The 57141-nt window shown below is 73.5% G+C and carries 51 protein-coding genes and 1 pseudogene (2 of these 52 cut by a window edge); 27 read left to right on the forward strand and 25 right to left on the reverse strand.

The features are described from left to right. The 5 genes from C8046_RS18760 to C8046_RS10935 form a co-directional block, all read right to left on the reverse strand. Nucleotides 1-345, reverse strand: the 5' portion of a protein-coding gene (locus C8046_RS18760) for an EboA domain-containing protein (protein WP_199224446.1). It extends 297 nt beyond the left edge of the window; only the first 345 of its 642 coding nucleotides appear in the window; its start codon is at nt 343-345; the stop codon falls past the left edge of the window. Further along, nucleotides 342-1235 (reverse strand): sugar phosphate isomerase/epimerase family protein, encoded by an 894-nt coding sequence (locus C8046_RS18765; RefSeq protein WP_199224447.1) that lies wholly within the window; start codon nt 1233-1235, stop codon nt 342-344. The genes C8046_RS18760 and C8046_RS18765 overlap by 4 nt, the downstream gene beginning before the upstream one ends. Further along, entirely contained in the window at nt 1232-2113 is an 882-nt protein-coding gene (locus tag C8046_RS10925; RefSeq protein ID WP_109229461.1) for an SCO3242 family prenyltransferase, read from the reverse strand. Before C8046_RS10925 ends, C8046_RS18765 begins: the two co-directional genes overlap by 4 nt. Next, on the reverse strand, nt 2110-3294 hold the full coding sequence (locus tag C8046_RS10930; RefSeq protein ID WP_235866287.1) for an inositol-3-phosphate synthase: 1185 nt from the start codon (nt 3292-3294) through the stop codon (nt 2110-2112). Before C8046_RS10930 ends, C8046_RS10925 begins: the two co-directional genes overlap by 4 nt. A 117-nt stretch (nt 3295-3411) precedes the next feature. Further along, nucleotides 3412-4035 carry a TetR/AcrR family transcriptional regulator gene (locus C8046_RS10935; RefSeq protein ID WP_109229463.1) on the reverse strand — a complete coding sequence of 208 codons (624 nt, stop codon included), beginning with the start codon at nt 4033-4035 and terminating at the stop codon, nt 3412-3414. A gap of 135 nt (nt 4036-4170) precedes the next feature. On the opposite strand from C8046_RS10935, the gene C8046_RS10940 reads away from it, so the two are divergent. After that, nucleotides 4171-6501, forward strand: a complete 2331-nt coding sequence (locus tag C8046_RS10940) for an MMPL family transporter (RefSeq protein ID WP_109229464.1) — start codon at nt 4171-4173, stop codon at nt 6499-6501. A 69-nt stretch (nt 6502-6570) separates the two neighbouring features. Here the strand turns inward: C8046_RS10940 and C8046_RS10945 are convergent, their stop codons facing one another. Next, nucleotides 6571-7392, reverse strand: a complete 822-nt coding sequence (locus C8046_RS10945; RefSeq protein WP_109229465.1) for an aldo/keto reductase — start codon at nt 7390-7392, stop codon at nt 6571-6573. Nucleotides 7393-7540: 148 nt separating this feature from the next. On the opposite strand from C8046_RS10945, the gene C8046_RS10950 reads away from it, so the two are divergent. Continuing rightward, on the forward strand, nt 7541-8650 hold the full coding sequence (locus tag C8046_RS10950) for a fatty acid desaturase family protein (protein ID WP_235866288.1): 1110 nt from the start codon (nt 7541-7543) through the stop codon (nt 8648-8650). Between the two features lie 74 nt (nt 8651-8724). Further along, nucleotides 8725-9867 (forward strand): annotated as a pseudogene (locus C8046_RS20000) (DinB family protein); the annotation flags it as partial. Between the two features lie 71 nt (nt 9868-9938). On the opposite strand, the gene C8046_RS10960 reads toward C8046_RS20000, so the two are convergent. Then, a complete protein-coding gene (locus C8046_RS10960; RefSeq protein ID WP_328587592.1) occupies nt 9939-10733 on the reverse strand; it encodes a histidine phosphatase family protein in 795 nt (264 codons plus the stop codon). Between the two features lie 104 nt (nt 10734-10837). Between C8046_RS10960 and C8046_RS10965 the strand changes: the two genes are divergently transcribed. The 3 genes from C8046_RS10965 to ppk2 all read left to right on the forward strand — a co-directional run bounded on the left by C8046_RS10965 (nt 10838) and on the right by ppk2 (nt 13206). Then, nucleotides 10838-11068 (forward strand): hypothetical protein, encoded by a 231-nt coding sequence (locus C8046_RS10965; RefSeq protein ID WP_109229468.1) that lies wholly within the window; start codon nt 10838-10840, stop codon nt 11066-11068. 119 nt (nt 11069-11187) lie between these two features. After that, entirely contained in the window at nt 11188-12114 is a 927-nt protein-coding gene (locus C8046_RS10970; RefSeq protein WP_109229469.1) for a hypothetical protein, read from the forward strand. 183 nt (nt 12115-12297) lie between these two features. Continuing rightward, nucleotides 12298-13206, forward strand: a complete 909-nt coding sequence (gene ppk2, locus C8046_RS10975; RefSeq protein ID WP_109229470.1) for a polyphosphate kinase 2 — start codon at nt 12298-12300, stop codon at nt 13204-13206. Between the two features lie 7 nt (nt 13207-13213). Here ppk2 and C8046_RS10980 read toward each other — a convergent pair whose 3' ends face one another. Together C8046_RS10980 and C8046_RS10985 are read right to left on the reverse strand one after the other, a co-directional pair. Next, nucleotides 13214-14218, reverse strand: coding sequence for a hypothetical protein (locus C8046_RS10980; RefSeq protein ID WP_109229471.1), 1005 nt, complete (start codon nt 14216-14218; stop codon nt 13214-13216). After that, the gene (locus C8046_RS10985) at nt 14215-15060 is read right to left on the reverse strand and encodes a helix-turn-helix transcriptional regulator (protein ID WP_109229472.1); all 846 of its coding nucleotides are present in this window, start codon (nt 15058-15060) and stop codon (nt 14215-14217) included. The genes C8046_RS10980 and C8046_RS10985 overlap by 4 nt, the downstream gene beginning before the upstream one ends. A 129-nt stretch (nt 15061-15189) precedes the next feature. On the opposite strand from C8046_RS10985, the gene C8046_RS10990 reads away from it, so the two are divergent. Next, entirely contained in the window at nt 15190-16122 is a 933-nt protein-coding gene (locus C8046_RS10990; RefSeq protein WP_109229473.1) for an SDR family oxidoreductase, read from the forward strand. Nucleotides 16123-16319: 197 nt separating this feature from the next. Here C8046_RS10990 and C8046_RS10995 read toward each other — a convergent pair whose 3' ends face one another. Continuing rightward, complete coding sequence (locus C8046_RS10995) at nt 16320-16769, reverse strand: hypothetical protein (protein ID WP_109229474.1); 450 nt, start codon at nt 16767-16769, stop codon at nt 16320-16322. A 45-nt stretch (nt 16770-16814) separates the two neighbouring features. Then, nucleotides 16815-18140 carry a M18 family aminopeptidase gene (locus C8046_RS11000; RefSeq protein WP_109229475.1) on the reverse strand — a complete coding sequence of 442 codons (1326 nt, stop codon included), beginning with the start codon at nt 18138-18140 and terminating at the stop codon, nt 16815-16817. 51 nt (nt 18141-18191) lie between these two features. Here C8046_RS11000 and C8046_RS11005 point away from each other — a divergent pair, with 51 nt between their 5' ends. From C8046_RS11005 to C8046_RS11020, 4 genes are all read left to right on the forward strand, one after another. After that, nucleotides 18192-19247: a lactonase family protein gene (locus C8046_RS11005; protein ID WP_109229476.1), complete on the forward strand. Its 1056-nt coding sequence runs from the start codon at nt 18192-18194 to the stop codon at nt 19245-19247. After that, complete coding sequence (locus C8046_RS11010; protein WP_109229477.1) at nt 19247-19645, forward strand: MauE/DoxX family redox-associated membrane protein; 399 nt, start codon at nt 19247-19249, stop codon at nt 19643-19645. The genes C8046_RS11005 and C8046_RS11010 overlap by 1 nt, the downstream gene beginning before the upstream one ends. Before the next feature lie 70 nt (nt 19646-19715). After that, a complete protein-coding gene (locus C8046_RS11015; RefSeq protein WP_146197133.1) occupies nt 19716-20525 on the forward strand; it encodes a hypothetical protein in 810 nt (269 codons plus the stop codon). A 170-nt stretch (nt 20526-20695) separates the two neighbouring features. Continuing rightward, nucleotides 20696-21034, forward strand: a complete 339-nt coding sequence (locus C8046_RS11020) for a TraR/DksA family transcriptional regulator (RefSeq protein WP_109229479.1) — start codon at nt 20696-20698, stop codon at nt 21032-21034. Nucleotides 21035-21039: 5 nt separating this feature from the next. Here C8046_RS11020 and C8046_RS11025 read toward each other — a convergent pair whose 3' ends face one another. Continuing rightward, nucleotides 21040-21714: a peptidylprolyl isomerase gene (locus C8046_RS11025; protein WP_109229480.1), complete on the reverse strand. Its 675-nt coding sequence runs from the start codon at nt 21712-21714 to the stop codon at nt 21040-21042. A 136-nt stretch (nt 21715-21850) separates the two neighbouring features. On the opposite strand from C8046_RS11025, the gene C8046_RS19445 reads away from it, so the two are divergent. From C8046_RS19445 to C8046_RS18780, 3 genes are all read left to right on the forward strand, one after another. Then, the gene (locus tag C8046_RS19445; RefSeq protein WP_235866289.1) at nt 21851-22432 is read left to right on the forward strand and encodes a hypothetical protein; all 582 of its coding nucleotides are present in this window, start codon (nt 21851-21853) and stop codon (nt 22430-22432) included. Then, complete coding sequence (locus tag C8046_RS11030; RefSeq protein ID WP_235866290.1) at nt 22384-23871, forward strand: penicillin-binding transpeptidase domain-containing protein; 1488 nt, start codon at nt 22384-22386, stop codon at nt 23869-23871. The genes C8046_RS19445 and C8046_RS11030 overlap by 49 nt, the downstream gene beginning before the upstream one ends. Nucleotides 23872-23977: 106 nt before the next feature. Beyond that, nucleotides 23978-24151, forward strand: a complete 174-nt coding sequence (locus tag C8046_RS18780; protein WP_199224448.1) for a hypothetical protein — start codon at nt 23978-23980, stop codon at nt 24149-24151. Nucleotides 24152-24201: 50 nt separating this feature from the next. Here the strand turns inward: C8046_RS18780 and C8046_RS11035 are convergent, their stop codons facing one another. Then, nucleotides 24202-24660 carry a GNAT family N-acetyltransferase gene (locus C8046_RS11035; RefSeq protein ID WP_109229481.1) on the reverse strand — a complete coding sequence of 153 codons (459 nt, stop codon included), beginning with the start codon at nt 24658-24660 and terminating at the stop codon, nt 24202-24204. A gap of 137 nt (nt 24661-24797) precedes the next feature. On the opposite strand from C8046_RS11035, the gene C8046_RS11040 reads away from it, so the two are divergent. The 3 genes from C8046_RS11040 to C8046_RS11050 all read left to right on the forward strand — a co-directional run bounded on the left by C8046_RS11040 (nt 24798) and on the right by C8046_RS11050 (nt 27496). Next, the gene (locus C8046_RS11040) at nt 24798-25526 is read left to right on the forward strand and encodes an alpha/beta fold hydrolase (RefSeq protein WP_235866291.1); all 729 of its coding nucleotides are present in this window, start codon (nt 24798-24800) and stop codon (nt 25524-25526) included. 7 nt (nt 25527-25533) lie between these two features. Continuing rightward, entirely contained in the window at nt 25534-26499 is a 966-nt protein-coding gene (locus C8046_RS11045; RefSeq protein ID WP_109229482.1) for an EamA family transporter, read from the forward strand. Between the two features lie 124 nt (nt 26500-26623). Next, nucleotides 26624-27496, forward strand: a complete 873-nt coding sequence (locus tag C8046_RS11050; protein WP_109229483.1) for a metal-dependent hydrolase — start codon at nt 26624-26626, stop codon at nt 27494-27496. Between the two features lie 18 nt (nt 27497-27514). Here C8046_RS11050 and C8046_RS11055 read toward each other — a convergent pair whose 3' ends face one another. The 4 genes from C8046_RS11055 to dnaB all read right to left on the reverse strand — a co-directional run bounded on the left by C8046_RS11055 (nt 27515) and on the right by dnaB (nt 32221). After that, the gene (locus C8046_RS11055) at nt 27515-28174 is read right to left on the reverse strand and encodes a vitamin K epoxide reductase family protein (protein WP_109229484.1); all 660 of its coding nucleotides are present in this window, start codon (nt 28172-28174) and stop codon (nt 27515-27517) included. Between the two features lie 97 nt (nt 28175-28271). After that, entirely contained in the window at nt 28272-29123 is an 852-nt protein-coding gene (locus C8046_RS11060; RefSeq protein ID WP_199224449.1) for an alpha/beta hydrolase family protein, read from the reverse strand. Nucleotides 29124-29224: 101 nt separating this feature from the next. After that, entirely contained in the window at nt 29225-30625 is a 1401-nt protein-coding gene (locus C8046_RS11065) for a protein adenylyltransferase SelO (RefSeq protein WP_235866458.1), read from the reverse strand. A gap of 234 nt (nt 30626-30859) precedes the next feature. Beyond that, nucleotides 30860-32221, reverse strand: coding sequence for a replicative DNA helicase (gene dnaB, locus C8046_RS11070; protein WP_419183577.1), 1362 nt, complete (start codon nt 32219-32221; stop codon nt 30860-30862). A gap of 472 nt (nt 32222-32693) precedes the next feature. On the opposite strand from dnaB, the gene C8046_RS11075 reads away from it, so the two are divergent. From C8046_RS11075 to C8046_RS11085, 3 genes are all read left to right on the forward strand, one after another. Continuing rightward, nucleotides 32694-34025, forward strand: a complete 1332-nt coding sequence (locus C8046_RS11075) for an MATE family efflux transporter (RefSeq protein ID WP_109230900.1) — start codon at nt 32694-32696, stop codon at nt 34023-34025. 77 nt (nt 34026-34102) lie between these two features. Beyond that, nucleotides 34103-34963: an ABC transporter ATP-binding protein gene (locus C8046_RS11080; protein ID WP_109229486.1), complete on the forward strand. Its 861-nt coding sequence runs from the start codon at nt 34103-34105 to the stop codon at nt 34961-34963. Next, nucleotides 34963-37482, forward strand: a complete 2520-nt coding sequence (locus tag C8046_RS11085; RefSeq protein WP_109229487.1) for an ABC transporter permease — start codon at nt 34963-34965, stop codon at nt 37480-37482. Before C8046_RS11080 ends, C8046_RS11085 begins: the two co-directional genes overlap by 1 nt. A 164-nt stretch (nt 37483-37646) precedes the next feature. Here the strand turns inward: C8046_RS11085 and C8046_RS11090 are convergent, their stop codons facing one another. The 6 genes from C8046_RS11090 to C8046_RS11115 all read right to left on the reverse strand — a co-directional run bounded on the left by C8046_RS11090 (nt 37647) and on the right by C8046_RS11115 (nt 43145). Further along, nucleotides 37647-38489, reverse strand: a complete 843-nt coding sequence (locus tag C8046_RS11090) for a hypothetical protein (RefSeq protein WP_109229488.1) — start codon at nt 38487-38489, stop codon at nt 37647-37649. Nucleotides 38490-38909: 420 nt separating this feature from the next. Continuing rightward, nucleotides 38910-39365 carry a 50S ribosomal protein L9 gene (rplI, locus tag C8046_RS11095; RefSeq protein WP_109229489.1) on the reverse strand — a complete coding sequence of 152 codons (456 nt, stop codon included), beginning with the start codon at nt 39363-39365 and terminating at the stop codon, nt 38910-38912. Nucleotides 39366-39381: 16 nt separating this feature from the next. After that, a complete protein-coding gene (gene rpsR / locus C8046_RS11100) occupies nt 39382-39621 on the reverse strand; it encodes a 30S ribosomal protein S18 (protein ID WP_109229490.1) in 240 nt (79 codons plus the stop codon). A 55-nt stretch (nt 39622-39676) separates the two neighbouring features. Beyond that, nucleotides 39677-40234, reverse strand: coding sequence for a single-stranded DNA-binding protein (locus C8046_RS11105; RefSeq protein WP_109229491.1), 558 nt, complete (start codon nt 40232-40234; stop codon nt 39677-39679). A 56-nt stretch (nt 40235-40290) separates the two neighbouring features. Beyond that, nucleotides 40291-40581: a 30S ribosomal protein S6 gene (gene rpsF / locus C8046_RS11110; RefSeq protein WP_109229492.1), complete on the reverse strand. Its 291-nt coding sequence runs from the start codon at nt 40579-40581 to the stop codon at nt 40291-40293. A gap of 128 nt (nt 40582-40709) precedes the next feature. Further along, entirely contained in the window at nt 40710-43145 is a 2436-nt protein-coding gene (locus C8046_RS11115; protein ID WP_109229493.1) for a transglycosylase domain-containing protein, read from the reverse strand. 333 nt (nt 43146-43478) lie between these two features. On the opposite strand from C8046_RS11115, the gene C8046_RS11120 reads away from it, so the two are divergent. Then, nucleotides 43479-44249 (forward strand): PadR family transcriptional regulator, encoded by a 771-nt coding sequence (locus tag C8046_RS11120; protein WP_235866292.1) that lies wholly within the window; start codon nt 43479-43481, stop codon nt 44247-44249. Then, nucleotides 44173-45213 carry an inositol-3-phosphate synthase gene (locus C8046_RS11125; RefSeq protein ID WP_235866459.1) on the forward strand — a complete coding sequence of 347 codons (1041 nt, stop codon included), beginning with the start codon at nt 44173-44175 and terminating at the stop codon, nt 45211-45213. The genes C8046_RS11120 and C8046_RS11125 overlap by 77 nt, the downstream gene beginning before the upstream one ends. A 123-nt stretch (nt 45214-45336) precedes the next feature. Here C8046_RS11125 and C8046_RS11130 read toward each other — a convergent pair whose 3' ends face one another. Beyond that, a complete protein-coding gene (locus C8046_RS11130; RefSeq protein WP_109229495.1) occupies nt 45337-46629 on the reverse strand; it encodes a CynX/NimT family MFS transporter in 1293 nt (430 codons plus the stop codon). A gap of 61 nt (nt 46630-46690) precedes the next feature. Between C8046_RS11130 and C8046_RS11135 the strand changes: the two genes are divergently transcribed. Continuing rightward, nucleotides 46691-47839, forward strand: a complete 1149-nt coding sequence (locus C8046_RS11135) for a winged helix DNA-binding domain-containing protein (RefSeq protein ID WP_235866293.1) — start codon at nt 46691-46693, stop codon at nt 47837-47839. 18 nt (nt 47840-47857) lie between these two features. On the opposite strand, the gene C8046_RS11140 is transcribed toward C8046_RS11135, so the two are convergent. Beyond that, nucleotides 47858-49321: a CCA tRNA nucleotidyltransferase gene (locus C8046_RS11140; RefSeq protein ID WP_109229496.1), complete on the reverse strand. Its 1464-nt coding sequence runs from the start codon at nt 49319-49321 to the stop codon at nt 47858-47860. Nucleotides 49322-49362: 41 nt separating this feature from the next. On the opposite strand from C8046_RS11140, the gene C8046_RS11145 reads away from it, so the two are divergent. The 4 genes in view from C8046_RS11145 to trxB are tightly spaced (at most 45 nt apart) and all read left to right on the forward strand, a layout consistent with a single transcriptional unit that may run on beyond the window. After that, nucleotides 49363-49887 (forward strand): NUDIX hydrolase, encoded by a 525-nt coding sequence (locus tag C8046_RS11145; protein WP_109229497.1) that lies wholly within the window; start codon nt 49363-49365, stop codon nt 49885-49887. After that, entirely contained in the window at nt 49884-52256 is a 2373-nt protein-coding gene (locus C8046_RS11150) for a DUF6049 family protein (RefSeq protein WP_109229498.1), read from the forward strand. The genes C8046_RS11145 and C8046_RS11150 overlap by 4 nt, the downstream gene beginning before the upstream one ends. Continuing rightward, entirely contained in the window at nt 52256-56158 is a 3903-nt protein-coding gene (locus C8046_RS19775) for a lipid II flippase MurJ (RefSeq protein WP_268921368.1), read from the forward strand. Before C8046_RS11150 ends, C8046_RS19775 begins: the two co-directional genes overlap by 1 nt. A gap of 45 nt (nt 56159-56203) precedes the next feature. Further along, nucleotides 56204-57141, forward strand: the 5' portion of a protein-coding gene (gene trxB / locus C8046_RS11160) for a thioredoxin-disulfide reductase (protein WP_109229499.1). It continues 70 nt past the right edge of the window; 938 of the gene's 1008 nt are visible here — the first part of the coding sequence; its start codon is at nt 56204-56206; its stop codon lies beyond the right edge, outside the window.

The following is a 57141-nucleotide window of genomic DNA, read 5'->3' on the forward strand; positions in this document are numbered from 1 at the left end:
CAGGTCGAGGGCGGCCGCTCCGAGATCGAGGTCGGGCAGCGCGCGCAGCACGGCGCGGCGCTCGTCGCTGTCGCCGTGGTGGTACAGGTCCGCCAGGACCTCGACGGCCTGCTCCGGCGAGCCGGCGACGGGTCGCCAGGCGAGCAGCAGCTCGCGGCGCCCGAGGTCCTCCAGCCGGGCGTGCAGCAGTCCGTCGGGATCCTCCTCGCCGGTCGTCGGGCCCGGACCGCGGCCCAGCGTGCGCGCCGCGGCCGCGAACAGCACCGGGAGCACGCCCGGATCCGTCCGCACCCGCGCGCGCTGCTCGGTCAGTCGCTCGGTGTTCAGGGTGGTCGTGGTGGTCATGCGTCCGTCCTCCTCGACGTCGTCGTCGTTCCAGCCTCGCGCGGGCCTCCGAGCGCCACCCCGGCCCGGCCGGCGGCCAGGCGGAGGGCGGCGAGGGAGCTGGTGGCGACCCGGGGCGCGGCGTGGTTGTGCCTGGCGAGCTCGACGCTCAGCAGCCCGTCGTAGCCCGCGTCGGCGAGCGCGCGCAGCAGCGGGGGCAGGTCGACGTCGCCGTCGCCCAGCTCGAGGTGCTCGTGCACCCCGGGCCGCATGTCGTCCACCTGCACGTGGACCACCCGGGCCCCGTGGGTGCGCACGACGGCGACCGGGTCCTCCTCGTTGCACGTCAGGTGACCGAGATCGAGCGTCATCCGGAGCCGCTCCGGGCGGCCGGCGCGCCGGAGGAGCTCGTCGACGTCGGCCGCCCGCTCCAGGAACATGCCCGGCTCGGGCTCGACGGCGAGCGTGACGCCCGCGCGTTCCGCGGCGTCGATCACCGGGTCCAGGGTGGTGAGCACGCGGTCCCACGCCACGGCGTCGGACACCCCGTCGGGAAGGATCCCCGACCACAGGTGCACCACGGGGGACCCGAGGTCCACCGCGATGTCGACGGCGCGCAGCAGCAGGTCCGTGCGCCGCTCGCGGCCCGTGTCGGAGACCAGGGTGGGGTGGTGCTTGTGGCGGGGGTCGAGCAGGTAGCGGGCCCCCGTCTCGATGACGACGGCGAGGCCGGCCGCCTCCAGCGCCCCCGCGACGTGGCGCACCCGGGCGGCGACGTCGGGCGCGAACGGGTCGAGGTGGGCGTGGTCGAGCGTGAGCGCCACCCCGCCGTAGCCGAGGTCCGCGAGCAGGCGCAGCGCGTCGTCGAGCCGGTGGTCCGTCAGACCGTTGGTGCCGTAGGCGGGGATCACGTCGTCGCCACCCGGCGGGCGAGGCTGCGCAGGAGCGGGGCCGCCGCCACGAGCACGAGGCCGACCGCGGGGGCCGCGGCCGCCGCGAGCTGCGCGGCCTGCAGCGGCAGGAGGCCGCCGATCCCGGTGCGGGTGGCGCTGCGGACCGTGACCGCGTCGGGCGAGGCCGCCGCGGCCACCTGGGCACGCCCCACGGTGACGCCGTACAGGGCGGCGAACCCGGCTGTCACCGCACGGTCCGGCCAGGAGGGTCGGTGGTCCCCGACGAGCGAACCGGCGACGGTCGCACCGGCCACCCCCGCCGTCGTCGCCACCGCCGACCACGCGACGACCGGGCTCGAGCCGTGCACCTCGCCGCGGGCGAGCGCGGTCACGGCGACCGTGTGGGCCCCGGTCGCGAGCGCCGTCGGGACGGCCGCGCGGTCGCCGCACGCCCCGAGCATCACGTCGAGGCCGCGGGCGAGGCCCATCACGGCCGGGCCGAGCGGGGTCGGCTTCGCCACGAGGTCGTACGTCCACACGGTCGCCGCCAGCGCGGCCGCGACGCCGAACCCCCGGCGGCCGAGACCGGTGGCGAGCAGCAGCCCCGCCCCCGTCAGGCCGCCCGCGAGCGCGAGCGCGGTGCCGGGGGTGACGCGTCCGGACGGGATCGGGCGCTCCGGGCGCTCGTGCGCGTCGAGCTCGCGGTCGGAGTAGTCGTTCAGCGCCATCCCGGCGAGGTAGAGGCAGGACGCGGCGGCCGGCGCGACGGCCGTCCGGCGACCGGCCGGCCAGCCCGACGCCGCGGCACCGGCGAGGGCGTCACCGGGGACCGAGAGGACGGCGGGCAGCCGGACGAGCTCGACGAGGTCCGCCGCCGTGGGTCGGCGCGGAGTCACGCCGTGGTCCGCGGCGCCTGTGCCGGGGCCTGGGCCTGGCCCGCAGCTGCGACCGGGGCCGGCAGCGCCGCCACCCAGGCGGTGAGCGCGTGCCACTGCTCGTCGAGGGCGTGGGTGTCGGCCGCGATCGGCTCCTTGAAGAAGAAGCCGAGCGCCGGGAGCGGGCCGCGCTCGCCCGCGTCGTGCGCCCGGGCCAGCAGGCGCGCGAGGTCGAGCACGAGCGGGGCCGCGAGGACGGAGTCGGCGCCCTGCCACGTGAACTGCATCGTCATCCGGGTCCCGAGGAAGCCCTCGAAGGACACGTGGTCCCAGGCAGTCTTCCAGTCGCCCTGGTCCGCGACGTAGTCGATGCGCACGGGCCCCTCCACCGGGTAGCCCAGGATCTTGGAGACGGTCAGCCCCTTGGTCGTGGTCTTGCTGAGGGCCGTCTCCGGATCGGCGAGCGTCCGGCCGTCCCCGCCGCCGAGGATGTTCATCGCGGTCCACGAGTTCACCTTGAGGGCGCGGCGACCGAACATCGGGGCGAGCGCCGACTTCACGAGGGTCTCGCCCGTCTTGCCGTCCCTGCCGGCCCACGGTGTGCCGACCTCGCGCGCCAACGCCTCGAGGGCGCCGCACGCCGGACCGCTGCTCGGGGTGAAGGCGGCGAGCGGGCAGCCGGCGCGGAACGCGGCGTAGGCGTAGAGCGAGCTGACCGGCAGCGGGGAGAGGCCGGCGTCGAGCTGACGCTCGAGCTCCTCGAGGTCCTCGAGCGCGGCGGACGGCGGCGTGGGCGGCTCCGTGCTGGAGACGTCGACCACGACGACGCGCTCGAGGTCGTGCTCCTGGCGGAACGCGGCCAGGTCGGCCACGAGCTGGTCGGCGGCCCGCCGCTGCGGGAGGTCGCGGCCCGCGCCGGGCCGGATGCGGGCGTCGACCTCGGCGAGGTCGTCGGCGAGCAGCTCGACGAGGCCGTGCGGCAGGACTCCGGTCCGCGCGAGCGCGCTCGCCTGCTCGGCCACGGTGTGCTCGGCGACGTCGTGGCCCCCGACGAGCAGCGAGCCCAGGGGGGCGAGGCCTGCGCCCTCGAGCTCAGGGAGCTCGGTGACCATCCCGGTCGGCGGGACGATGCCTCGCTGGAGGGCGAGCAGACCGACGGTCGCGGTGGCGGCGACGGAGCCGCGGGCTCCGACGAACCACACCCCCGTGCGTCGGGACGGCGGGCGCGGACCGGTCGGGGCTGGAGGGGTCGCTGATGTGATGGACTCGACATTGAGCATCCCACCACGGTACTCGCCTTTTGTCGGCGGTCAAGAAAACTATGGGGAGCCCGACGCGGACTTCCGTTCCTTCTCGCCACATGTGCCCTCCGATTCGGCCCCCCCGAGCCCGAGCTCCCCCGGTCCGACCAGCACCTGCCAGATCCAGGCAGCCGCCGTCCCGACCGTCGGCCGCGGCTCCAGCGCGATCCACGCCCCGAGCACGCCGGTCACCGATCCGGCCACCCCGGCGGCCGCGACGTCCACCGGCATCCCGCCGAACGCCGTCGTGCCCGAGTGCTCGATCGCGTCGCGCGCGATCTCCCGCACGCGACCCTGCAGCCGCGCGACGGCGACCGGCGAGCCTCGCTCGCCGAACACCCGCGCGTAGACGGCGGCGTAGGCCTCGAAGTGCTGGAGGTAGACCACCAGCGCCGAGGGCGGGCTGTCGTCGACCAGGTCGAGCAGCGGCGGGAGGTCGGCGCCGTCCTCCTGCATCGCGTGGTCGATCGCGTCGGCCAGCAGCGTGTCCTTGTCGGAGTAGTGCTGGTAGAAGCTGCTGCGGTTGACCTCGGCCCGCTCGACGATGTCGGCGACCGTGAAGTCCTCCAGGTCGCGCTCGCTCGCCAGGGCGAGCATCGCCCGCTGGAGGCTGCGCCGCGTACGGGCGATTCGGGGGTCCACCCCCGCATCCTTGCAGGCCCGGAGCCGTGACGCAGGACTTATGCCACAACTGTCGCTATTCCGACACTTGTCGATTAAGGTGGTCGCCGGGCCCAGTGACGCGCCTGTCGACCGCATCCCGATGAAAGGCGCCTCGTGGCACGTCTCCTGTACCGACTCGGAATCTTCGCCTCGCGGCGGGCCTGGCAGGTCCTGCTCGGCTGGGTCGCCGTGCTCGCCGTCGCCGGCGGCTCCTTCCTCGCCTTCGGCGGCACGCTCGCCACCACCTTCAGCATCCCCGGCACCGAGACCTCCCGGGTCACCGACGAGATCGCGGACGAGCTGGGCGGCGCCGGCGGCGCCACCGGCACGGTCGTCTTCTCCGCCGACGACGGCGCCCTCACCGCCGAGCAGCAGGCGGAGATCACCGCCGCCCTCGACGGCGTGCGAGAGCTGGACGGCGTCGGCGACGTCGTCGACCCGTTCGCCACCGAGGTCATGCGTGCCGCGCAGGCCGAGGAGCTCGCCGCCGGGCGCGCCATGATCGACCAGCTCCCCGCCGACCAGCAGGCTGCCGCCGGCGGCGCCCAGATCGACGCCGGCGAGCGCCTCCTGGCCGCGGCCGCGAACCTGCGCACCCTCTCCGAGGACGGCACGACCGCTCTCGGGACCGTCGTCTTCGAGGCGAGCACGTTCGACCTGTCGACCGAGGTGAAGGAGTCGGTCACCACCGAGCTCGACGCCAACGCGATCGACGGCGTCACCGTGGACTACTCCGCCGAGCTCACGCAGTCGGTCGACGGCCTGGTGGGACCGGGCGAGATCATCGGCGTCCTGGTGGCGCTGATCGTCCTCGTCGTCATGTTCCGCTCGCTCGTGCCCGCCCTCACGCCGCTGATCTCCTCGATCGTCGGGGTCGGCGTCGGCGTCGCCGGCGCGATGGCCTTCTCCGGCGCCGTCGAGATGTCGTCCGTGACCCCGGTGCTGGGCGTGATGCTCGGGCTCGCCGTCGGCATCGACTACTCCCTGTTCATCATCAACCGCCACCGCCGCCAGCTCCTGTCCGGCATGGACGTGCGCGAGTCCATCGGCCTGGCGAACGGCACCGCGGGCAACGCCGTCGTCTTCGCCGGCTCCACCGTGGTCATCGCGCTGCTGGCGCTCAACGTCACCGGCATCGGCTTCCTCGGCGTCATGGGCACGGTCGGCGCGGTCTGCGTCCTCGTGGCCGTCCTCGTCTCGGTCAGCCTCACGCCGGCGCTGCTCGGCCTGCTCGGCCCGAAGGTCCTCGCCCGCCGCGCCCGCGCGACCGTCGGTCAGGACCACCACACCGACGCCACGCCCACCCCGATGCGCACCGGTCGCGCGGTCATCGGCGGCGTCGTCGGCGTGCTCGCGCTCCTCGTCGTCGCGATCCCGGCGCTCGACATGCGCCTCGGCCTGCCCGACGGCTCGACCGAGGCCCAGGACACGACGCAGTACCGCTCCTACTCCACCGTCGCCGAGAAGTTCGGCGCCGGTCAGAACGGCCCGATCGTCGTGACCGCGTCGCTCCCCGAGGCGGTGCCGGCCGAGATGCTGACCATCGCCCAGGCCGACCTCGCCGACACCCTGCTCGCGCAGGACGGCATCTCCGCCGTCGCCCCCGCCGGGGCGTCGGAGGACGGCACCTTCCTGCTGTTCCAGGTCGTGCCCACGGACGGCCCCGCCAGCGAGGCGACCGAGCAGCTCGTCCACGACCTGCGGGCCGCCTCCCCGCTCGACGGCGACGTCGAGCTCGGCGTCGCCGGGGCGGCCAGCGGAAACATCGACATCTCGGACAAGCTCGCCGACGCCCTGCCGATCTACCTGCTCGTCGTCGTCGGACTCTCGCTGATCATCCTGATCGTCGTCTTCCGATCGCTGCTGGTGCCGCTCATCGCGACGGCCGGCTACGTGCTGTCGCTGGTCGCGGCCTTCGGTGCGATCGTCGCGGTCTACCAGTGGGGCTGGCTCGGCGCCCTGTTCGGCGTCGAGACGCCCGGTCCGGTGCTGAGCTTCGCCCCGATCATCATCATGGGCGTGCTGTTCGGGCTCGCGATGGACTACCAGCTCTTCCTGGTCTCGGGCATGCGCGAGGCGTACGTGCACGGCATGCCCGCCCGGGCCGCCGTGGTGGCCGGTCGCCGCAGCGGTCGCGCCGTCGTGACGGCCGCCGCGATCATCATGGTCTCGGTCTTCGGCGGGTTCGTCTTCTCCCACCTGGCGATGGTCCGGCCGCTCGGCTTCGGCCTCGCGATCGGCGTGCTGTTCGACGCCTTCGTCGTCCGCATGCTCATCGTGCCGGCGCTCATGCACCTGTTCGGCGAGAAGGCCTGGTGGCTGCCGCGCTGGCTCGACCGCATCGTCCCGAACGTCGACGTCGAGGGTGCCGCGCTCGAGCGCAGCCACCCGCTGCCGTCGGCCGGCGGCGAGGTCGCGGACCCGGAGCCCGCGCCCGTCCGCTGAGCCCCACCCGCTGCGCCGAGGGCGCCGAGGTGCGCGACGTCGTCGCGCGGCTCGGCGCCCTCGGCGTTGCTACGCCGTCGGATCCTCCAGGGCGTCCAGCAGCGCGAGGTCGGTGTCGGAGATCGTGAAGTCGAGGTCCGCGTTCTCGGCGATGCGCGACGGGGTGGTCGACTTCGGCAGCGGCAGCACGTCCTTCTGCAGCAGGTAGCGCAGGCAGAGCTGCGCGACCGACCGCCCGTAGCGCTGGGCCACGGCATCGACGTCGGCGTCCTCCAGGATGGCGCCCGTGGCGAGCGGCGAGTAGCCCTCCACGAGGATCCCGTTCGCCCGGCAGTAGGCCACGACATCGTCCTGCGTGTGCCCCACGAAGTACCGGATCTGGTTGACGTGCGGGCGGTGGCGCGCACCGGCGGCGAGCTTCTCGAGGTCGGACACGGAGAAGTTCGAGACGCCGATCGAGCGGGCCCGGCCGTCCTCGAGCGCGTCCTCCAGGGCCCGCCACGCCTCGGCGTTCCCGGCGGAGTGATCGGAGCCGATGTCGTCCCACGGCCACGGGGCGTGGATGAGGTAGAGGTCGACGTGGTCGTCGCCCAGGAGCTCGAGGCTCTCCGCGAGGCTGTCGACGGCGCCCTGGTAGGTCTTGATCTCGGCGGGGAGCTTCGTCGTGACGAAGACGTCCGACCGCGGCACGTCGCTGTCGGCGATCGCGCGCGCGACCGAGGCCTCGTTCCCGTAGCCGCGGGCGGTGTCGATGTGGCGGTAGCCGGCGGCGAGGGCGGTGGTCACGGCGTCGTAGGCGTCGTCGCCGTCGGGGATCTGCCACGTGCCGAACCCGAGGCTGGGGATCTCGAGTCCGTTCGCGAGGGTGAAGTGGTCGGTGAGGGCGCTCATGTCGTGGTCTCTCCAGCTGTCGACGTGCGTGTCGGGGCGTGCCCTCCCACCGTAGGCCGACCCCGTGGGAGCGGATCGACTCGACTTCCTCACCGTTCGAGCACCGGAGTCTTCCCCCAATCCGCCGGAACCTGGATAACCTCAGCACGTGACGACCAGCTCAGCGGTGCCCGGACCGAGCACGATCACTGCGCCGTCGACCCCTCGGGGGGAGGCCAGGCGCCAGGTCAGCGACTTCACGGAGCTCGCCAAGGCGGTCCGCGAGGCGGGGCTGATGCGCCGGCGTCACGGCTACTACTGGACGCGGTTCGCCGTCCTCAACGTCGCCCTCGCCGGCGTCGCCGCCCTGGCGTGGTGGGTCGGCGAGTCGTGGTGGCAGCTCGCCGTCGCGGCCCTCCTGGCCGTCGTGCTGGGTCAGTTCATGTTCCTGGGCCACGACGCCGCGCACCGTCAGATCTTCGACTCCGGTCGGTGGAACGACGCCGCGAGCCTGGTGATCGCCAACCTCTACGCGGGGATGAGCTACGGCTGGTGGCAGCACAAGCACAGCCGCCACCACGCGAAGCCGAACCAGGTCGGCGCCGATCCCGACATCAAGACGGGCGCCCTCGTCTTCCACCTCGAGAGCGGTGGCAAGCCCCGGACGCGGCTCGGGGAGCGCCTCCGCGCGCGGCAGGGGTCGCTGTTCTTCCCGCTGCTGCTGCTCGAGGGCCTCAACCTGCACGTCTCCGGCCTCAAGACCATCTTCGGCAAGGAGCCGGTCAAGCACCGCTCGACCGAGATCCCGCTCGTGCTGGTCCGGCTGGTGGGCTACCTCGCCCTCGTCTTCTGGTTCCTCCCGCTCGGGATGGCGTTCGCCTTCATCGGCGTCCAGGTCGCGCTCTTCGGCCTGTACATGGGCGCGGTCTTCGCGCCGAACCACAAGGGCATGCCGATCGTCCCCGCCGACTCGAAGATCGACTTCCTTCGCCGCCAGGTGCTGATGAGCCGCAACATCACCGGCGGCCGCCACATCGACCTGTACATGGGCGGGCTCAACTTCCAGGTCGAGCACCACCTGTTCCCCTCGATGCCGAGCCCGCACCTGCGTCTCGTGCAGCCCATGGTGAAGGCGTTCTGCGAGGAGAAGCTCGTGCCGTACACCGAGGCGACGCTGCTGGAGTCCTACCGCATCGTCATCCGGCACCTGGACAAGGTCGGCCTGCAGGCGCGTGACCCGTTCAGCTGCCCGCTCACCAGCGAGTTCCGCTCGCGCTGAGACGCGTTCCCGCGTCGGCCCCGGCGCGCCGCACGCCCTGGTCGATGTCACCAGGCCCGGCCTACCCTCCCGTCATGGGAGTCCGCAGCTTCGAGCACGTCGGGGTGATCGTCGAGGATCTCGACGCCGCCGCCACCTTCTTCACCCTGCTCGGGTTCGAGCGGGGGGAGACCGCCCGCGTCGGGGGTGAGTGGGCCGACCGCGTCAACGGCCTCACGGGCACGCAGGTGGAGATGTGCTTCCTCACCGCGCCGGACGGCTCGGGGGCGATCGAGCTCTCGCAGTTCCACGCCCCCACCTCCCCGCCGCGCGGGCCGGACGCGGCGTCGCACGTGCTCGGCCTGCGCCACCTCGCCTACCGCGTCGACGATCTGACGGCCGTGCTCGGGCGCGTCCGCGCCGCGGGGTTCGAGACCGTCGCCGAGGTCGTGAACTACGAGGACGTGTGGCTGGTCTGCTACGTCCGCGGCCCCGAGGGGCTGATCGTGGAGCTCGGGGAGCGGCTCGACGGCGGTGATGATGACGGCGGTGGTGGCGACGACGGCCCGGCGGCCTCCGGGGCGCCGGTCGATCTGCGTGGCGCCGACCTCCGAGGGGCCGATCTGCGCGGCGCCGTGCTCCGCGGCGCCGACGTCGCCGGCGCGGAGATCGACTCGCCGTGGCTCCTGGAGGAGGGCGGTCGGCTGCTGGTGAACGGCGTCGACGTCGTCCCGCTGGTCGACGCCGAGCTGGACCGTCGCTTCCCCGGCCGCTCCGAGCGTCGCGCGAGCGACCCGGCCGGGCTGCGCTCGGCGTGGGCGCGGCTCGAGGAGACCTGGGAGCGCACGGTCGCGCGGGCGGAGGCGCTCCCGCCGGGCGGCGTCGACGTCTCGGTCGACGGCGAGTGGACCGTGGCGCAGACGCTGCGGCACCTGGTCATGGCCACGGACACGTGGCTGGGTCGCGCCGTCCTCCGCCTCGATGCGCCGTACCACCCGATCGGTCAGCCCGACGCCTCGTACGCCGCCGACGGCGGCGACCCGTCGATCTTCCGCACGGAGGCACCGACCTGGGACGAGGTCCTCGCCGTCCGTGCGGAGCGGGTCGCGATGGTGCGCGACCTGCTCGCCTCGATCACCCCGGCCCAGCTCGACGAGCAGCGCACGAACCCCTGGGCGCCCGAGCACAGCGAGACCGTGCGCTCGTGCCTGCACACGATCCTCGAGGAGGAGTGGGAGCACCACCGCTACGCCGTCCGCGACCTCGAGGCGATCGAGCGGGGCGGGGGGCGGGTGGCGCCGACTGACGCTCAGCGCGCGGGGCGGTCCGGCTCGGTCGGATCGGCCTCGCGGTCGGGGGCGACGAGCTCGGTCCACGGGGTGCCCTCCCACGCCACGAGGTGCCACTCGCCGTCGACCAGCTCCAGCTCGACGACCCCGGTGTTGCCGAGCGCCCGTGCCAGGGCGTCGGAACCCGCGGCGTTGACGGCGCGACCGGCCACCCACGTGCGGATGGCGGCCCCGTGGCTGAAGGCGACGGCGACGCCGGAACCCCCGCCATCGGCACCTCCGGCGTCCGAGGCCGCGGCGACGACCGCCTCGACCGCCGCGTCGTAGCGCTCGAAGAACGCGTGTCCGTTCGGGCCGCCCGGCATGGCGCGGTCGAGCTCGCCGGCAGCCCACCCGAGGGCGGTGGAGAGGTAGGTGTCGACGGAGACGTCATCCGACCGCATCGTCAGGTCCCCGGCGTCGATCTCCTCGAGCCCGGGTGTGACGACGACGTCCAGCGACCGGTCCTCGGCCAGGGGCGCCGCCGTCAGCTGCGTCCGCTGCATCACCGAGGCGTGGATCGCGACGATCGGCACGTCCGCGAGCAGCGACGGCAGCGCCGCCGCCTGCTCCTCCCCGAGCGCCGTCAGCTCCGGGCCCGGGATCCGGGTCTCGAGCTCGTGGCGGGTGTTGGCCTCGATCTGACCGTGGCGGATGAGCAGCAGTGTCATGCCCTCCAGGCTAGGCGGCCCCTCCGGCCCCTCCGGCGCCTCAGGCCCCTCCGGCCCCGCCGTTGCGCGCACCGGTGGCCGCTTCACCGCCCCTGAAGCGACCATCCGTGCGCACAACGTCCGCCGACGCACCGCCTCCCGGCCCCGGGCCCGGCCCGGGCCCGGCAAATCCCGTGACCGCCGGCCCCGGGCCGCGGGAGGATGCCCGCATGGCGCAGGCGAACGGCTTCACGTACGAGGTGGTCGGCGAGACCGTCGTGATCTCCCACCACGGTCGCCGCGCGACCGTGCTGCGCGGCGCGAGGGCGAGCGAGTTCCTGGACGAGGTCGACGACGACGCCGATCTCCAGGGACTGATGGCCCGGCTCACCGGGAACTACAGGCGCGGCAACGAGCGCGAGGCGCGGCAGCATCCACGCAACCGGGGCGCGGGCCGCTGAGCTGTGCCCCGGACCGTCGCGCCAGGCGACTCGACGGGGTCCGCGCAAGATCTGACCGGCAGGCGACACACTCGTCACAGGGGCACCACCCACGGGCCCGCCGACGACGGAGGTCTCCGATGCCCACGACCACACCGCGCGGACGGTCGGGGGCGACCGGCGTCGCCGTCGTCGCCGCCCTCGGCCTGACACTCGCGGCGTGCGGCGCACCGGGCACGTCCCCCGCCGACACCGCTCCCGACGCGAGCTCCTCGGACGACGCCCAGCAGTACGCCGCCTTCGCCACGCTCCTGGAGAAGGGCGACGGCGGGCCGCGGCTCTGCCTCGGCGGCGTCAACGAGTCCTACCCGCCCCAGTGCGGCGGACCGGTGATCCTCGGGCTCGACTGGGCCGACGTCGCCGACGCGGAGACCGCCAGCGGTGTGACGTGGGGCTCGGGCTGGGTCGTCGGGACGTACGACGGCGAGGCCTTCAGCCTCACCGAGCCCGTCCGGACCGACCCGCCCGCGGGGGTCATCCCGCCCACGAGCTCCTGGACCTCACCCGAGGCGCTGTGCGAGGACCCGTTCCGGGGCGGACGCGAGGGCGGGTACCCGACCGAAGCCGGCCCCGACGGCCCGGCGCTCGACGCCGAGGGAGCGTCGGCGGTCGGGCAGCTGCAGGAGCGCTCGGCCGCCCTGCCCGGCTACGTCGAGCTCTTCGTGTCCGACGGGTACAGCGAGTTCAACGTGCTCCTGACGGAAAGTTCCGACGTCGACGCCGCCCACTCCGCACTGCGCGAGGTCTGGCAGGGCTTCCTCTGCGTCGCCGCGCGCGACCTCCCGTCGAACGCCGAGTCCCAGGAGGCCTCGGCCGCCCTGAACGACGACCCGGGCGAGCTCGGCCTGCTCAGCTGGGGCGCCGACACGGTCGGCGGCCGGTTCGGCGTCGAGGTCGTCCTCGCCGACGACGAGACCCGCGCCCGCATCACCGACCTCCTCTCGCCCTGGTACGAGGCCGACGACGTCGACCTGACGGGCCGCCTCGTCCCGGTCGAGGTGGGCTGACCCTCCCGAGGGACGGCGTGACGCGCCGGCGCCCGACGGCGACGCGCAGGTGGCCGCCCGGTGAACACCTGGCCGGGCGGTTGCGGCGTCGACCGCCGCGGCCGGACGATGGAGGCAGGACCGCCCCCTCCGCCGTCGTCCGCCGCCCAGCGGCCTCGAACGGCACGCCCAGCCAGGAGAACCATGAGCCCCTCGAACCCCCCGAGCGACCTGCGCGAGTACATCGAGTACCTGCGGGACACGGGCTACACGGTCCGCGACGGCCACACCCCCGACCCCGACCTCATCGATCCGGAGGGCAACCCGGTCTGGTCGTGGAAGGAGGGCTACCCCTACGAGGAGCTCCTCAGCCGCGAGGAGTACGAGGTGCAGAAGTACGACCTCCAGGTGGAGCTGCTGAAGTTCCAGTACTGGCTCGAGGACAACGGCAAGCGGGCGATCATCCTGTTCGAGGGACGTGACGCGGCGGGCAAGGGCGGCACGATCAAGCGCTTCACCGAGCACCTGAACCCGCGCACCGCGCGCGTCGTCGCCCTCGCGAAGCCGAGCGACCGCGAGATGGGGCAGTGGTACTTCCAGCGCTACGTGAAGCATCTGCCCACCGCCGGCGAGATCGTGATGTTCGACCGCTCCTGGTACAACCGGGCGGGCGTCGAGCGCGTGATGGGCTTCGCCACGGACGAGGAGTACCAGACCTTCATGTCGCAGGCGCCGTGGTTCGAGAAGGCTCTGGTGGAGTCCGGCATCCACGTGACCAAGCTCTGGTTCTCCGTGTCCCGCACCGAGCAGCGGACCCGGTTCGCGATCCGGCAGCTCGACCCGGTCCGGCAGTGGAAGCTCTCTCCGATGGATCTCGCCTCGCTCGACCGCTGGGACGACTACACCGCGGCCAAGGAGGAGATGTTCCGCCGGACCGACAAGCGGCACGCCCGCTGGACCGTGATCAGGTCCAACGACAAGAAGCGCGCCCGCCTGAACGCGATGCGGTTCTTCCTCAACCAGTTCGACTACGAGGGCAAGGACGCGGCGGTCCTCGGCAAGCCCGACCCGCTCCTGGTGCTCCGCAGCAAGAACGAGCCCGCGGACGAGTGAGCGGGCCCTACTCCCGGAACGGGATCGAGGACACGTGCACGGGCAGCGCCGGGTAGCCGAGGCTGACGAGGAGCTCGCGCAGCGTCTCGGCGGACGCGCCCGCATTGCCCGACGGCGAGACGGCCAGCGCCCGGATCGGCAGCGGTGACGGGGCCAGGGCGACGGCGGCGCCGTCGGGTGCACCGGTGAGGCGCACGTAGGGCGCGAGTCCGTACGGCGTCGCCCGGAACTGGATCAGTCCGGGCGGGAGCGTCGAGGTGGCGGGATCGTCGCTCGCACCGAACGCCGTCAACGGCGACCCGGCAGGGTTCCCCCGGAAGACGACGGTGGAGTGCCTGATCTCGCGCTCGTCGACGAATCCGCCGTGCTTGCTCAGCAGCATCGCCTGCTCGACGTCGTCGAGGAACGCCATCATCTCGGCCACGACCTGCGGCGGCACCCCGGCGGCGCTCGCTCCATCGACGGCGCTCGCCCCCGCCGACCGTGCGAGCCCCGTCTCCCGCGCCGCCGCCAGCCGCGCGATCCCGGCGTCGAGGCGGGCGAAGACGGCGTCGACGACCTCCTGCTGCTCGGCGGGTCCGTAGCGCACGGGCGACCACGGACGCTGCCGCACCTGCGGCAACGGGCCCGGGACGGTGGGGAGGCCCGTGCCGGTGTCGTCGACGAGCGCCGCGAGCGGGGCCGAGCGGTCCAGGCCGATCGCGTAGGACTCCCCCCGACCGCCGTAGCTGCGCCACATCGCCAGCAGGTCCCAGTCCTGCGCGGCGCTGAGCACGAAGAACTCGGCGGGCGACGGCGAGGCGGTGTCCACCTCGGCCGTGATGAGCTCGTGCAGGAGGCGGTAGGTCGGGTCCTGGTCGCGGCGGCGCTCGAGCTCGGCGACGAGGAGGTCGCGGCCGAGGCTCACCTCGCTCGCGTCGTTGAGGAAGCGGGACGACGTCGCCCACAACACGTGCCCGCGCAGGATGGCCAGCAGTCCGTAGGCATCCGTGTAGTGCCAGACCAGGCTCACGACCGGACCTCCGACATCTCGCCGACGACGGCGAGCAGCTGCAGCTTCTCGTAGCTCTCGCTCCCGGGCGGGGCGGTGTAGACCAGCAGCGCGTGCGCCTGCTCGGGATCGTGGAGGACCTGGCAGGTGAGGTCGAGGCGTCCGACCGTCGGGTGGACGTAGCGCTTGATCTCCCTGGGCCGGATGCCGACCTCGTGGAGCGCCCACAGCTCGCGGAACTCCGCGCTGCGCGCCAGGAGATCGTCGACGTAGCGCGCGGCCCGCGATCCGGGACCGCGTTGCGCGAGCACCCCTCGCAGCCCGGCGGTGTACATCCGCGAGTAGAACTCGTGGTCCTCCGGCAGCTGCATCGTGCGGGCAGCGGGGTCGGTGAACCACCGGTAGCCGATGCTGCGCGCCAGGCCCTGGCGGTGGGCCAGGTCGCCGAAGAGGGCGACGCCGAGCGGCGTCTGCCGGAGCGTCTCGCCGAGCTCGGTGACCACCTCGGCGGGGGTGTCGGTCAGCCGGTCGAGGATGCGCAGGACGCCGGGGCTGATGTGGTCGCCGCCCGCGCCCCGGGCCGGCGCCCGGTGGCCGGCGAGGTGGAAGAGGTGGTCGCGCTCGTCCCGGTCGAGGTGCAGGCCCTGGGCGATCGCGGCGACCATCTGCTCCGACGGCTGCGGGCCCCGCTCGCGCTCGAGGCGCGAGTAGTAGTCGACCGACATGTGGCACAACGCCGCGACCTCCTCGCGGCGCAGCCCGCTGGTGCGACGACGCTGCCCGCGCGGCAGCCCGACGTCCTCCGGCTGCAGCGCCTCGCGGCGGCCGCGGAGGAAGTCGGCCAGTCCTGCTCGATCGATCATGGCTGCATCCTGCCCCGCCTCCCGTCCCCGTAGCCACGGATCGTCAGGCCGTGGATAAGGTGCGGCACCTGCCGCAGGCTGGTCAGCAGACGGCACACCGGTGCCTCACCCCACGATCCAGGAGGAACCGTGCCCCGCTCGTTCGACATCACCATCCCCGACCTCACCGGCAGGCGCGCCCTCGTCACCGGCGCGAGCGACGGCATGGGGCTCGGCATGGCGAGCCGCCTCGCGGCGGCCGGCGCCGACGTCGTCATGCCGGTCCGCAACCCGCGCAAGGGTGAGGCGGCGGTCGAGAAGATCCGCTCCGAGGTCCCGGGCGCGAAGGTCACGCTCGAGCAGCTGGACCTGTCCTCGCTCGAGTCCGCAGCCGCCCTCGGCGAGAAGCTGCGCGCCGAGGGGAAGCCGATCCACCTCGTCATCAACAACGCCGGCGTCATGACGCCGCCCGACCGTCAGGCCACCGCCGACGGGTTCGAGCTCCAGATGGGCACCAACCACCTGGGCCACTTCGCCCTCAACGCCCACCTGCTCCCGCTGCTCAGGGCGGGGAGGGCGCGCGTCACGTCGCAGTCGAGCGTCGCCGCGCGCAGCGGCCGGATCAACTGGGACGACCTCAACTGGGAGCGGAAGTACGACGGGATGGCCGCCTACCGGCAGTCGAAGATCGCCGTCGCCCTCTTCGCCCTCGAGCTGAACCGCCGCAGCGAGTCCGGTGGCTGGGGAATCACGAGCAACCTCTCCCACCCCGGGGTCGCGCCGACGAGCCTGCTCGCCGCCCGACCCGAGCTCGGACGGTCGGAGGCGGCCGGGGGGCGCGGTCTGATCCAGTGGCTGTCGGACCACGGGATCCTCGCGGGCACGGTCGACAGTGCCAAGCTGCCGGCCCTGATGGCGGCCACCTCCCCCGAGGCGAAGCCCGGCGCGTTCTACGGCCCGCAGTGGATCGGCAACGTCGGGGGTCCTCCCGGCGAGACCAAGCTCTGGAAGCCGATGCGCACCGAGGACGCGATGCGGATGTGGGTCGAGTCGGAGCGGTTGACCGGGGTCACCTTCGGCTGACGGCAGGTCCGCGGCCTCGCTGACTGCGGACGGCCCTCGCTCTCTGCGGACGGAACGCCTCCCCGTCGTGCGCCCTGCCCCGTCACCGCAGGTCACAGCGTTGTGGCTCTGCGGACGGCCTCGGCCGTCCGCAGAGAGCGAGGGCCGTCCGCAGAGAGCGAGGCCGCGCCCGACGGCGAGGCGTCCGCCCGCCGGCGTCAGTCGCCGTCGGGCTCGCCGGCCGCCTTGTGCACGAGCGGTCGCAGCTGCTTCTCGACCGCGTCGGTCCACTCCAGGACGGCGAACGACGTCGCCCAGATCGGACCGTCGTCGAGCGCCGCGTCCTCGTTGAACCCGATGCTCGTGTAGCGGGTGCCGAATTTCGAGGCGGGCTGCACGAACGTGACGACCTTCCCGTCGCGCGCGTAGGACGGGAACCCGTACCAGGTCTTCCACTCCAGATGCGGGGCCTCCTCCGTCACGACGACGTGGAAGCGCTCCGCGATCACGCGATCGGCGCCGCTCAACGCCTCGATGGCCGCGAGGCAGGCCTCCGCCTCCTTCTGCTTCTTCGCGGCGCCCTTGACGCCCTTCATCGACCGCAGCTCCTCGGCGCGCTGCTTCATCGCGGCGCGCTCGTCGGCGCTGAAACCCTCGTTCGTGGCCATGGCCCGTCCCTCTCGATCGTCGGTGGGAACGAGGCTAGCCCTGACCTACGACCGCCAGAACGCCTCGGCGACGCGGCGGAGGTCGAGCAGGTCGCTCGTCCCGGCCAGCTCGCGGGCCGAGTGCATCGACAGGATGGGGATCCCGACGTCGACCGTCCGGATCCCGAGCCGGGTCGCGGTGATCGGGCCGATGGTCGACCCGCACGGGACGCTGTTGTGCGAGACGAACTCCTGCGTCCGCACCCCGGCCCGGTCGCACCAGCCGCGCCACGCGGCCTCGCCCACGCCGTCGGTCGCGTAGCGCTGGTTGGCGTTGATCTTGAGGATCGGGCCCGAACCGAGCACCGGCTGCACCACGGGGTCGTGGCGCCCCGGGTAGTTCGGGTGCACGGAGTGCCCGACGTCGCTGGAGACCAGCCACGAGTCCGCGAGCGCCCGCCGGTGGTCCTCGGACGTCGCGCCGAGCAGCGTCCCCACCCGCGCCAGCACGTCGGCCAGGAACGGTCCGTCGGCACCGCTCCGGCTGGCCGACCCGACCTCCTCGTGGTCGAACACGGCCAGCACGGGGATGTGCACGAGGTCGGCCCCGGCGTCGAGGTCCCCGACGACGTCGCTCGTCCCCGCGAGCGCCTCCAGCGCGCGCAGACCCGCGTGCACCGAGGCGAGATCGTCCAGGCGCCCGACGGCGAGGAACGCGTCATCCTTGCCGAACACCACGCCGCGGGCCGAGTCGGCCAGCACCAGGTCGTAGCCGCGGATCTCCTCCGCCGCCAGGCCGGCGTGGCTCGCGACCTCGCCGAGCAGGTCGGCGCTCACCGCGTCGCCGACGCCCCACACCGGCTGGGTGTGCACCTGCTTGTCGAGCGCGAGCCCGTCGTTGGCGGCGCGGTCGAGGTGGATCGCGAGCTGGGGAAGCCGCAGGAGCGGCGGCGTCGCGACGAGGCGGGTGGCGCCGTCGGCCGTCACGAGACGGCCCGCCAGGAGCAGCTCGCGGTCCAGCCAGGAGTTCAGCAGCGGTCCGCCGTAGACCTCCACGCCCGCCTGCAACCAGCCGCGCGACCCGGTGGTCGGGTGCGGCTTGAGCCGGAAGCCGGGCGAGTCGCTGTGCGCGCCGAGGATGTGGAACCCGGTGGTCCCCGTGGCGCGTGGCGGCACGATCCAGGCCAGCACCGCGCCGTCGCGCACCACGAGGTAGCGCCCGCCGGCGTCCAGGTGCCACGGATCGGTCTCGGACAGCCGGACGAAGCCCGCCGCCCCGAGCCGCGTCGCGACCTCCTCGGCGGCGTGCAGGCTCGAGGGCGAGGCCGCGACGAGATCGACGAGGTCGTCGGCGTGGGCGCGGGCGAGGGCACGGGTGTCGAGGGGTTCCACCCTCCGATCGTAGGAGGCACCCCCGACAGCTCACCCGCCTACCATCGAAGGATGACCGAGCCCAGCACCCCCGCCGCCCCCCTCGTCATCGTCGCCAACGCCGCGGACGGCACCCTCAGCACGTTCCGCCTCGCCGACGACCGCCTCGAACGGCTCACCGTCACGGAGGGGGTGACCGGCTGCTCCGCGTTCGTCATCGACACCGACCGCGACCTCGTGCACGCCGGCGTCAAGCGCGCCGCCGACGGCGAACCCGCCGGCATCCTCACGCTCGCGATCGACCGGGCGACCGGCACGCTGACCCCCCGCTCCCACCGCGACCTCGACGGCGGCAGCCTCAACTACCTCGCCCTGACGGCCGACGGCACCGTCCTCCTGGCCGCCTCGTACGGCGGCGGCTACGGCATCACCGCCCCCGTCCTCGACGGCGAGGTCGGCGCGCCCGTCTCCCGGATCGAGTTCCCCAACCTGCACTCCGTGCTCCCCAGCCACGACGGCGCGTTCGCCTACTTCGTCTCGCTCGGCGCCGACCTCGTGGCCCAGTACGCGCTCGGGTCGGACGGCTCGCTGGCCCCGCTGACACCCGAGACGGTCGCGGCCCCGAAGGACAGCGGTCCGCGCCACCTCGTGATCAACGCGTCCGGCGACGCCGTCTACGTCCTGACCGAGTTCACCGCCGAGGTGCTCCACCTCGCGCGCGACACGGAGACCGGCACGCTCGAGCTGCGCGGAGCGGCGATCACGGCCGACCCCGCCGCCGGGCTCGGCCCGAGCAAGCTGGGCCTCGACCCGAAGACGAACCACGTCATCTGGTCCGCCGACCTGCACTGGGGCGCGGGCGAGCGCCACCTGTGGGCGTCCGAGCGCGCCGCGAGCACGCTCGGCGCGGTCGCCGTGGCGCAGGACGGGTCGCTGACCGCGCCCGCGAGCTTCACGACGACGGAGCCCCAGCCGCGCGGCTTCGCCGTCAGCCCCGACGGCGCCTACCTGGTGGCCGCGGGCGAGCGGTCGACGACCGTCTCGCTCCACGCCGTCGACGGCGACCGGCTGACCCTGCTCCAGCAGGCCGAGACCGGTAACGGGGCGAACTGGGTGCGGTTCGCCTGATGGGCGACGTCGGCACCGGGTCCGAGCCGCACCTCCCCTGGATCGTGGCGGCACCCTTCGCCGTCTCGGGCGTCGTCCACCTGGTGCGCCCCGAGGGCTTCGAGCGCATCGTGCCGACGCCCCTCCAGGCGTGGGCGCGCCCGCTCGTGATCGCCTCCGGCGTCGCGGAGCTCATGTGCGCCGCGGGACTCGTGGTGCCGACGACGCGGCGCGCGGCCGGGGTCGCGAGCGCCGCGCTGCTCCTGGCGGTGTGGCCCGCCAACGCCCAGATGAGCCTCGACCTGGGCCGCCGCGCCCGGAAGCGGCAGGACGCCGGCTCGATCGCGGCCTTCGCCGTCTCGCTCGCGAGGCTGCCGCTGCAGGTGCCCCTGATCCGGTCGGCCCTGCGGGCGCGCTGACCGTCGGCGGGGCGCCTCGGCACATCCGAGGACTTGCGCTGGCAGGGTGCGACGGCGCACGGTCGATCCCGTGATCACCTCTCCCCGCCGTCGCGCCCTCGTCGTGCCCGTGCTGCTCGCCGGTGCGCTGGCGCTGACCGCGTGCTCGTCGTCGGGCGAGGACCCCGACGCCTCCGGGGCGCCGTCGTCGTCGTCCGCGAGCCCCAGCGCCAGTCCGAGCGCGACGCCGGAGCCGAGCGAGACGACGGAGACGAGCGCCCCGCCGTCGCCGTCCGCCGAGGAGTCCTCGACGACGGCGACGCCGGAGCCCGAGTTCGCCGTCGCCCCCGCCGCGCAGCTCGACGCCGGCGTGGTGGCCGCCGGCGCCCCGGTCACGGTCCAGGGCGACGGGCCGGCCACGGTGTCGTTCGGCCGCGCGCTCGTGCGGATCGTCGCGACGCTGGACTGCTCCGGGTGCACCGGTCCGGTCTCGCTCAACGGGCCGGACCGGCTGGTCGGTGACGCGTTCGGAGCGGGGACCGGACCCTGGAGCGGCACGATGCTGGTGGACTTCCTCAGCACAGTCGGCGACCAGGTGTACGTCGAGGCCACGGGCCCGTGGACGCTCGAGCTCTTCGCGCTCGACGACCTGCCCCTGACGGAAGGCCCCACCAGCGGCACCGGTCACTCGGTCCTCGTGCTCGGGGGCGGCACGACCGGCTTCGCCTTCCACTGCCGTCCGGTCGACGGCGAGACGTGCAGGGCGAACTCCTACACGCTGACGGGCGCGGGGACCATCGCCGGCGCGAGTTCCGAGATCGAGGAGACCACCACCGTCGACGTCGAGCTTCCCGCGGTGGTCGGCATCAAGACCAACGGCGAGTGGAGCGTGACGCCGTAGCCGGAGGTCGACGGACGTCGAGCTGACGCGTCACACCGAGCGGTTCACGGCCTGGCTGCGGCGGCTGTTCCGGCGCGGCCGATCGCCCCGCGCGACGTCGAGGCACAACCGACCCCGGACCGCCGGCGTCGGTCCTGGCCCGGGCTCCGCCGTCGTGATCCACTGCGGGGATGGACGACGACGTCGCACGGGACCGCCTGCTCGCCCTCCGCGAGGAGACGCTGCGGCGCGTGGCCGGGCTGGGGACCAGCCGCGACGACGTCGTGGCCGCCGCGCTCGACTCCAACGTCGACGACGAGCACGACCCCGAGGGCGCGACCATCGCCTTCGAGCGGGAGCAGCTGAGCGCGCTCCTCACCCAGGCGCGGGGCCGGCTCGGGGAGATCGACGCCGCGCTCGTCCGGGTGGAGGCCGGGACCTACGGCGTGTGCGAGACCTGCGGCGAGCCGATCGGGGACGAGCGGCTCGAGGCGCGGCCGACGGCGTCGCGCTGCGTCCGCCACGCCTGACGGCGTCAGCCCTGCGTGACGCCCGAGATCGTGACCGTCTCGGCGGGAGCGCCGTCGGGGGCGCCGCCCGTGGCGCCCTTTGCCGCGATCTCCTGGACGACGGCCAGGCCGGCCTCGTCCATCTGGCCGAACACCGTGTACGACGGCGGGAGCTGCGTGTCCTCGTAGACGAGGAAGAACTGGGACCCGTTGGTGTTCGGGCCGGCGTTCGCCATCGCGAGCGTCCCGGCGGGGTAGGTCTCGGTGCCGTCGAGCTCGTCGGGGAAGCTGTAGCCGGGCCCGCCGCGGCCGGAGGCGGACGGGTCGCCGCACTGCAGCACGAAGATGCCCTCGGTCGTCAGGCGGTGGCACTCGGTGTCGTCGAAGTAGCCCTGGTCGGCGAGCGAGAGGAAGCTGCCCACCGTGCACGGGGTGCCGTCGGCGTCGAGCGTGATCCCGATGTCGCCGGCACTGGTGGCGATGGTCACCGGGACATCGCCCGTCGCCGTCGGCTCGGCCGGCGGCGCGTCGACGGGCTTCGCCGGCGCGGCACCGGGGGCGTAGGTGCAGGCGCCCGAGGCGGCGGCCGTGGAGCTCGACTCCGTGGGGCTCGGGGTGGTGCCGGTGTCGGCGTCGCCGGCGCAGCCGGACAGGGCGAGGACGGACAGGCCGACGAGGGCGAGGACGGGGCGCAGACGCATGGCTCCGAGGGTAGTCGAGCGTCGCGGTGGTGACCTCGCGCCCACCCGTCCCCCGTCGTGTGCCGATCGGGTGAAGACTCCCCCGTCGGCACCCGGCCACCGGGCCGACGTCGGAGGTCCTTCCTACGATGGCGGGATGAGGTCCCACCGTCGGTTCGCTCCCGCGCTCACGCCCGCGCTCACCCCTGCCCTCGCCCTGGCTCTGACGATCGGCCTGGTCGGGTGCACCCCCGAGCCCGACCCCGAGCCGGAGCCGGTGGCCGACGCGTTCGCCGCGGATCTCGTCGACGGGACGTTCGACGGCGCACCCGTCGCCGACCCCGACCTCGCCGCCGCGCAGCTCACCTCGATCCTCGGCGCCGTGGCCGAGCTGCCGCGCACCGTCACGGTGGCCTCACTGACGGAGGTCGAGAGCGACGACGCCGACGCCCCCGAGCGGCGGATCGCCGCGCTGGACTGGTCGATCGAGCTGGACGAGGGTGCGGAGCCGCTCACGTTCCGGACGACGACGACCCTCACCCTGGCCGAGGGCACCGACACCGACGCCGCCTGGTCGGTCGACTGGAGCCCGACCGTCGTCCACCCCGGGGCCACCGCCGACACCGTCGTGACGATCGACCGCACCCCGGCCGAGCGCGCCGACGTGACGGGCCGCGGGGGCAGCCGCTCGTGGTCGATCGCGACGTCTTCCGGATCGGGATCGACAAGGCCAACCTGACCGAGGACCGCTGGCAGCCCGCCGCCGAGGCCCTCGCCGCCGCGCTCGCCCTCGACGACCAGGCCGGATTCGTCCAGCGCGTCCTGAACGCCGGGCCCGCGGCCTACGCCGTCGCGATCACCATCCGCCAGACCGACGCCGAGCGCTACGGCGTTCAGGCCCTGCGGACGACCGAGGGGGTCCTCGTCCAGGAGGACTCGATCCCGCTGGCCCCGACCGCGACCTTCGCCCGGCCGATCCTCGGCAACGTCGGCGAGGCCACCGCCGAGATCGTGGAGGAGTCGGAGGGTCGGATCGAGGCCGGCGACACGGTCGGCACGTCCGGGCTGCAGCGTCTCTACGACGAGCAGCTCCGGGGCACCCCCGCCACCCGCGTGCTGCTCACGGGCGGCCCCGCCGGCGACGCGGTCCTGTACGAGAGCGAGGCCGTCCGCGGCACCGACCTGGCCCTGACGCTGGACACGGCCCTGCAGGACTACGCCGAGACACGGCTGTCGCAGGTCGAGTCCGCGAGCGCCGTCGTCGCGCTCGAGGCGTCCACCGGGAACGTGCTCGCGGCCGCGAGCGGGCCGGGCAGCGCCGGCCTGAGCACCGCGACGGTCGGCCAGTACGCGCCTGGCTCCACGTTCAAGGTCGCGACGGCGCTCGCCCTCCTCCGCGCGGGCCTCACCCCGGACTCGCCGGTCGAGTGCACACCGACCGTGGCCGTCGACGGGCGCGAGTTCCGCAACTTCCCCGGCTACCCGGAGGGGTCCGTCGGGACGATCACGCTCGCGGAGGCGATCGCGCAGTCGTGCAACACCGCGCTGATCGCCCAGCACGCGGGGCTGAGCTCGGCCGACCTCTCCGAGGCGGCCGCCAGCCTCGGGCTCGGGTCCGCGATGCCCGACGGCGCGGCGTGGCCCTTCCCCTACTTCTCCGGGACCGTCCCGACCGACGCGAGCGGCACCACGCACGCCGCCGACCTCATCGGTCAGGGCGACGTCCTCGCGTCGCCGCTCGCGATGGCGGGCGTCGCCGCGTCGGTCGCTGCCGGGCGCACCGTGACGCCGACGCTCGTCGAGGTGGCCGCCGACGCCGACGCCGCGGACGCCACGGACGACGGCGCCGCGCCGCAGCCGGTGCCGCCCGCCGTCGCGCTCACTCCCGAGGAGGCGCAGACGCTGCAGGGGCTGATGTACGGCGTCGTCGAGCGCGGTTCCTCGACGTTCCTGCAGGCGGTCCCCGGCGAGCCGGTCGGGGCGAAGTCGGGCACGGCGCAGTTCGGCTCGCAGGACCCGCCCCAGACCCACGCCTGGATGATCGCGTTCCAGGGTGACCTGGCGGTCGCCGTCCTTGTCGAGGTCGGCGACTACGGGACCGCGACGGCGGGTCCGATCCTCCAGGACGTGCTCACGTTCGCGGCCGAGAGCGGGTGGGGCGGCGCTACGACGTCGTGACATCCGTCATGTGTCGTGGTGACAGCACGCACTGCCCGGTGGGGGCCGGATCCGGTTGGCTGGACTCCTCGCCCGACCTCCGGGCGACACTCATCAGGGAGCAGCCATGACCTTCTCGATCGGCGACACCGTCCAGATCCTCACCAGCCCGGGCAACACGATGACCGGCGGCGTCGGCACCGTCGTCGCGTGGGACGAGTCGATGGGCAAGCACCTGGTGCGCATCGGCATCATCCAGAACTGGTTCGCACCCGACGAGATCGAGCTCTTCAAGCCCTGACACGGGTCGGCGGAACGCCGTCCTCCGCACCGAGCCGCACGGCAGCGCTGTCAGCGGCCGTAGCGGTCCGGCCGGCTCCAGGGCCAGTCGTGGTGGATCCAGGAGGCGACGGCGTCCGCGAGCGGTCCGTCGAGCTCGGCCCGGTCGGCCCGCACCCACGACTGGACGGAGACGTCCGTGCCGTCGCGCTCGGGCGGGTAGAGGTAGACGCAGCCGACGACGTCGTCGGTCCCCGGCTCGAGGACCGTGAAGGTGAAGCCCCTGCGTGCCGCGAAGTCCGCCGCGTGACGGGTGAGGTCCGCGAGGTTCCGCTCCGGCGTCATGCCCTCCAGCGGTGGCCAGGAGCCGTCCGGGTATCCCGGCGTCGCGCGGATGTGCTCGATGCTCGACGTCCACGCGGCGAGGTCCGCCACGTTGTGCTGCGGGCCGAGGGGTTCGAGGCGGAACTGCTCGGTGACGAGCGTGGTGGGCGGGTCGAGGTCGCCGGGGACGAACGGGCGCTCGGTCATCGGTCGACCGTAGCCCCAGCGCGCGCGATGTGCGGGTGTCGTGCACGTCGGTCCACGCCCCTCGCTCTCCCGCGCCCGCGGGCCTACCGTGGAGGGACGCGGCGTCCGGATCGCGGCAGCAGTCCTGGAAGGTCCCCGTGGTCAGCATCCTCCCCGCCCTCGAGCCGACGCTCGACGTCGCCGCTCTCGCCCCCGGTGACAGCGCACCGCCCGTGATCTTCATCCACGGGACGCGGAGCTCGGCGAGCGTCTGGGACCGCCAGGTCGCCGCGCTGGGACGCCGCGGGATCGTTGCGAGCGCCGTCGACCTCCCGGGCCACGGTGAGCGCTCGGACGAGACCTTCAGCCTCGACGGCGCGATCGCGGCGATCCGCGACGCCGTCGCCGCCTCCCCTGCCCCGCCCGTCCTCGTGGGCCACTCGCTCGGCGGGTACGCCGCACTGGCCTACGCCGGCGGCCACGAGGACCGGATCGCCGGGCTCGTGCTCTCGGGCTGCGCCACGCAGCTGCGACCGTGGGTGATGGCGACGTACCGGCACGCGTCGCACCACATCACCCGGGCGCTCCGGCTCGGCGGCGGGACCTGGAACGTGGTGACCGACATGCTCACCTCGATGGCCGCCTACTCCCCGCTGCCGGACCTGCGCCGCCTCACCGTCCCGATGTGGCTGGTCAGCGGCCGGTGGGACGTGCTGCGCTTCGACGAGCGGCGCTACCTCGCCGCCCGGACGTGGGTGGGTCATCAGGTCTTCGCGCGCGCGGGCCACGACATCCACGTCGAGATGCCCGGGCGCTACACCAGGTTCGTGATGGAGGCGCTGGCCGCGCTGCCGTCCCTGCGGGGAGCCGTGCCGGCGACCGCGTGACCTCCAGATGAGCGACTCCCCCGCCGGGGTCGAGCGGGTGCCGGCGCCGGCGCTCTTCCTGACGTCCGGCATCTCGATGTACTACGGCGCGGCGCTCGCCGTCGCGCTCTTCGCCGTCTCCAGTCCCCTCGCCGTCGGGTGGTCGCGGCTGGCCGTGGCTGCGGTCGTGCTGCTCGCGCTGACGCGGCCGTGGCAGCTGGCCTGGACGCGCCGCACCCTCGGCGCCGCCGCCCTGTTCGGGCTGGTGCTGGGTGCCATGAACCTGCTGTTCTACGTGGCGATCGACCACCTCCCGCTCGGCGCGGCGGTCGCGATCGAGTTCACCGGGCCGGTCGCCGTCGCCGTCGCCAGCGACCGCAGCGGGTGGTCGCGCCGCCGGATCGCCGCGGCGCTGCTCGCGGCGGGCGGGGTGACCACCATCAGCCTCGGCGAGGTGGAGTGGGGCACCGCGACGTCGAGCCCGACCGGGATCCTCGCCGCCCTCGGGGCCGGGGCCGCCTGGGCCGGCTACATCGTCCTCGGACGGCGGATCTCGGCGCGCGCGGTGAGCGCGCACGCGGGGGCGCCGGGCGGAGCCGCGAGCGCCGGGGCCGCGCCCACCGGTGGTCTCCGCGGCGTCGGCCCGATCCGGATCGGCCTGGCGTCGCTCGCCATCGCGATGACGACGGCGGCGCTCGCCTACGCCGTCGTCGGCCTGCCGGATGCGCGCGGGTTGGCGGACGGTTGGGGGCGCGTCGGCCTGGTGCTCGTGGTCGCGGTGCTCTCGAGCGTCGTCCCCTACGCCCTGGACCAGATCGCGATGCGGCGCCTGTCGACCAGCGCGTTCGCACTGCTCAACGCGCTGCTCCCCGCCACCGCGACGCTCGTCGGCTTCATCTCCCTGCAGCAGCTCCCGACGTGGGGAGAGGTGGTCGGCGTCGTCGCGATCAGCACAGCCGTCGCCCTGACCACGCGGGCGTCGCGGACCGGCTGAGTCCCGACCGGCCGCCAGCTCGGGCCGAGCGGCGCGGGCCGGCCCGGGCCGGCGTGCAGAATGACCGGGCGCGAACCGGCGCGCACCACGTCTCCGCGACGTGATCCGAGGAGATGGCCCGACGATGACCCTGCCCACGACCGACACGACCGTGACCTACCCCGATGGCGCGACGACGTCGGCCGGGACCGTGCTGCACGTCGAGGCCCTTCCCGGCGGACGGTCCGCCGTCCTGCTGGACACGACGGCGTTCCATCCCGTCGACACCGCCTGGCCGGACCAGCCCGCCGATCGCGGCACGCTCACGACGCCGTCGACCGGGACGCAGGCCGTCGTGGAGGCCGTGACGGGCGGCATCGCCGACGGGCGACTGCTCCTCGGCGCGGACCTGCCCGTCCGCACCGGGACCGACGGCTGGGTGTTCGTCGTCGCCCACATCCTCGAGGGCGACGTTCCGACGGTCGGTGAGGAGGCACGGATCGATGTCGACCCCGACCTTCGCCGCGAGCTGTCCGCCGGGCACACCGCGTGCCACCTCGCGGCGCTGGCGCTCGACGCCGCGCTCGCACCCGCCTGGACCAAGGAGCCGCCGGTCGACGCGCTCGGCAATCCCGCCTTCGACGCGCTCGCCATCCAGCGTTCCCGCATCGAGCCGCTCGGGTCGATCGACACCTACCGGATCGGGAAGTCGCTGCGGCGCAAGGGCTTCTCCCCCGACGGCCTCGCCGACCTCGCGGCGGTCGCCGACGCCGTGAACGCGAGGCTCGCGCAGTGGCTCGACGGCGGAGGTGCGGTCAGCGTCGAGCGTTCCGACTCCGCGTTGTCCGCCCGCCGGACGTGGGTGTGCGAGCTCGACGACGGGCGGACCGACATCCCCTGCGGCGGCACCCACGTGCGCGACCTCGCCGAGATCGGCGCGATCACCTGCTCGCTGACGCGGAGCCAGGTCGACGGCGGGGTCGAGGTGGTCATGCGGACGGTCGTCACCCCGGCTTGACCGCGGGCGGCCGGCGCGTCAGGCGAACAGCGCGAAGATGGCGTCCCAGAGCTGAACCACGGCCAGGGCGCCGATCACCAGGAACCACGCGGCGAGGACGGGCGCCTGGTAGGCCTGCAACCACCGACCGGCGCGCGCGGCGCCCGACGACGCGTCACTCGGCAGGAGGCGCAGGTTGCGCTGCGTGACCATCACGAACAGCGGGATCGTCACGGCCCACACGACCATGCAGTAGGGGCACAGCGCGCCGAGCCGGTAGAGGCTCGTGAAGATCAGGAAGTGGATGAACACCAGGGCGAGGGTCACTCCCACCTGCAGCCCCACCCAGTACCAGCGGGCCATTCGGGCCCCGGCGAGCAGCGCCGCACCGGTGGCGATCACGACGGGGAAACCCAGGACCCCGAGGAGCGGGTTGGGGAACCCGAACAGCGCACCCTGCGGCGAGCTCATCGCCTCGGTGCAGGAGACGAGGGCGTTGAACGAGCAGCTCGGCACGTAGGAGTCGTCAGCCAGGACCGCCAGCCGCTCGAGCATCAGCGCGAACGACGCGACGAGCCCGATGCTCCCCAGCACCAGCACGGCGATCGCGAACCGGCGCGGGGTCGCGCCCGACTCCGGGGCCGAGGCGGGCTCGAGGCCGGCGGCCGTGTCGGGGGTGGCGCGCTCCGCCGTCGTCATCTGATCCTCCTCGCGCAACGCGGTGCTCCCGGGATGCCGGGAGGTCGGGTTGAACTCTAACGGCGTTGCCTGGGAGAACCCCGGGGGGCGTCGATCCCTACGCCAGCGCGTCCAGCAGCTCGAGCGTGAGCGCCCACGCCTCGCTCGCCGGGTCGATGACCACGAAGTGGTCGCCGTCGACCTCCGTCAGGGTGGCGTCGGCGCCGGCCGCGGTCGCGAGCGCCACGTAGTCGCTGCTCTGGCTGAGCGGGACGATGGCGTCGCCACGCCCGTGGATGCAGCGCACGGGGACGGCGAGCGGCAGGCGGGCGGTCGGGTCGGCCAGGGCGTCCCGGTCGTCGCGAGGGCCGGACGGCTCACCCAGGAGCGAGCGCACCGCGCCGCCGCCGAGGTTCGACGCGTCGGCGGTGGCGAGGTCCAGCAGGCCGGCCTGCGAGACGGCCGCGGTGACGCGCACGGCGGGATCGGCCCAGCTCGTCCCCGTCAGCGCCGGTCGGCCCGCCGCCCACACGGCCAGGTGGCCGCCGGCGGAGTGGCCGAGCGTCACCACGGTGCGAAGGTCGAGGCCCTGCACGTCGGCGAGGGCGTCGATGCCGGCGGCAACGTCGTCGAACGTGGCCGGGTAGCCGCCCCCGTTGCCGACGCGCCGGTACTCCAGGTTCCAGGCCGTCCAGCCGTTCACGGCGAGCGACGCCGCCAGCGGCTGCCCGAGCGAGGCCTCGTACTGCGCCTGCCAGAAGCCGCCGTGGATGACCACGACCACACCCTTGGAGTCCCCGACGGGCCGGGTGAGCTCGGCGTACTGGGACGGGTCGTCGCCGTAGGTGATCCTCGTCGGCGCGGCCACGCCCTCCTCCTCGGCCGGCCTCGGCGACGCGCACGACGCCAGGCCCGCCGTTCCGAGGACGCCGGCGGCCGCCAGAAGGGTGAGCGCGCTGCGTCGGTCCACCCCTCGACCGTACCGAGTCGAGCCCACGCGCACGGCGGTCGGCTGCCGGCCCGGCGCGGCCCGGCCCGGCCCAGCCCGGTCCGGCCCGCGCTCGAGACCTTTCAGGTCCCGCAGAACGTGGTGTAGGCGCCGAAGTCCGCCGGAGCCGGCGCCGCGTAGCGCTCGAGACCGGGCCGCTCGTCGTACGGCGCCGCAACGACGTCGAGGAGGCGTCGGAGCGGTTCGAGGTCGCCGTCGACGGCGGCCGCGAGCGACTCCTCGACCAGGTGGTTCCGGGGGACGTAGACGGGATTGACCCGGTCCATCAGATCCGCGTCGGGCGTCAGGGCGCGCCAGCGCTCCACCCACCTGTCGAAGGCCGCCGCGTCCACGACCATGCCGCGGGCGGCCGCGTCGTCGCCCCGCGCCGCAGCCCCGAGGGCACGGAAGAAGACCGTGTGGTCGGCACGGCCGGCCTGCATCTGCGCCAGCAGATCCTCGGCGAGCGGCGCGAGCGCGACGTCGTCGACGGCGTCGCCCAGTCCGAGCTTGGCCCGCATGCCGGCCGACCAGGCGGCGGCGTAGCGCGGGCGGAAGGCGCCGAGCGCCGCCATGGCGATCTCGACCGCCTGCTCCTGGTCGTCGTGGAGAAGGGGGAGAAGCGCCTCGGCGAGCCGAGCGAGGTTCCACTCCGCGACGACCGGCTGGTTGCCGTACGCGTAGCGCCCGCCCTCGTCGATGGAGCTGTACACGGTCGACGGGTCGAAGGCCTCCATGAACGCGCACGGCCCGTAGTCGATCGTCTCGCCCGAGATCGTCATGTTGTCCGTGTTCATCACCCCGTGCACGAAGCCCACGAGCATCCACCGCGCGACGAGCGAGGCCTGGGCGTCGATCACCCGTTCCAGCAGCGCCACGTACGGGTTCGGCTCGCCGGCGACGTCCGGATGGTGGCGGCTGATCGCGTGGTCGGCGAGACGGCGGACCAGGTCGACGTCCCCGGTGGCGCGCGCGTACTGGAAGCTGCCCACCCTCAGATGGCTGCTCGCCACCCGGGCGAGGACGGCTCCGGGCAGGATCGTCTCGCGCCGCACCGGTCGGCCCGTCGCGACGACCGCGAGGGAGCGGGTGGTCGGGATGCCCAGCGCGTGCATCGCCCGGCTGACGATCACCTCGCGCAGCATCGGCCCGACGGCGGCGAGTCCGTCCCCGTTCCGGGCGAACGGCGTGCGGCCCGAGCCCTTGAGGTGCAGGTCGCGCCGCTCGCCGTCGACGTCGATCAGCTCACCGAGCAGCAGCGCACGGCCGTCACCGAGTCGTGGGGAGTAGCCGCCGAACTGGTGCCCGGCGTAGGCCTGCGCCACGGGAGTGGCGCCGTCGGGGACGACGGTGCCGGTCAGGAGCCCGACGCCCTCGGGGCTCCGGAGCCAGGCCGGGTCGAGGCCGAGCTCGGCGGCCAGCGCGTCGTCGAGCACCAGCAGCCGCGGGTCGGGCGCGTCCTCGGCCCGCCACGGGACGGCCATCTCGGGGAGCTCTCGGGCGAAGGCGCCCTGGAGGACGATCTGCAGTGACTGTGCGGCGCTCACCTCATCGAGAGTACGTCGACCGCTTCCAGGTTCGGCCGGGTCGATGTCGCGTGACCAGGAGCAGATCTCAGGGACGGGACGGAGCGGCACGCCCTCGACCGTCGTGAGGGACGGGCGCCCGGTGCCACACGTTGGTCGGCGGCAGCGAGCACCGCGACGTCCGACCCGGGACTACCAGGCCCCGCCGCCCCCGGTCTCCGGCGCCATGTCCACGAAGCGCGCGTAGTGACCCTGAAAGGCCACGACGATCGTGTCGGTCGGGCCGTTGCGGTGCTTGGCCACGATGAAGTCGGCCTCGCCCTTGCGGGGCGTCTCCCGGTCGTAGGCCTCGTCGCGGTGGAGCAGGATGACCATGTCCGCGTCCTGCTCGATCGAGCCCGACTCGCGAAGGTCGGAGACCTGCGGCCGCTTGTCCGTGCGCTGCTCGGCGCCACGGTTCAGCTGCGACACCGCGATGACCGGCACCTCGAGCTCCTTGGCGAGCAGCTTGATCGCACGCGAGAACTCCGAGACCTCCTGCTGACGCGACTCGACGCGCTTGCCCGAGCTCATCAGCTGGAGGTAGTCGATCACCACGAGCTTGAGGTTGTGACGCTGCTTGAGCCGGCGGCACTTGGCCCTGATCTCCATCAGCGACATGTTCGGGGAGTCGTCGATGAACACGGGAGCGTCGGAGATCGCGCTCACCGTGGAGGCGATCTTCTGCCAGTCGCGGTCGTCCATCGGGCCCTGGCGCAGCTTCTGCAGCGGCACGGCGGCCTCGGCCGCGATCATGCGCATGACGATCTCGCTCGCGCTCATCTCCAGGGAGAAGACGGCGGCGGTCTGACCGTGCTTGATGGCGGCCGACCGCACGATGTCGAGCGCCATCGTCGACTTGCCCATCGCGGGGCGCGCGGCGACGACGATCATCTGGCCCGGGTGAAGGCCGTTGGTGAGCTTGTCGAACTCGGCGAAGCCGGTCGGCACGCCCACCAGGTTGCCGTCGCGGGAGACGGCGTGCTCGATCTCCTCGACCGTGCCGTCGATGATGTCGCGGATCGGCTTGTAGTCCTCGCTCGTGCGCCGTTCGGAGACCGCGTAGATCTCGCTCTGCGCCGAGTTGACGAGGTCCTCGACGTCGCCGCCGTCCTGCGCGTAGCCGAGCTGGACGATGCGCGTGCCGGCCTCGACGAGCTTGCGGAGCACCGCGCGCTCGCGCACGATCCCCGCGTAGTAGCCGGCGTTGGCGGCCGTCGGCACCGACGAGATGAGCGTGTGCAGGTAGCCGTGGCCACCGACCCGACCCAGCTCGCCGCGCTTGTTGAGCTCGTCCGCCACCGCGACGACGTCGGTCGGCTGGCCCCGCCCGTACAGGTCGACGACGGCCTCGTAGACCATCTCGTGCGCGGGACGGTAGAAGTCCTGGGACCGGATGACCTCGATCACGTCCGCGACCGCGTCCTTGCTGAGCATCATGCCGCCCAGCACGCTCTGCTCGGCCCGCTCGTCCTGCGGCGGCGTCCGATCGTTGAGCGCGCTCATCGTCCGCATGTCGACGTCGTCAGTCGTGGTCACCCGTGGTCCTCTCCCTCGTGCCAGAACCCGAGTGCACACCCGGGCACCGACATCGACGTCGTCGGGCCCCGGCGACCGCCGCGCTCCCGGCGCTCGACGGCGCGGAACAGCTCGGCGGACCTCGTCCGGCGCCCCACCGTACGTCCCCAGCCACGCGCGTACCGCAGCGGGACGACCGCTTCTCGAGTTGACAGGAGGGGTCATCTCGGCGGGCTGTGGAAACCCTGTGGACGACCTGGGGACAACCCCGGGGTGCACATGTGGACGACACTCCGCCGTCATCCCCACAGGTGTGGATAACCTGTGGACCAACGTTCACAATCAGCGAGATTGCAACGGTTCTGCCTGTGGGGTAACCACGCAGCAGTCGACCCGTCGAAGTCGCTGCGGCGACACGCCGAGGCGCCGTGTCGCACCCCCGTGCCACCCTGAGCGCGTGACCACGACCATGCGACGCGAGCTCGACCGGAGGATCCTCGCCCTCGCTGTGCCCGCGCTCGGAGCGCTCGTCGCCGAGCCGGTCTTCGTGCTCGTCGACTCCGCGCTCGTCGGCCACCTCGGCACCGCCCATCTCGCGGGACTCACCCTCGCCTCGACCCTGCTCGTGACCGCCGTCGGCCTCTTCGTCTTCCTCGCCTACGCGACGACGGCGAGCGTCGGCAGGCTCCTCGGGGCCGGCCGGCCGGAGCAGGCCATCAGGTCGGGGATCGACGGCATGTGGCTCGCGCTCGCCGTCGGGATCGTCGTCGCCGGGATCGGTATCGCGCTCGCGCCCTGGGCCATCGGCGCCCTCGGCGGAGAGGGGGAGGTGCTCGCCCACGGGGTCACCTACCTGCGTACGAGCCTGCCCGGACTGCCGGGGATGCTCGTCGTCCTCGCCGCCACCGGGGTGCTGCGCGGGATGCTCGACACCCGCACCCCCCTGCTGGTCGCCGGCGTCGGGGCCGTTGCGAACGCCGGGCTGAACTTCCTCTTCATCTACGGCTTCGGCTGGGGCATCGGCGGCTCCGGCGCCGGCACCGCGCTGGTCCAGCTCGCGATGGGTGCCGTCCTCGCCTGGCGCGTCACGACGGGCGCCCGTGAGCGAGGCGTCGGCCTGAGCCCGTCCCTCGGCGGCCTCACGCAGGGGATGCGCGACGGCGCTCCCCTGTTCCTGCGGACGCTCACCCTCCGCGCCGCGATCCTCGTCACCGTCGCGACCGCCGCCACGCTCGGCGACGTTCCCCTGGCCGCCCACCAGATCGTCAACTCGCTGTGGGGGTTCGCCGCCTTCGCCCTGGACGCGCTGGCGATCGCGGCCCAGGCCCTGGTCGGCCGCGCCCTCGGGGCCGCCGACGCAGATCAGGCTCGCGCGGTCCTGAGACGCACCCTGTTGTGGGGCGCCGGCGCGGGCGCCGTGCTCGGCCTGCTGCTCGCCGCGCTCGCCGTGCCCCTCTCGGCAGTCTTCACCCCCGCGGCGGACGTCCGCGCGGCGGCGACGGCCGGCGTCGTCGTGATCGCCATCGCCATGCCCCTGGCCGGGGTGGTCTTCGTGCTCGACGGCGTCCTCATCGGGGCGGGCGACGGCCGCTTCCTCGCGTGGGCCGGAGTCGTCAGCCTCGTGGCCTACCTGCCGTTCGTGCTCGCCGTCCGGCAGCTGGCCCCGCGCGGTGTCGGTCACGAGTCCGAGGCGCTGGTCTGGCTGTGGGTCGCGTTCGCCGTCGCCTTCATGCTCGCGCGCGGGCTGGCCACCTATCTGCGCTCCCGAGGGGACCGATGGATGGTCCTCGGCGCCCGCTGAGTCCACCCGCGGGGGGAGACGACGTCGAGACCGCGGGTCGATCCGCCCCCCACTACCGCGCACCTAGCGTCGAAGGCATGAGCCAGACGCCTCCTGCCCCCACGTCCCTGACCACCGCGCCGCCCGCCGACGCCGGCACGCCCCTCCCCACCGCCGCGGCCGCCGTCCGCGGCGTCGGCCTCCGCAAGACCTACGGCAAGGGCGACGCCCAGGTGCACGCGCTCGACGGCGTCGACGTCGCGTTCGCCCGCGGCCACTTCACCGCGATCATGGGCGCCTCCGGGTCCGGCAAGTCCACGCTGCTCCACCTCCTCGCGGGCCTCGACTCCGCGAGCGCCGGCCAGGTCTACCTCGGCGACACCGAGCTGACCTCGCTCGGCGACGACGCCCTGACCGAGCTGCGTCGCAAGCGCGTCGGCTTCGTCTTCCAGTCCTTCAACCTGCTGCCGATGTTCACGGCCGAGCAGAACATCCTGCTCCCGCTCGAGCTCGCCGGCACGAAGGTGACCCCCGAGATCCGCGAGTGGTTCGACCTCCTCGTCACCACGCTCGGCCTGAAGCCGCGTCTGACGCACCGCCCGAGCGAGCTCTCCGGCGGCCAGCAGCAGCGCGTCGCGATCGCGCGCGCCCTCCTCACCCGCCCCGACGTGATCTTCGCCGACGAGCCCACGGGCAACCTCGACTCCCGCAGCGGCGCCGAGGTGCTCGAGTTCCTGCGCACCTCCGTCCGTGAGTTCGGCCAGACCGTCGTCATGGTCACCCACGACGCGCAGGCCGCCGCCTACGCCGACCGCGCCGTCCTGGTCGCCGACGGCCGGATCGCCGGTGACGTCGCGAACCCGACGCCCGACGTCGTGCAGGCCGAGCTCGACCGCCTCCGCACGGTCTCGCTCGCGAACCCCGCCTCCACCCCGTCGCACGGCATCGAGGCCCGCTGATGTGGCGCCTCACCTGGGCGCAGATGCACCGCAACGTCGGGAAGCTCATCGCCGTCGGGATCGCGATCGCGCTCGGCACCGGCTTCATCACGGCGACGTTCGTCACCACCAACGCCATCGAGGACACCGCGCTGGCCGCGGCCAGCGCGTCGATCGGTGACCCCGACGTCGTCGTCACCGACTCCTCCTACTCCCTGACGGACGACGACGTCGCCGAGCTGTCCGAGCTCGACGGCGTCACCGAGGTCTACACGTTCCGGAACGTCTTCCGGGAGGTCACCACCGGGTCGGGCACCGAGCTGCTGATGCTCAACCCCCCGGCCGACGATCCGCGCCTGGGGAACACGACCCTCGAGGACGGACGGGTGCCCGCGGCTGCCGGCGAGATCGCCCTGCCGGCCGCGACGGCCGAGCGCCTCGCCGTCGGGCTCGGGGGCGAGGTCACCGTGGTGTCGCAGGTCTGGGCCGACGACGGCAGCTCCTCCACCCGCAGGACCCAGGAGTCGACCGTGGTCGGTCTCCTCGCCGACGGCACCGGCCTCGGGTTCGGCATGCCGTCCGCCCTCGCCTCCGAGGAGGACATCACCGCCTGGAGCCTCGACGACGGCAGCACCACCTTCTCGCTGCTGACGCTCGCGGTGGACGACGGCGCCGACGTCAGCGCGGTGTCCGACGCCGTCACGCAGGCGGTCCCGGAAGGGGTCACAGTGATGTCGGGCGAGGAGTACGCCCGCGACGTCGCCGCCAGCTTCACCGGCGGGATCCAGATCTTCCGGGCGCTCATCTTGGCGTTCGCCGCCGTGGCCATGGCCGTCGCCGGCATCGTCATCGCCAACACCTTCACCGTGCTCGTCGCCCAGCGCACCCGCACGCTCGCCCTGCTGCGCTGCGTCGGTGCGACGCAGAGGCAGGTCAAGCGCTCCGTGCGGCTCGAGGCGCTCGTGCTCGGCGTCGTCTCGTCGGTCGCCGGCATCGCGCTCGGACTCGGCATCGGCCAGGCCGCGCTGTCGATCATCAACCAGCGCGTCGAGGGCGTCCCGACGCCGACCACCGTCCCGGTCGACCTCGCCACCGTCCTCGTGCCGCTGCTGGCCGGCGTCGTCGTCACGGTCGTGGCGGCGAGCGGCGCGGCCCGGCTCGCGACCTCGGTCGCACCGCTCGCGGCGATGCGCCCGGTCGACTCCGTCGTCAGCGCCCGCAGCACGAAGCTGCGCCCGATCATCGGCTGGATCCTCACCGGCGGTGGGTTCGCCGTCATGGCGGGCGCCCTGGCGATGTCCGGGACGCCCGGCAACTTCGAGCTCGCACTGGCGGCCGGTGTCCTCGGCGGCCTCGTCTCGATCATCGGTGTCGTCATGGCCGCGATCACGATCGTGCCGGCCGTCTCCCGCGTCCTCGGCCGCGGCGTCGCCCGCCTCGGTGGTGTGCCGCGCCAGCTCGCGGCCACGAACTCGGTGCGCAACCCGCGCCGCACCACCTCGACGGCGACGGCGCTGCTCGTCGGCGTCGCCCTCGTCACCATGATGTCCACGGGTGCCTCGATGGCCCGGACCCAGCTGGAGGGCGAGCTGGACGCCCAGTTCGCGATCGACGTCGCGGTGACGGGGACCACCGTGTCGCCGACCACCGTCGAGGCCGTCCGCGACGTCGACGGCGTCGAGTCCACCGTCCTGTTCGAGGGCGGGACCGCAGACGTCGCGACGGCGAGCTTCACCTCCTCGGCCACCGTCCTCGTGGCGGATCCCGCCACCCTGGGGCAGGTGCTCTCCACGGCGCCCGAGTCCTGGGATCCCGGGACCGTGCTCGCCGACGGCTACCTGATCGGGCAGGACGGCCCGGTCACCGTCGGTGACACCGAGATCGATGCGGTCCTGGTCGAGGGCCTGCCCGACTTCACGATGCTCGTGACGGCGGACCAGGCCGCGTCGCTCGACCTCACCTCGCCGATGCAGTCGCTCTGGGTCGCGATCGCCGACGGCGCCGACCCGACCGACGTCGCCGCCGGGATCCGCGACGCCGTGAGCAGCACGACGTCGGGCACCGCCGACACCGCCCCGCTGGTCTCCGGCGGCGCCATCGAGAAGGCCGGGTTCACCCAGGTGCTCGACACGCTGCTGGCGGTGGTGGTCGGACTGCTCGGGGTCGCCGTCGTGATCGCGCTGATCGGCGTGGCGAACACGCTGTCGCTGTCGGTCGTGGAGCGTCGCCGCGAGAACGCGCTGCTGCGGGCCCTGGGCCTGACGCGGGGTCAGCTCCGCTCGACGCTCGCGGTGGAGGGTGTGCTGCTGGCCGCCGTCGGGGCGCTGGTCGGTCTGGTCCTCGGGCTGATCTACGGCTGGATCGGCGGCCTGCTGATGCTCGGCGAGACCACCGGTATGACGATCGCCAGCATCACGGTGCCGTGGACGTCGGTGCTCGCGGTGCTCGTGGTCGCGGTGCTGGCGGGCGTGCTCGCGTCCGTCCTGCCGGCCCGCGGTGCGGTCAAGATCCCGCCGGTGGCGGCCCTCGCCGCCGACTGAGACCCCCCGCCGACAACGCGTCCGGCTGCCGTATCCACGCGATACGGCAGCCGCACGCGTGCTGGGCGACGGACCTCGGCGTCGAGCACGTGTCGCGGTGCTCAATCGCGCCGATACAGCAGTCGCGCGCGTGATCGCCGGGTCGCGGGTCGCCGGGTCGCGGGTTACGAGGCGATCTCGGCGCTGCGCTCGAGGCGGTCGCGGTAGCGCTGGACCTCAGCCGGGAGCACGCCGTCGCGAAGGTCGGTGGCGTCGTAACGGAGCACGGTGACGTCGCCGCCTCCCACCATCCAGTTCTGACGTCGTCGGTCGCGGCGGATCGACTCGGGCTTGTCGTGGATGGAGGCTCCGTCGATCTCGACCACGATCCACCGCCCGTTGCGCAGGAGCCACGCGAGGTCGCCCCGCGCCCTGACGACTCCTGCGGCGTCACGGATCTCGAGCTGGAGCGCGGTCGGCGGGACACCAGCATCGACGCACTGCAGTCGAGCCCACGTCTCGAGGAACGACTCCGCCCGCCCGTCAGCCAGGACGCCCCACGCACGGACCTTGCGGATCCACCGGTGGCCGGCGCCCATCCTGAGCACGTCGTCCACCGATCGGATGTGTCCCTGGTTCAAGGCCCAGTCGAGGACGGCGACGAGGTGCAGCCGATCGATGTGCGGCACGGCCTGGACGATCGCCCACGCGACCGTCGCCGCGCGGCGACCGTCCGCCGTCGTCATCGTGAAGTCGACGTTCTGGGCCCCGCCACGACCCTGCCGCCGACTCGCGCGCACGGCGCGCGCCTTCCAGGTCCGAGGGAGCGCCCAACACCCGTGGAGCTGGAGCGCCGCAAGGCCGACGGCGACGGCGCCCTCACCCGCGGCCAGCAGAGCCAGCTCGACACGACGACGCTCGATCTCCGCGATGGTCCGGTCGGCGCCGGGCTCGAGGTCGTAGATCCCGAGCATCGCCTCGTTCCAGACGCCGGCCGCCAGCCGCCGCTGTCGAGCACGGAAGTCCATGCCTTCCTGCTGACACTGACCGACCGTCACCAGACCGTGCTGCGCCCGAGCCAGGAGCAGCAGTCCGTCTGGCGGCGATTCGAGGTGACGACCCATGGCGAGGTTGCCGTGGTCGTCCTCGTCCCTGCGACCCCCTGTGGACAACCACCCTCCGCAGAGACGTCGCCTGCGCCTGGGGACAGTCGGGCGCGCCAGCACGCCTCCGTCGAGAACGCCCCACGCTGCTGTTCCACTCGGAAACAGCAGCCACCCACGTGCTCGGCAGAGAGTGGCCGGTCGACCACGTGCCACGCTGCCGTATCACTCGTACACAGCAGTCAGGCGCGTGCTCGGCGGAGCCGGACAAGCAGAACGGCCCGGCTCCCCAGGGGAGCCGGGCCGTTCCGTCAGTCAGACAGCAGGGCTGTCGTCACCGAGCGCTCACGCGTCGGCGGCGACGACCTCCACGGTCACCTTGGCGGCGACCTCGTCGTGCAGGTGCACGACGACCTGGTGCGTGCCCAGCGTCTTGATGTGACCCTTCGCCTCGATCTTGCGGCGGTCGACCTGCGGGCCGCCGGCTGCCACGACGGCCTCGGCGATGTCCTTGGTCGTCACCGTGCCGAAGAGGCGGCCGCCGGCGCCGGAGCGCGCAGCGACCGTGAAGCGCTTGGACTCGAGCGAGTCGCGAACCGCAGCAGCGCTCTCGACCGTCGCGTGGGCACGCTTGGCGCGTGCGGCACGGATGGCCTCGATCTCCTTCGCGGCACCCTTGCTCCAGCCGGTGGCCAGACCGCGGGGAACGAGGTAGTTGCGGGCGTACCCGTCCTTGACCTCGACGATGTCGCCGGGGGCACCGAGACCGGTGACCTCGTGCGTGAGAATCAGCTTCGCCATGATGTGTGCGCCCTTCTCAGCGAGCAGAGCTCGAGTAGGGGAGCAGAGCCATCTCGCGAGCGTTCTTCACGGCGCGCGCGATCTTGCGCTGGTCCTGCACGGAGACACCGGTCACGCGACGGGCGCGGATCTTGCCGCGGTCCGAGATGAACTTGCGCAGCAGAACGGTGTCCTTGTAGTCGACCGCGCCGTCGAGCTTGACGCTCTTGAGCGGGCTGACCTTCTTCTTGGGCTTGCGAAGTACGGGCTTCGCCATGGGCTTTCTCCTTCAGTGATCGGTCCGGCCCGTCGGGGCCGTCGACCGGTGATGTCTAGAACGGGGGCTCGTCCGGGTAGGAGCTCGCGCCCCCCGAGGCCCACGGGTCGTCGTTGCTCGAGCTCGCGCTCGAACCGCCCCGGGAGCCTCCCGACTGCTCGAAGCCGCCACCGCCACCGCCGCCGGCGTTGAAGCCGCCGCCGCCTCCGCCGCCACCGCTGAAGCCGCCGCCGCCGCCGCCGCCACCGCGCTGCGAGCGCGTGACCTTGGCCGTGGCGTAGCGGAGCGAGGGGCCGACCTCGTCGACCTGCAGCTCGACGACGGTGCGCTTCTCGCCCTCACGGGTCTCGTAGGAGCGCTGGACGAGGCGACCCGTCACGACCACGCGGTTTCCCTTGGTGAGGGACTCCGCCACGTTCTCCGCAGCCTCGCGCCAGATCGAGCAGCGCATGAACAGCGTGTCGCCGTCCTTCCACTCGTTGCTCTGACGGTCGAACGTGCGGGGCGTGGACGCGACGGTGAAGTTCGCGACTGCCGCGCCGCTGGGCGTGAAGCGCAGCTCGGGGTCAGCCGTGAGGTTGCCGATCACGGTGATGACGGTCTCGCCTGCCATGGATGCTCCTGTAGTGCCGAGATTCGTGGATCTGAGAGGCGTTGCGGTGGTGAGGCTCAGTGAGCGTCGGGACGCAGCAGCTTGGTGCGCAGGATGGCCTCGTTGAGGCCGAGCTGGCGGTCGAGCTCCTGAGCGAGCGCGGGCGTGGCCGTCATGTTGACGACCGCGTAGATGCCCTCGGCCTTCTTGGAGATCTCGAACGCCAGGCGGCGCTTGCCCCAGATGTCGACCTTGTCGATGGAGCCACCACCGGTCGTGATCACGGAAAGGAACTTGTCGAGCGACGGAGCGACGGTGCGCTCGTCGACCTCAGGGTCGAGGATCAACATCAACTCGTACTGACGCATGTAGATACCCACCTCCTCTGGTCTGGGCGGTCACGGACTCTCCGTGACAGGAGGGTGTTGCGTACGTTCCGCGCGTCAGCAGCCCCAGGATGGGGCGGAAGACACGCGGAGGTCCGAGCCTACCAGCCTCAGCTGGTGGGCGACGGCGCCGGCGTGGGCACCGGCGTCGGGCCCGGCGTGGGTGCCTGGGTGGGCGTGGGAGTCGGGGTCGGCTCCGGCGTCGGGGTGGGCTCAGGCGTCGGCGTCTCGGTCGGTTCCGGCTCCGGCTCGGGCTCCTCGGTCGGCTCCGGCTCGGGCTCGGGCGCCGGTCCGCTCGAGACCACGAGGGTCACGGTCGAACCCTCGGCGGCCCGGCCCGCACCCGGGTCGCTGCGGAGCACGACGCCGGCCGGCTGGTCCGAGGCCTCGGTCACCGTCGCGACGGTGAACCCCGCGGCCTCGAGCGCCGCCCGCGCGGCGCCCTCGTCGAGTCCGGCGACCGCCGGCAGCTCCACGAGCTCGGGCTCGGTCGGGGTCGGCGTCGGCTCGCGCGTCGGCTCGACCGGGGCGCTGCGCTCCGGGAAGTCCAGGATCTCCCAGCCCTGCGTCACCTTCTCCATGTAGCTGGTCCACAGGTCCGTCGGGACCGTGCCGCCCGCGACGACGCCGTAGCCGCCGAACGGCGTGATCGGCTCCTCGTTGCCGTCGGGCCCGGTCTGGTACATCGCGACGACGGTCGCCAGCTGCGGCACGTACCCGGCGAACGAGACGCCCTTGTAGTCGTTGGAGGAACCGGTCTTGCCGGCCGCCGGACGTCCGAGCTCGCTGGCCGTCTCGCCGCTGCCGCGCTCGACCACCTGGGTCATGGCGTAGGTGGCGTCGGCGGCGACGTCCTCCGAGATGACGCGCTCCCCCGCCGTCGGGCCCTGGTGGACGATCGTGCCGTCCTCGAGCACGCGGTCGATGACGTGGGTGGGGTGCTTCTCGCCCTGGGCGGCGAACGTGGCGAACACGGTGGCCATGTCGATGGCGTGCGGCGAGGCGTTGCCGAGCACGTTGGACAGCACGGGCACGAGCCCGGTGGTGTCGGCGGGCAGCCCGAGGCGGACCGCCGTGTCGACCAGCGTCTGGCCGGGTTCAGCGCCCTCGGCGTTGGCGTCCCGGTTCAGCTGCACGTACGTCGAGTTCACCGAGTCGGCGGTCGCGTCGACGAGGTCGATCCAGCCGCGGTTGCGCCGGTCGTAGTTGTTGACGACGTACCCGTCGACGTCCATCCCGGTGTAGCTCTCGTACTTCTCGTCCAGCGGGATCCCGGCCTCGAGCGCAGCCACGAGCGCGAACGGCTTGAACGTCGAGCCGCCCTGGTAGACGGCCTGCGTCGCGCGGTTGAGCGACTCCGTGAGGTAGTCGCGACCGCCGTACAGCGCGCGGACGCCACCGGTGGCCGGGTCGATCGAGACCAGCGTCGCCCGCAGCCCCTCTGCAGCGCCCTCGGGCAGGTCGTTCTCGACGGTGTCGACGGCGGCCGCCTGCATCCCGGCGTCGAAGGTCGTGACGACCTCGAGGCCGCGACGGTTGAGCTGGTCCTCGGTGAACGGCGCCTCCTCGCCGACGGTGAGCTCGGCGACAGCCATCTGGAGCAGGTACCCGTTCGTGCCGGCGTACGTGTCGGAGCCGGTCCGCTCGACGACGGCCGGGAACGTCTGCGCCGCCCGCTCGTCCGCGGTGATCCAGCCGTCGGCCGCCATGAAGTCGAGCGTGCGGGCCCAGCGCGCCTCCGCCTGCTCGGGCGCGACGGCGGGGTCCCACGCGCTCGGCGCGGGGATGACCCCGGCGAGCATCGCGGACTCGGAGAGGGACAGCTCGGCCGCGCCCTTGCCGAAGTACGCCTGCGCCGCGGCCTCGATGCCGTAGGCGCCGCGACCGTAGTAGATGGTGTTCATGTAGGCGTCGAGGATCTGGGACTTGTCCAGCTCCTGCTCGACCTTGACGGCGAGGATCGCCTCCTTGAACTTGCCCACGTAGTCCGTGGTCCGGCCGAGGTAGTAGTTCTCGACGTACTGCTGCGTCAGCGTGGACGCGCCCTGGCGGTCGCCGCCGCGCAGGTTGTTCCAGAGCGCCCGGACGATTCCCACGGGATCGATGCCGGAGTTGGAGTAGAAGCGACGGTCCTCGGAGGCGACGACGGCCTCGCCCACGTGGGCCGGCAGCGTGGTGGTGTCGACGATGGTGCGGTCGACCTCCGCGATCTCGCCGATCGGCGTGGTCCCGTCGGAGAAGTAGATGGTCGAGCCCTCGGCCACCGCCAGCTCGTCGGGCGCCGGCACGTCCGTCATCGCGTACGCCACGGCGAGTCCGCCGACGACCAGCCCGAGCCCCGTCACCAGGGTCCCGAGCAGCACGCGCCAGCTCGGCAGCCACCGACGCACCGGGCCGAGCCCGGCCCGCGGGTAGTTCCAGCCCTTCTTGCGGGCGGGCTTGCGCCTCCCCTTCGCGGAGGAGGCCTTCGGCCGGGACGACGACGGGCGCCCCGACGAGGCAGGCTTCCTGCCGGGGGCGGGCTTGGGGGTCTTGCTGGCTGCCACGAAGGTCGCCTCCTAGCTGCGGTGCCCGCCTGGGACAGGGCGTCTCCCGGGACTGCGGACGGTCCAGTATGGCCACCGTCCCCGAGCCGACCGCCGCCGTCGCGAGCCGGTTCACGACATCGGCACATCTCCTCCGCGCCGGTCCACCAGGACCTTCGAACGCCCGCGACGATGCCGCTCGCCCCGTGTGAGCCGGGTCACCACGAGCCGCCCGTCGATGCGCGGTCGTTGACTTCACCGCACATGCGATGTATCAATTCGATACATCGATTCGTTCGCTCCACGCGATGCATCGATCGACCCGACCCCCCGATCCGTGAGGAGACAGCCGCCATGCGCAAGCGCAGCGACGTGCTCGACCTCGCGATCCTCGGGCGGCTGGCGAGCGGACCCCTGCACGGCTACGAGCTGCGCAAGCAGCTCTCGGCCACGCTAGGCATGTTCCGCTCGCTGTCCTTCGGGTCGCTCTACCCCCGGCTGCGCGGGCTCGAGGGATGCGGGTGGATCACGACCGCCCACACCGCCTCGCTGCCGCACGCGCTCGCCAGCAAGCGCTCGCGCGTGAGCTACGAGCTGACGGCGGCGGGCAAGGAGCACCTGGCCGAGACCCTCACCGCGGCCGACCCGGCCGCCTGGGACGACGACGTGTTCGACGTCCGGTTCTCGATGTTCGCCGACACCGACCCGACGACGCGCCTGCGCATCCTCGAGGGTCGGCGCACGCGCGTGCTCGAGAGCCGCGAGGCCTCCCGCCTCGCCGCCGCCCGCAACCGCGAGCGCCGCGACGCCTACACCGCCGAGCTCCAGCGCCACGGCCTGGAGATCCTCGACAAGGAGATCGGCTGGCTCGAGGGCCTCATCGCCACCGAGCGAGCAGCCGCCACCCCCACCACGACCACCGCTCGGCCCCGGCCGAGGCGGAGCCGCCGGCATGAGTCATTCAGGCCGGTCCACCCCCCAAGAAGGAGTACCCATGAGTTCCATCCGCGTTGCCATCGCGGGCGTCGGCAACTGCGCGAGCTCGCTCGTGCAGGGCGTCGAGTACTACAAGGACGCCGACCCCACCACCAAGGTGCCCGGCCTCATGCACGTGCAGTTCGGTGAGTACCACGTGGGTGACCTCGACTTCGTCGCGGCGTTCGACGTCGACGCCAAGAAGGTCGGTCAGGACCTGTCCGCCGCCATCAACGCGAGCGAGAACAACACGATCAAGATCGCCGACGTGCCGCCCACCGGCGTGCAGGTCCAGAAGGGCCCGACCCTGGACGGCCTCGGCAAGTACTACCGCGAGACCATCGAGGAGTCCGCCGACGAGGCCGTCGACGTCGTCGCCGTCCTCAAGGAGACCGGCGCCGACGTGCTCGTCTGCTACCTCCCCGTGGGCTCGGAGGAGGCCGCGAAGTTCTACGCGCAGGCCGCGATCGACGCCGGGGTGGCGTTCGTCAACGCGCTGCCCGTCTTCATCGCCGGCACGCCCGAGTGGGCCGACAAGTTCACGGCCGCCGGTGTGCCGATCGTCGGCGACGACATCAAGTCGCAGGTCGGCGCCACCATCACGCACCGCGTGCTGGCCCGCCTGTTCGAGGACCGCGGCGTCGTCCTGGACCGTACGTACCAGCTGAACGTCGGCGGCAACATGGACTTCAAGAACATGCTCGAGCGCGAGCGCCTCGAGTCGAAGAAGATCTCCAAGACGCAGGCCGTCACGTCGAACCTGACCGACGCCGCCTTCGCCGGCAAGACCGAGGACCGCAACGTCCACATCGGCCCGTCGGACTACGTCGCGTGGCTCGACGACCGCAAGTGGGCCTACGTCCGCATGGAGGGTCGCGCGTTCGGCGACGCCCCCATCAACATGGAGTACAAGCTCGAGGTCTGGGACTCGCCCAACTCGGCCGGCGTGATCATCGACGCCGTCCGCGCGGCGAAGATCGCCAAGGACCGTGGCGTGGGTGGCCCGATCACCTCCGCGTCGGCGTACTTCATGAAGTCCCCGCCGGAGCAGCTCGAGGACCAGCACGCCCGCGAGCAGCTCGAGGCCTTCATCCGCGGCGACGTCGAGCGCTGACCCACCCGCTGACCACGCGCTGGGCTGCTCTATCCGCCGGATAGAGCAGCCCAGCGCGTTTTCGTCGTCGGAGTCCTCCGTCGAGAACGTGTGAGTGTGCCGTATAGGCCCGTTCGAGCAGTGTCACGCGTGCTCGGCGACGGGCAGCGCGCGGTCGTGCGCCCGCAGCAGTGCGGAGGCCGTCAGGCCGAGGGCCACCAGCGCCGTCGCGACGCCGACCAGCACCGCGAGCGCCGTCGTCCAGCTCCCCGTGGTGTCGCGCACCCCGCCGATGAGCACCGGGCCGAGCGCCGCGCCGGCGAAGCCGACCGTCTGCAGCACGGTCTGGATGCCGCGCGAGTGGTGCTCGTCCCGTGCCACGTGCACGCCGAACGTGACGATCATGGTGAACGTCGCGCCTTGCGCGAGCCCGCCCACCAGCAGCGCCGCGAGCCACAGGTCGGGTGCCGTGAGCAGCAGCACCATGCAGACCAGCCAGCCCGCGGTCAGCACCGTCATCAGCAGCGCGAGTGAGACGCCGCGCACCCGCATCGCCACCGGCAGCAGCAGCGGGCCGGCGATGCCCAGCGCCATGAAGACGCTGACGCACACCCCCGCGGCGTCGGCCGTCAGGCCCGAGCGCTCCTGCAGCAGCGTCGGCAGCCAGGACGACATCGCGAAGTAGCACATGCCGTGCATCGCGAACGTGAGGCCGAGCACCCACGCGATCGGCAGCCGCAGCGCGCTGGGCCCGGAGGCGGTCGTGCGGCCGCCGCGACCCACGCCGTCGCGCACCACGCCGTCGACGCCGTCGTGCACCACGTCCCCGGCCACCTCCTCGGCCGCCGTCACGACGACGGCCGCGGCGGCCGCCACGCGCTCGCCGCGCGTGCTGACCCACCACACGACCGCGGCGAGGAACGACGTCGCCGACCAGATCGCCAGCCCGAGCTGCCAGCCGAGCAGCGCCACGAGCGGCGCCGAGACCGCGGCCGACAGGGCCGAGCCGATGTTGGTCGACGCGGTCTGGATCCCGTTCATGAGCAGCGCCCGGTGGCGGTAGCGACGCGTGACGAGCGTCGGGATCGCGATGTTCACGACGGCGACCGCGGAACCCAGCAGCACCGACCCGGCGAACAGGGTGGGAACCGGCCCCAGGGAGCGGAGGACGACGCCGAGCCCGACAGCGAGCGACGCCGCCGTCAGCGCCCGCGTCACGCCGATCGCCCCGACGATCCGCGAGGCGACCGGCGTGAGGATGGCGAAGCACAGCACCGGGATGCTCGTGAGCGCGCCGGCCGCGACGCCGTCGAGTCCGGTCTCCTGCTGGACGGTCAGCAGCACGGGTCCGAGGGCGACCGTTGGGATCTGGAGCTGGAGGCAGACCAGGACGAACGGGATCAGGCTCGTGGCGGCCTGGGCCCGGGTGCGTGTCATGGCCGCACCCTATCGAAACGATTCGAACGGTGCCGCGGGGCGCGCTCAGTACCCTGACCACGTGCGCAACGCCGATCTGCCGCTGCTCGACGACGAGACCCTCACAGCCGCGACGGCGCAGCGCCAGCACCTCGCCGCCAGGACGACCGGCGACGTCGAGACCATCGCCACCCACCTGCTCGGTCTGCAGGCGCAGGAGCCGTACGAGGCGTTCGTCGGGCTGTGGTCCCGGCTGGGCGGATTCGCGACGGCGGATCTCACTGCCGCGATGGACGAGCGGCGCGTCGCGCGCACTCACACGATGCGCCGCACGGTGCACCTGCACACGCGGGCCGACGCGCTCGCGCTGCGCGCGATCCACGACGAGATGCTGCGGCGCCGGACCGCCGACATCGTGCGCCAGGTGCGTGGCGCCGACGGCGTGACGATCCCCGTCGACCTCGACGTGCTGGAGCGGCTCGCTCGACCGCCTCTGGACGCCGCTCCGCGGCAGCTCGCCGACCTCGGGCGCGAGATCGCCGAGCCGTTCGCCCCTGCCCCGCCGCGCAGCCTCGGGGACGCGGCGATCGGCGTCGTGCCGCTGGTTCAGGTGCCGCCGCGCGGTACGTGGGGTCGGCGCGGTCCGGCCGCGTACACGACCTACGGGGCCTGGTGGGGTGAGGAGCCCCTCGCTCTCGGCGAGACGGACGCGCTCGCCGAGCGCTCCGGCGTCGTGCTGCGCTACCTGGCCGCGTACGGGCCGGCGGCGACGGCGGACGTGCGGGCCTGGTCGGGAGCCAGCGGCTTCCCCGAGGCGGTGGCGGCGCTCGGCGACCGGGTGCAGCGCTACCGCGACGAGCGGGGTCGGGTGCTGCTCGACGTCGGCGGCCGCGAGGTGCTCGACCCCTCGCTCCCGAACCGGGCGGCCGATCTGCCCGTGCGGTTCCTGCCGGCGTTCGACAACGCGGTGCTCGGGTACCACGACCGCAGCCGCGTCATCGACGACGAACACAAGCCGCTGAGCGTGGGTGGCGCCAGGTACGTGCTGGTCGCGGGACGCGCCACGGCGACGTGGACGGCACCGCTCGGCGGCCTGACCGAGGACCCGGTGACGGTCGAGGTGACGCCGCTGCGCCGCCTCACGCGGGGAGAGCGGGCGGCGGTGCGCGAGGAGGGCCACGCCCTGGCGACCTTCCTCGGCGGTCGTGCCGGTCGCGTCACGTTCGACTGACCCGCCCGGCCTGCGGCCTCAATCGCCCGGCTGCTCCGCCCACCACGCGCGCAGCCGCGCCTCGGCGTCCTCGGGGCTCAGCACGCCCTCGTCGAGCCGCAGCTCCATCAGCCACTTGTACGCCGTGCCCACCTGCGGCCCCGGCGTCAGGTCGAGGATCCGCATGATGGCCGCGCCGTCGAGCGCCGGACGCAGCGCCGCGAGCGACTCCTGCTCGCGCAGCGCGGCGATCCGGTTCTCCAGGTCGTCGTAGGCGTGCGACAGCCGCTCCGCCTTCTTGCGGTTGCGCGTGGTGCAGTCGGCGCGCGTGAGGCGGTGCAGCCGCTCGAGCAGCGGGCCGGCGTCCGTGACGTAGCGGCGCACGGCGGAGTCGGTCCACCCGCTCTCGCCGTAGCCGTGGAAGCGCAGGTGCAGCGCGATGAGGTCGCACACCGCCTCGGTCGTGGCCTTGTCGAACTTCAGCGCCTTGAGCCGCTTGCGGGCGAGCTTCGCACCGACGATCTCGTGGTGGTGGAAGGACACCCGGCCGCCCGGCTCGTTGCGCCGCGTGTCGGGCTTGCCGATGTCGTGCAGCAGCGCCGCGAGGCGCAGCACGAGGTCGGGGCCGGGGACCGCGCCGTCGGGCCCGGTCTCCAGAGCGATCGCCTGGTCCAGCACCGTGAGGGAGTGCGTGTAGACGTCTTTGTGGCGGTGGTGCTCGTCGATCTCGAGCCGCATCGCGGGGACCTCGGGCAGAACGACGTCGAGCACCCCGGTCTCCACCAGCAGCTCGATCCCGCGGCGGGGCGACGCCGCGAGGAGCGTCTTGACCAGCTCGGCCTGCACGCGTTCGGCCGAGACGATCTCCAGCCGCGGCGCGTACTCCGTCATCGCCGTCATCACGCCGGGGTCGACGTCGAGCCCGAGCTGGGCGGAGAAGCGGGCCGCGCGCAGGATGCGCAGGGGGTCGTCGTCGAAGGACTGCTGCGGCGAGGCGGGGGTGTTGAGCACGCCGTCGGCGAGGTCGGTCAGGCCGTCGAACGGGTCGACGAAGGTCAGGTCGGGCAGGCGGACCGCCATCGCGTTGACGCGGAAGTCGCGTCGCGACAGGTCGCCCTCGAGCGTGTCCCCGAAGACGACGGCGGGCTTGCGCGACCCCGGCCGGTACTCCTCGGTGCGGTAGGTCGTGATCTCGACGACGACGTCGCCGCGTCGTGCCGCGATCGTCCCGAACTCGCGTCCCACGTCCCAGGTCGCGTCCCCCCACGCGGTGAGGATCGCCTCGGTCTGGTCCGGCGTCGCGCTCGTGGCGAAGTCGAGGTCGGCGCTGCGCCGGCCGAGGAACGCGTCCCGCACGGGGCCGCCGACGAGGGCCAGCTCGTGGCCCGCCGAGGCGAACATCTCCCCGAGCGGATCGGTCTCGGAGGCGATGGTGGCGAGCACGGACAACGCGGTGCGCATGAGCGACGCCGGGGTGGCGCCGGTCGACGGAGGAGCCTGCATGGTCCCCAGGTTCCCACGTCCGCTGACCTAAGGTGGTGGGCATGTCCTCACCGTCGCCGGCGCCCCGCGCGCCCGGTCGGCCGGCACCGCCGCCCGTCCGGGCGCTGCGAGCGAGCGCCGGACTTCCGGTGGTGGACGAGACCTCCGCGGGCGGTCTGGTGGTCAACGTGGTCGACGGCGTCGCCCTCTGCGCGGTGATCGCGCGACGCAACCGCGCGGGTCGTCTCGAGTGGTGCCTGCCGAAGGGACACCTCGAGGGTGTGGAGACGGCGGAGCAGGCCGCGGTGCGCGAGGTCGCCGAGGAGACCGGTATCGTGAGCCAGGTCGTCCGCCACCTCGCGACCATCGACTACTGGTTCGCCGGCCACGACCGCCGCGTGCACAAGGTCGTCCACCACTACCTGCTGGCCGCGCTCGGGGGTGAGCTCACCACCGAGAACGACCCCGACCACGAGGCCGAGGAGGTCGCGTGGGTCGCGCTCGACGAGCTGGCCTCCCGCCTCGCGTACCCGAACGAGCGCCGCATCGTCGCCATGGCACGGGACGTGCTCGTCGGGGGCTCGTGAACACCTCCCGGGCCCGAGGCGTCCGGTGCCGCCGGGGCCTCCCGGACAGCGTCACCTCCGCCGTCGCGCCCTTCGGGCTGGCCCTCGCCCTCGTGCTCGGGCCCGCCGCGCTGGCCCTGCCCGCAGGGCCGTCCGCGAGCGCCACCCCGTCGACGTCGCCGAGCGACGACTCGAGCACCACCGCGAGCCCCGACGCCGACGAGCCCGCCGTCACCCTCACGCTCACCGACATGACGCCCGCCGTCGCCCAGCTCGGCGACACGATGGTGCTCACGGGCACGATCACCAACACCACCGACGCGGACTTCGTGGACCCGACCCTCCAGATCCGGGTGCAGCAGGCGGTCCCGGGCACGGCGGTCGCGATGGAGCGCTGGTTCGACGCGTCGACCGGCCCCCGGGGCCGGACCGTGCCGGGCCTGACGGGGCCGTACCCCGTGACGGTGCCGGCCGGCGGCTCCGCGCCGTTCTCCTTCTCGATCCCGGTCGACGGCGAGATCGGGTTCCCGATCCGCTACGACAACTGGGGTCCGCGCGGCCTCGAGGTCGCCCTCAGCCAGGGCGGCACGACCGTCACCGCCCGCACGATGGGCGTCTTCCACCCCGGCGAGACGGGCGAGGGTGAGACCGGCGAGGCCGTTCCCGAGGTCGACCTCCAGGTCGGGGTGCTCCTGCCCCTCACCCCGACGGCGCAGGAGTGGACCGACGCCCTCGCGCAGGGCCGCGCCGTCTCCGACCTCGCGGGGGAGCGCGTCCGCGACCTCGTCGAGGCCACCGGCCCCGCCGTCTCGTGGGCGCTCGACCCCGCGCTGCTCGGCGCACCCCTGGGGCTCTCCGGCGGGGCGACGGCGGGCTCCGACCCGACGGCGGCCCCGACCGACCCGACGACCCCGCCGACCGACACCCCGGATCCGGCGCCCGACACCGGCGAGGACCCGACCGACCCCGCCGACCCCGACGACCCCGACGCGCCCGCCGACCCGGCAGACCCGACCGACCCGGCCACCCTCACCGGCGACCTCGTCGCGGCCGCGGGCGACCGCGACATCCTCGCGCTGCCGTTCGCCGACGCCGACGTCCCCGCCCTGGCGGGCACGGGCGAGACGGGCCGGGACCTGCTGACGGCGGCGCGCGAGTCCGCCAACGAGCTGTTCGCCGCCGTCGGCCTCCAGGTCTCCACGACGACGGCGTGGCCCGCGGCCCCGGGCGTGAGCCAGGACGCGCTGAGGCTCGCGACCGGCGCCGGCTACTCCGCCGTCGTGCTCGACGGTGTCGAGGACCCCGACGACGCGGAGGGGGCCTCGACGTCGACGTCGGCCTCGGCCTCGCCGTCGGCCCGCACCGACGTGACGAGCGGCGCCGCGTCGGTGCCCGCCCTGGTGAGCGACCCCCGCCTGTCCGAGGCGGTGTCGGGCGAGGCACCGCCCGGGGCCACGACGTCGTCCGAGACCCTCGCCAGCCGGCAGTACGCGCTGGCGCTCAGCGCGGTGCTCGCCCGCGACGTCACGGCCGACCGCACCGTCCTCGTGACGGCGGACCGCACCGCCGTCGGGGCGATCGGGACGCCCGACGGCGGGAAGGCCGCCGCGCTCGGCTCGCGCGTCACGAGCCTTCTCGAGGCCCCGTGGGTCACGCCGACCGGGCTCGACGAGGCGTTCGCGAGCACGCCGTCGGCCGGACAGCGCACCACCCTGCCCGTCACCGGCGACGTCACGTCCGCCGCCTTCGCCCGTGGTGCCGACCTGGTCGTCGACGGACTCACCGAGACGATGGAGATCGGCAGCGCGCTCGAGCGGCCCGAGGTGCTGGACGGTGTCGACGACGTCCTGCGCACCGCGCTCTCCGGCGCGTGGCGGCTCGACGACTCCAGCCCGGCCGCGGCCACCGACGCGGCCGAGGCCGTCCTCCAGCCCTACCGCGACGCCGTGACGGTGTCGGTCCCCGCCAGCCTCGTAGACCTGTTCGCCGAGGAGGGCGCGGTGAACCTGACGCTGACCAACACGCTGGACCAGCGCGTCACGGTCGACGTCCGCATCACGCCCGACCAGCCCGCGCTGCGCGTGGACGACGTCGACCCGGTGACGATCGACCCGGGCGCGTCCACGAGCGTGCGCGTCCCGATGGTCGCCGTCGCGAACGGGCTCACGCGCGTCGACGTCGACGTCCTGAGCCCCGACGGCGCCGCGCTCGGACCGGTGAAGAGCTTCGACCTGCGCGTGCGGGCCGAGTGGGAGACGGTCGGCACGGGGATCGTGGCCGCCGGCCTCGGCGTCCTCCTGGTCATCGGCCTCATCCGCACGTTCCGCCGCGGTCGCCGCGGAAGCGACGGCAACGTTCCCGCACCGACCCCGACCGAGGAGACCCCCTGATGGCCGCCAAGCAGCGAGGCCTGGCGGGCGCCGCGGCCGTGATGTTCTCGGGGACGTTCGTCTCGCGGGGGCTCGGGTTCGTCCGGACGGCGATCCTCGCCGTCGCGATCGCGAGCGTCGGTGGGGCGAGCACCGCCTTCACGGTGGCCAACTCGCTGCCCAACACGATCTACATGCTGCTCGCCGGCGGCGTCATCAACGCGATCCTCGTGCCCCAGCTGGTGCGGGCCGCACGCGCGGCCGACGGCGGGCGCGACTACACCAACCGCCTGCTCACCGTCGCGGGTGTCGGCCTGCTCGTCATCACCGCACTCCTCACCCTCGGCGCGACCCTCCTGGTGCAGCTCTACGGCGGCGACATGCGCCCCGAGTGGCTCCCGGTCGCCTACGCCTTCGCGTTCTGGTGCGTGCCGCAGGTCTTCTTCTACGGGCTCTACACGCTGCTCGGCCAGGTGCTCAACGCGCGCGGCGTCTTCGGCCCCTACATGTGGGCGCCGACGGTCAACAACGTCGTCGCGATCATCGGGCTCGTCGCCTACCTCGTGATCTTCGGCGCGATGCCGCCGGAGCAGCTGGCGGCGGCGGAGTTCGGCGCCGATCGGGTGATGCTGCTGGCCGGGATGGCGACCCTCGGCGTCGCGGCGCAGGCCCTCGTGCTCGTGGTGCCGCTGTACCGCTCGGGCTTCCGCTACCGGCCGGCCTGGGGTCTGAAGGGCCTCGGCGGCGCGAGCCGCATGGCCGGGTGGACCTTCGCGGCGCTCGGCGCGGGGCAGCTCGGACTCATCGCCGTCTCGCGCGTCGCCTCGAGCGCGGAGAACGTGGCCGCGACGACGCCGGGCATGACCGCCGACGCGATCCCCGGCAACTTCGTCTACGCCACGGCGTTCATGATCTTCATGCTGCCGCAGTCCCTGGTGGTGGTCTCGCTGATGACGGCGATCTTCACGCGACTGTCCACCAAGGCGGCCGCCAAGGACGGTGGGGGCGTGCGCGACGACCTGTCGCTGGGCATCCGCACCGTCGGGGTGTTCACCGTCCCGGCGTCCGTGCTGCTCCTCGTGCTCTCCGTCCCCGTCGCCCGCGCGATCACCGTGGGCAGCGCGAGCCTCGACGCGGACGCCGCGCTCGGGAACACGATCTGGGCGCTCGCGCTGGGCATCCCCGCCCTCGCGATGTGGAGCGCCGTCCAGCGCGCGTACTACGCCTACGAGGACGCCCGGTCGCTGTTCTGGATCCAGGTCGCCATGGCCGTGGTCGTGGCGGGCGGCACGCTGAGCAGCCTGCTGTGGCTGCACCCGGCGAACTGGGTCCCCGCCGCGGGCGTGTGGATCTCCGTGTCCTACGGCATCGGCGCGCTCGTGGGCTTCCTCGGGCTGCGCCGTCGCCTGCCGAGCCTCGACGGGTCGCGCATCCTGCTCACGCACCTGCGCCTCACGCTCGCCGCCGTCCCGATGGCGCTCCTCGGCGGCCTCGCGATCGGGCTCTGGGGCGCCGACCGCGGGCTCGTCGTCTCCGTCGTCCAGCTCGTCGTGATCGGTGGCGCCATGGGGGCGCTGTACCTGTGGCTGGCGCAGCGCCTGGGCGTCACGGAGATCGCTTTCGTCACCTCGCGCGTCGCGTCGCTGGCGCGGCCGTTGACCGCGCGTCTGCGTACCATGACAGGAGCGCGACGGGGGGCCCCGCGCGAGACGACTTCGACGGGAGAGCACCGGGTGGTTTCCACCGACTCAGTCACCGGCGGCATGCTCCTCGCCGACCGATTCCTGGTGGGTGAGCAGATCACCGCCACGGCCACCGGCGTGCGCCGGTGGACCGGTCACGACTCCATCCTCGAACGGGACGTCGAGGTCCTCTCCGTCTCGGGCGACCACGCCGACGAGATGCTCGACGCCGCACGCCGGGCCGCCCTCGTCACCGACCCCCGCCTGCCCAAGGTGCTGCGCGTCGGCGAGTACGAGGGCACCGGCTACGTCGTGCTCGAGCCGCTCGGCGGCACCCCGCTGACCGACGTCCTGGCCCACGGTCCGCTGACCCCCGACGTCGCCCGCTCCGTCGCCGGCGAGGTCGCCGGGGCGCTCGAGGCCGGGCGCCGCCGCGGCGTCCACCACGGCGCGCTCACGGCGGACTCCGTGACGATCACGTCCGCCGGTGCCGTCCGCGTCGCCGGGCTCGGGGTCGACGGCGCCGCACGCGGCGTCAGCCGCAGCGCCGGCGAGGCCGCCCGGGCCGACGCCGAGTCGCTCGTCCACCTGCTGCGCACCATGCTCGGCGAGAAGGGCGACGACGCGGCTCGCGCCGAGCTGCTCGCCGCGGTTCCCGAGACCGTGCGCACCGCGTCCAACCTCGTCGTCGCGCTCGCGCCGTGGCGCCCCGTGCCCCCCGCGTCCGCGCTGACGGCCGGGCAGCCGGGTCCGACGTCGACCGCAGCGGTCGCGACGCTCGGCGAGGACGTCGACCCCGAGGCGACCCACGTCGCCGACGACGACGCGACCTCCACCCCCGCCCCGTTCGACCCCGAGGCCACCCACGTCGCCGGGTCCGAGGACCCCGCGAGCGACGAGGAGATCGTCGAGGCGCTGAGCAACAAGCTCGTCGCCGAGGCCGGCGCGACCGGCGCCCCGGGCGTTCCCGGCTGGGCGCCCACGCTGGCCGAGGGTCCGTCCACCGGCTCGTTCGCGGCCATCGACGCCGACGCCGTCCCGTCGTCCGGCCCGGCTGCGGCCGGGGACGGCGCCGTCGCCGCCGGAGCCGCAGGTGCGGGTACCGGTGCCGCGGTCGCGGGTGGGTCCGGCCTCGGCCGCACCGTGCGCGACTGGTTCCGTCGTCTCGACGCCGTGATCCCCGCCGAGCGCCACACGAGCGCCGCGTCCTCCGCGCCGATCGAGCCCGCCCCCGCGGGTGGGTCGCCAGGGACCGACGCCGCCGAGGGAGACCGTCGAGCCGAGGCAGAGCCCGAGCCCGACGTCCCCGTCGTCCCGCCCGACACGTCCGGCTGGACCGTCCGCCCGACGGGCAACCTCGAGGCGGCGCCGAGCACCTTCTCCGAGGCGCTCGGCGACCCCGCCACCCTCGCCGAGGCCCCGCCGTCGAGCCGCCACAGCTCCGGGGCGGGTGACGGCGCGATCGCCGCGTTCACCTCGGGCCTGCTGTCTCGGGTCGGCGCGAGGGGCGAGGACGACCCGGCCGGCACGACCGCGACCGGCAGCGAGCGCGAACCCGACGTCTCGGCCGATCACGACGACCATCACGACGACGACGTGGCTGCCGGCACGCACGTGCTGCCGGCCACCACCGCCGGCGCCGCCGTGACCTCGCGGATCTCCGAGGCCGCGGAGGCCGCCGAGCCGACGCCCGTACGGGGTCTGGAGCGCCCCGAGTTCCGACCGGTGCACCCGGCCCAGCCGGCCGACGCCCCGGCCCCGGCCTCCATCGTCGAGCCGACCCCCGCGCCCCGACCGGCGCCGAAGCCGACGAAGCAGCCGAAGCCCACGGCGCAGCCGAAGGCCCGCCCTGCGGCCGACCGACCGGTCTCCGCCGCCCGTGACGCCGACCGCTACGAGGTCCCGGACCGCCGCCCGCCCGGCCGCATCCCCGCGACACCGTTCGTCCTCGTCCTCGTCCTCGCCGGCGTGGTCTGGGTCTGCTACCTCGCCGTGACCTCGCTCTTCAACGCGGCCCGCGGCGGAAGCGACGAGCCGGCGCCGAGCCCGTCCACGACGTCGACCCAGACGCTGCTCGACGACTCGACCGCCGGCGTCGTCCTCGCGCTCGACGCCGCGGACGCCGACACCGACGCCGACATCACTGACGACGTCGCGGCCCCGCCGTCGCCCGCCGACCTGCCGGCGGGAACAACCACCCCGCCGAACCCGTTGCTGATCGTGGGACCGCCCCAGCGCTGAGCACCCGCTCGGCCGCCGCGGCGCCCCGGAGGAGAGACACAGGACATGAGCACCGCAGACGTTCGCGACGTCATCATCATCGGCTCCGGCCCCGCCGGGTACACGGCCGGTGTCTACGCCGCCCGCGCCGACCTCAAGCCGCTGATCATCGCCGGCAGCGTCACCGCCGGTGGCGCGCTGATGAACACCACCGAGGTCGAGAACTTCCCCGGCTTCCGCGACGGCATCATGGGCCCCGACCTCATGGAGAACATGAGCGCCCAGGCCGAGCGGTTCGGCGCCGAGATCCGCTACGACGACGTCACCGAGGTCACCCTCGAGGGTGACGTCAAGGTCGTCACGACGGCGGAGGGTGACGTCGAGCGTGCGCGCACCGTCATCCTCGCGACCGGCTCCGCCTACAAGGAGCTCGGGCTGCCCGACGAGAAGCGTCTGTCGGGTCGCGGCGTCTCCTGGTGCGCGACGTGCGACGGGTTCTTCTTCCGCGACCAGCACATCGTCGTCGTCGGCGGCGGCGACTCCGCCGTCGAGGAGGCCACGTTCCTCACACGCTTCGCCTCGAAGGTGACGATGGTCGTGCGCCGCGACGAGCTGCGGGCCTCGAAGATCATGCAGGCGCGCGCCGCCGCCGACCCGAAGATCGAGATGGCCTGGTTCTCCGAGGTCGCCGCGATCCACGGCGCCGAGAAGGTCACGGGCGTGACGCTGCGCGACTCCCGCACGGGCGAGGAGCGCGAGCTCGACGCCACGGGCGTGTTCGTCGCGATCGGCCACCTGCCGCGCACTGACCTCGTCGCCGGTCAGATCGACCTCGACGACGCCGGCTACATCCGGGTCAACCACCCCACGACGGCCACCAACCTGCCGGGTGTGTTCGCGGCGGGCGACGCCGTCGACCACACCTACCGCCAGGCGATCACCGCTGCCGGCACCGGGTGCTCCGCCGCGCTCGACGCCGAGCGCTACCTCGCTGCTCTCGACCA

Origin of the sequence: Serinibacter arcticus (genome assembly GCF_003121705.1) — a bacterium.
GTDB lineage: Bacteria > Actinomycetota > Actinomycetes > Actinomycetales > Beutenbergiaceae > Litorihabitans.

Excerpts from the sequence above, each read along its gene's own strand:
- rpsF (WP_109229492.1), bottom strand. The coding sequence starts at position 40,581 with ATGCGTCAGTACGAGTTGATGTTGATCCTCGACCCTGAGGTCGACGAG.
- C8046_RS11105 (WP_109229491.1), bottom strand. The coding sequence starts at position 40,234 with ATGGCAGGCGAGACCGTCATCACCGTGATCGGCAACCTCACGGCTGAC.
- C8046_RS19445 (WP_235866289.1), top strand. The coding sequence starts at position 21,851 with ATGAGGTCCCACCGTCGGTTCGCTCCCGCGCTCACGCCCGCGCTCACC.
- C8046_RS11140 (WP_109229496.1), bottom strand. The coding sequence starts at position 49,321 with ATGCAGGCTCCTCCGTCGACCGGCGCCACCCCGGCGTCGCTCATGCGC.
- C8046_RS11090 (WP_109229488.1), bottom strand. The coding sequence starts at position 38,489 with ATGGACTTCCGTGCTCGACAGCGGCGGCTGGCGGCCGGCGTCTGGAAC.
- C8046_RS11010 (WP_109229477.1), top strand. The coding sequence starts at position 19,247 with ATGGGCGACGTCGGCACCGGGTCCGAGCCGCACCTCCCCTGGATCGTG.
- C8046_RS18780 (WP_199224448.1), top strand. The coding sequence starts at position 23,978 with ATGACCTTCTCGATCGGCGACACCGTCCAGATCCTCACCAGCCCGGGC.
- C8046_RS11145 (WP_109229497.1), top strand. The coding sequence starts at position 49,363 with ATGTCCTCACCGTCGCCGGCGCCCCGCGCGCCCGGTCGGCCGGCACCG.
- ppk2 (WP_109229470.1), top strand. The coding sequence starts at position 12,298 with ATGAGCCCCTCGAACCCCCCGAGCGACCTGCGCGAGTACATCGAGTAC.
- C8046_RS11055 (WP_109229484.1), bottom strand. The coding sequence starts at position 28,174 with ATGACGACGGCGGAGCGCGCCACCCCCGACACGGCCGCCGGCCTCGAG.
- C8046_RS10970 (WP_109229469.1), top strand. The coding sequence starts at position 11,188 with ATGCCCACGACCACACCGCGCGGACGGTCGGGGGCGACCGGCGTCGCC.
- C8046_RS11120 (WP_235866292.1), top strand. The coding sequence starts at position 43,479 with ATGCGCAAGCGCAGCGACGTGCTCGACCTCGCGATCCTCGGGCGGCTG.
- C8046_RS11020 (WP_109229479.1), top strand. The coding sequence starts at position 20,696 with ATGGACGACGACGTCGCACGGGACCGCCTGCTCGCCCTCCGCGAGGAG.
- C8046_RS11080 (WP_109229486.1), top strand. The coding sequence starts at position 34,103 with ATGAGCCAGACGCCTCCTGCCCCCACGTCCCTGACCACCGCGCCGCCC.
- C8046_RS11085 (WP_109229487.1), top strand. The coding sequence starts at position 34,963 with ATGTGGCGCCTCACCTGGGCGCAGATGCACCGCAACGTCGGGAAGCTC.
- C8046_RS11075 (WP_109230900.1), top strand. The coding sequence starts at position 32,694 with ATGCGACGCGAGCTCGACCGGAGGATCCTCGCCCTCGCTGTGCCCGCG.
- C8046_RS10995 (WP_109229474.1), bottom strand. The coding sequence starts at position 16,769 with ATGGCCACGAACGAGGGTTTCAGCGCCGACGAGCGCGCCGCGATGAAG.
- C8046_RS11050 (WP_109229483.1), top strand. The coding sequence starts at position 26,624 with ATGACCCTGCCCACGACCGACACGACCGTGACCTACCCCGATGGCGCG.
- C8046_RS10960 (WP_328587592.1), bottom strand. The coding sequence starts at position 10,733 with ATGGTCGCTTCAGGGGCGGTGAAGCGGCCACCGGTGCGCGCAACGGCG.
- rpsR (WP_109229490.1), bottom strand. The coding sequence starts at position 39,621 with ATGGCGAAGCCCGTACTTCGCAAGCCCAAGAAGAAGGTCAGCCCGCTC.
- C8046_RS10985 (WP_109229472.1), bottom strand. The coding sequence starts at position 15,060 with ATGATCGATCGAGCAGGACTGGCCGACTTCCTCCGCGGCCGCCGCGAG.
- C8046_RS10945 (WP_109229465.1), bottom strand. The coding sequence starts at position 7,392 with ATGAGCGCCCTCACCGACCACTTCACCCTCGCGAACGGACTCGAGATC.
- C8046_RS11005 (WP_109229476.1), top strand. The coding sequence starts at position 18,192 with ATGACCGAGCCCAGCACCCCCGCCGCCCCCCTCGTCATCGTCGCCAAC.
- C8046_RS11130 (WP_109229495.1), bottom strand. The coding sequence starts at position 46,629 with ATGACACGCACCCGGGCCCAGGCCGCCACGAGCCTGATCCCGTTCGTC.
- C8046_RS11025 (WP_109229480.1), bottom strand. The coding sequence starts at position 21,714 with ATGCGTCTGCGCCCCGTCCTCGCCCTCGTCGGCCTGTCCGTCCTCGCC.
- C8046_RS11035 (WP_109229481.1), bottom strand. The coding sequence starts at position 24,660 with ATGACCGAGCGCCCGTTCGTCCCCGGCGACCTCGACCCGCCCACCACG.
- C8046_RS11045 (WP_109229482.1), top strand. The coding sequence starts at position 25,534 with ATGAGCGACTCCCCCGCCGGGGTCGAGCGGGTGCCGGCGCCGGCGCTC.
- C8046_RS11065 (WP_235866458.1), bottom strand. The coding sequence starts at position 30,625 with ATGGCCGTCCCGTGGCGGGCCGAGGACGCGCCCGACCCGCGGCTGCTG.
- C8046_RS10965 (WP_109229468.1), top strand. The coding sequence starts at position 10,838 with ATGGCGCAGGCGAACGGCTTCACGTACGAGGTGGTCGGCGAGACCGTC.
- dnaB (WP_419183577.1), bottom strand. The coding sequence starts at position 32,221 with ATGCGGACGATGAGCGCGCTCAACGATCGGACGCCGCCGCAGGACGAG.
- rplI (WP_109229489.1), bottom strand. The coding sequence starts at position 39,365 with ATGGCGAAGCTGATTCTCACGCACGAGGTCACCGGTCTCGGTGCCCCC.
- C8046_RS19775 (WP_268921368.1), top strand. The coding sequence starts at position 52,256 with ATGGCCGCCAAGCAGCGAGGCCTGGCGGGCGCCGCGGCCGTGATGTTC.